The sequence below is a fragment of the Thioalkalivibrio sp. ALJ4 genome (genome assembly GCF_000377225.1).
Lineage (GTDB): Bacteria > Pseudomonadota > Gammaproteobacteria > Ectothiorhodospirales > Ectothiorhodospiraceae > Thioalkalivibrio.
The window spans coordinates 1-56,888 of sequence record NZ_KB897917.1 but is presented as its reverse complement, the minus strand read 5'-3'; the positions used below and the strand labels follow the sequence as shown (position 1 = coordinate 56,888).

Here is a 56,888-nt window from a genome sequence, read left to right as displayed (position 1 = left end):
CGAATCGCATCGGGGGATGCACCGAGCGGGGAAGTGGTGCGTTTCGCTGCGCTCAACGGCAGCCTGTGGGTGCAGGATGTTGCCTACCCGCGTCGGGAGGTGTTCAGGCTACGGCCTCGGGCGGTTCCTGCAGCGGGTCGTGGAGTTCGAGGTCGACCATCAGCTCGTTGGCCAGGGCCTCCAGGTCATCCTGCAGTGTGTGCAGGTCCAGGTCCTCGGGAACGCCCAGGCGGGCCATCGCGCGGAACATCGGCTCGCCGGTCATCGAGCCCGGCTCGCAGGCGGTCTCCAGCGTCTCGACACTTACGCCGTGGTGCGAGAGCACGGCGGTAATGTCCTGCACGATTCCCGGTCGGTCGTGCCCGATCAGGTCCAGCACCACCGGATGCCGCGCCGCCGGCGGCAGTTCGCTGCCCCGCTGGATATGCACCTGCAGCCCGTCGCCTTCGAGCCCGCGCAGCGCGGCCTCCAGCGCGTCGGCGTTCTCGGTATCCACCTCCAGCAGTACCACCCCGGCAAACTGCCCGGCCAGATGTGCCATCCGACTCTCCAGCCAGTTGCCGCCCGCCGCACGTGCCCGGGCCGCTACCGCGCTGACCAGTCCCGGGTGGTCCGGTCCGATGAGCGTCAGAATCAAAGATGTCTTCATGGTCGATCTCCTGTTGCCGCTGGGGCAGGACAGTCCATGGTAAGCCAAGTGACGCCTGTTGGGTGTACTCGCGGTGCCGGGTGGGTGTGCCGAGCGTTGAGCACCTGCGGGGCAGGGGGTACTGTGGGGCGCCCAGACCGCACGGGCGCTTGATGGCCACCGATCGCCAACCTCAGCACGAGGCAGTCTCCACCGGGCTGGACGGCCTGGATCGGGTGCTCGACGGACTGCGGATCGGCGACAACGTGGTCTGGCGGGTCGATGACATCGCGGACTACCGCCGCTTTGTCCGGCCGTTCGTGGCCGCCGCCCGCGCCCAGGACCGTTCCATCATCTATCTGCGCTTTGGCGCGCATGCGCCGCTGGTGGAGCCGGGCCCGGGCATCGAAGTGGTCGCCATCGACGCGTTACGCGGCTTCGAGCCGTTTACCCGCCATGTGTTCCGCCTGATCACCGAGCATGGTCGCGGCGCCTTTTATCTGTGCGACTGCCTCTCCGACCTGCTGGAGGCCTGGGCCACCGACCACATGGTGGGCAACTTCTTCCGCGCCATCTGCCCCTATCTGTACGAGATGGATACGGTGGCCTGGTTCGCGCTGCATCCGCACAGCCATTCGCACACCACGCTGTCGCGCATCCGCGAGACCACGCAGGTGCTGATCGACGTGCGCCGCGCCGGCGAGGCGGTGCATGTGCAGCCGGTGAAGGTGTGGCAGCGCAGCTCGCCGACGATGTTCCTGCCGCACCGTCAGCACGGTACGCAGTTCGTGCCGGTGGTGGACAGCAGCGAGGCCACGCGGCTGCAGGCGTTGCTGGAGGAGCAGCGCCCCGGGCAGCCGCACGGCCGGCAGCTACTGGACTACTGGGACCGCCTGTTCCTCGCCGCCTCCGATGCGCTGGCGGAGGGGGCGCCGGCGGCCGACCGTGCCCGGGTGCAGGACGAGATCCTGCGGGTGCTGATCGGCCGCGACGAGCGCCTGCTGGAACTGGCGCGGCGTCACCTCGGGCTGGAGGAACTGCTGGCGGTCCGCAGCCACATGGTCGGCAGCGGCTACATCGGCGGCAAGGCTGCGGGCATGCTGCTGGCGCGGCGCATGCTGCTCGCGCAGGACCCGCAGCGCTGGAGGCGGGCGCTGGAGCCCCACGACTCGCACTTCATCGGGGCGGACGTGTACTACGCCTATCTGGTGCACAACGGCTGGTGGCCGCGGCTGATGCGCCAGCGCACCGCGGAGGGTTACTTCGACGAGGCGCGCAGCCTGCGCCGGGACATGCTGCACGGCGAGATCCCGCCGGAGGTGCGCCGCGAGCTGGAGCGGGTGCTCGACCACTACGGGCAGTACCCGATCCTGGTGCGTTCCAGCAGCCTCCTGGAAGACGGCTTCGGCAACGCCTTTGCCGGCAAGTACGAGAGCGTGTTCTGCGTAAACCAGGGCAGTCCCGGCGAGCGTCTGGCGCAGCTGGAGGACGCCATCCGCCGGGTCTATGCCTCGACCATGAGCGACGACGCGTTGAGCTACCGCCAGCAGCGTGGCCTGATGGATCAGGAAGAACCCATGGCGCTGCTGCTGCAGCGGGTCAACGGCCGCTACCACGGGCACTACTACCTTCCGGACGCCGCCGGGGTCGGGGTCTCGTGGAACACCTTCGTCTGGGACGGCGCGCTGGATCCGTCCGCCGGGATGCTGCGCCTGGTGCTGGGTCTGGGCACCCGCGCGGTGGACCGGGTCGCGCGCGACCATGCCTGCGTGGTGGCACTGGACCAGCCCGAACGGCGGCCGTTTCGCAGCCCGGAGGAGGCGTACCGCTATTCGCAGCACGCCGCCGACGTCCTCGACATCCAGGCCAACCGCGAGGCCGTCGTCCCCATCCAGGAACTGGCCGAGGCCGCGCCGGACCTGCCCCTGAACCTGCTCGGCGAGGTCGACCGTGAGGCCCGCCGCCGCGCCCGCGAACAGGGGCGCGAGGAGCGCTTGTGGCGGGTGACCTTCACCCCGCTGCTGCAGCGCACCGGCTTCGCCCCGCTGATGCGCGACCTGCTCAAGACCCTGGAGGCCGCCTACGCCCACCCGGTGGACGTCGAGTTCACTGTGCACCTCGACGCCGAAGGCAACGCCGGCGTGAACCTGGTGCAGTGCCGGCCGCTCGCCACCCTGGGCAGCGACCGGCCGGTGGAACTGCCCGGGAAGGTCGACCCGCAGCGGCTGCTGTTCTCCAGCCAGGGCCGCTTTATGGGCGGCAATCTGGACCTTGCCATCGACCGCGTCATCCGCGTGGACGGCGCACGCTACGCCGAGCTGCCCCGCCCGCAGAAATACGCCGTCGCCCGCCTGGTGGGCGCCCTCAACCGCCAGTACGCCACCCCTGGTGACTGCACCACGCTCCTGATCGGCCCCGGCCGCTGGGGCACCAGCACCCCCGAACTGGGCGTGCCCGTGCGCTTCGCCGATATTGACCGCGTGCGCATACTGGTGGAGGTGGCCGACCCCGATGCCGGCATCGTCCCCGACCTCTCGTTCGGCAGCCACTTCTTCCAGGACCTGGTGGAGGCGCGGATCGCCTACGCCGCGCTGTTCCCCGCCGAGGCGGACTGCGAGTACCACCCCGCCTGGCTCGACCGGCACCCCGCGCACACGCCCGAGGTCAACATCGGGGACCCTGTGGACCCCGCGGTACTCGCAACGGTGCAGGTCCATGACACCCGCGACGCCGCCCTGCGGGTGGTCGCCGACGTGGTGCAGCAGCGCCTCGTCTGCTTCCGGGCCGGCTCGACTTTGACGGGTACGGGGTGACGGATCTGTTCCGTCGCCGGAACGAGTCAGTCGGCGTAGATCATGCGGCGGGTCATGCCGCCGTCGGCGGTCCATATCTGGCCGGTGACGAAGCCGGCGTCGGGGCCGAGCAGAAAGGCGGTGAGGGCCGCGATGTCGCCGGGCTGGCCGACGCGCCCGGCCGGATGCTGGGTGTGGTCCTGTGCGGACAGCGGCTCGGCCTGTTGCTGCTCGGGACTGCGGGTGTCGATCCAGCCGGGGCGGATGGCGTTGACGCGGACCCCCGGGCCGGCGCTGATCGCCAGGGCGTGGGTGAAGGCGTCCAGTCCGCCCTTGCTCGCGGCGTAGGCCTCGGTGTCCGGTTCTGACTGCAGGGCGCGGGTGGAGCTGATGTTGACGATGGCGCCCCGGCGGCGGTGCAGCAGCGGCAGAGCATGCTTGGCGAGCAGGAAGGCGCCGGTGAGGTTGGTGTCCAGCCAGCGCTTCCAGTCGGCGAGTTCCAGCTCTTCCAGTGGTCCGGAGTGCGGGTCGCTGATGCCGGCGTTGTTCACCAGGGCATCCAGGCCGCCGTGCCATTCTTCCGTGCGTCGCACCGCCTCGCGGACCTGTTCCTCGTCGCGGACATCCAGCGTGATGGCCCGGGCGGTGGGGCCCAGCCGCGTGGCGGCCCGTTCGCATTCGGGGCCGTCGATATCGGCCAGCACGACCTGCCAGCCATCCTGCACCAGGCGCTTGGTAATGCCGAGGCCGATCCCGAGCGCCGCGCCGGTGACCAGCGCGACGCGTTGCGACCCGCTGTCCGGGGGTTCAGGCACCGGCGGTTTCGGGCAGGTTGTAGAAGGCGGTGGCGGTGGCGGTCGTGTGGGCGGCGAGGTCTTCCGGAGTCTCGTCGCGCAGGTGGGCCACGTATTCGCCGATGTGGGGGAGGAAGGCGGGTTCGTTGCGCCGGCCGTTGCCGATCTTCTTGCCGCTGCCCTTCGGCAGGGTGCGTGGCAGGAGGTAGGGCGCGTCGGTCTCGATCATCAGGCGGCCGCGCGGGATGCGCGGCACCAGCGGGTGCAGGTGGGTGCCGCGGCGTTCGTCGCAGACCCAGCCGGTGATGCCGATGTGGCAGTCGAGGTCGAGGTATTCCGCCAGGGCATCGGCCTCGCCGGTAAAGCAGTGCACCACAGCGGCCGGCAGCTTGTCGCGCCAGCGCCGCAGGATCTGGGCGAAGTCGTGGTGGGCGTCGCGCTCGTGCAGGAATACCGGCAGGCAGAGGTCGGCGGCCAGCTCCAGCTGGGCCTCGAAGGCGATGCGCTGCTGCGGGCGCGGCGAGTGGTCGCGGTTGTAGTCCAGCCCCATCTCGCCCATGGCGACGACGTTGGCGTCCGCGCGTGCGAGGTCACTGAACCGCGCGGCGATCGCGTCGGTCCACTGCTTTGCCAGGTGCGGATGCACGCCCAGCGTGGCGCGGCAGCAGTCCGGGTACTGGTCGGCGATCTCCAGGCACTTTTCGCTCTGATGGGCGTCGGCGCCGGTGATCAGCATCCAGGACACGCCGGCCTCGCGGGCGCGTTCGAGGACCTCGTCGCGTTCCTTGTTGAAGGATTCGTGGGTGAGGTTGAAGCAGATATCGATCCATTCCATGCGCGGTATGCTAACGGATTGTTGTTGTGGTGCCAGTTTCCGGCGCTGGTCGGGGTACAAGTCGGGGTTCGGTCGAGAGATTGCCGCGTCGCCTTCGGCTCCTCGCAATGACGGGAAGAGACGGTGTCATCGCGAGGAGCGCAGCGACGTGGCGATCTCTGTGAGGAACCCCGGTGGTTGGGCCGAGAAACGTGGGGGGTGATGGATGGAGGTTGCCGCGGCGCCTGCGGCGCCTCGCAATGACGTTGCCTTTGTCGGGGTTTAGCGTTCGTGCTTGCCGGGCGTGATACGTGTGGAAAGCGATTGATGACTGGAGTTTGGAATGCGTGATGCGAGTCCCCAGGCGGTTTATCTGAGCGATTACCAGCCGCCGGCGTTTGTGGTGGAGAGCCTGGAGCTGGACTTCGACCTGGCGGCGGCGGCGACCGAGGTGACCACGCGCATGGCGGTGCGGCGCAATCCGCAGGCGGCGGAGCCGAACGGAGCGCTGCGGCTGTACGGCGATGGCGTGGAGCTGGCGTCGTTGACCGTGGATGGTGCGGAGCCAGGCGAGGGCATGCTCGAGAAGGATGGCGATGGCCTGCTGCTGCACGGCCTGCCGGAGGCGGCACGGCTGGAGATCGTCAGCCGCTGTCACCCGGAGCAGAACACCGCGCTGGAAGGCCTGTACGCCTCCAGCGGCAATCTATGCACCCAGTGCGAGCCGGAGGGTTTTCGCCGCATCACCTTCTTCCCCGACCGCCCGGATGTGCTGACCACCTACCGCGTGCGCCTGGAGGCGGACCGGGCGCAGTACCCGGTGCTGCTGGCCAATGGCAACCGCGTGGAGGCCGGCGAGCTGGACGGCGGGCGCCACTACGCGGTGTGGGAGGATCCGTTCCCCAAGCCGTCGTACCTGTTCGCACTGGTCGCCGGGGATCTGGCCTGCCAGCGCGACACCTTCACCACCCTGTCCGGGCGCGAGGTGGCGCTGGAGCTGTATGTGGAGGAGCACAACGCCGATCGCTGCGATCACGCGCTGGCCTCGTTGAAGCGGGCGATGCGCTATGACGAGGAGGCCTTCGGCCGCGAATACGATCTGGACGTGTACATGATCGTCGCGGTGGACGACTTCAACATGGGGGCGATGGAGAACAAGGGGCTGAACCTGTTCAACGCCAAGTACGTGCTGGCCAGCCCCGACACCGCCACCGACAGCGACTTTGTCGCCATCGAGTCGGTGATCGCCCACGAGTATTTCCACAACTGGTCCGGCAACCGCGTGACCTGCCGCGACTGGTTCCAGCTGTCGCTGAAGGAGGGGCTTACGGTCTTCCGCGACCAGGAGTTCACCACCGACTGCACTCTGTTTGGCGTCAAGCGCATCGACGATGTCGCCATGCTGCGCGCCTTCCAGTTCCCGGAGGACGCCGGACCGCTGGCACACCCGGTGCGCCCGGACCACTACGCCGAGATCAACAACTTCTACACCCTGACCGTTTACGAGAAGGGCGCGGAGCTGATCCGCATGCTGCGCACCCTGATCGGGCGCGAGACCTTCCGCCGCGGGCTGGACCTCTACTTCGAGCGCTTCGACGGCCAGGCCGTGACGATGGACGACTTTGTCGCGGTGATGGCCGAGGCCAGCGGTCGCGATCTCTCCCGCTTCAAGCGCTGGTACACCCAGGCCGGCACGCCGCATGTGACCGCGAGTACCGCCTTTGACGGCCCCGGTGGTCCCGCCCGCATCACGCTCGCGCAGGAGACCCCGCCAACGCCCGGGCAGGACCACAAGGATCCGCTCGTGATCCCGGTGCGCATGGCCTTTCTCGATGCCCAGGGGCGGCGGATCCAGGCCCTCCGCGAGGGCGACGCCGCCGAGTGCGACGAATGGGTTCTGGAGCTGGATGCCGCCGAGCACACCTTCTGCTTCGAGAATCTGTCTGCCGAGCCGGTCGCGATCTCCTGGCTGCGCGGCTTCTCCGCCCCGGTGATCCTGAACGCCAATCAGGGCGTGGACGAACTGGCTCACCTGCTGGCGCACGACGACGACGCCTTCGCCCGCTGGGAGGCGGCGCAGACCCTGTTCCGCCGCGCAATCCGTGCGCGCATCGAGGATGACGCCGCCGACTCCGCGCTGGAGGCCGCCATCGAGCACGCCCTGCATGCCCTGATCGAGGCCCCGGCGATCGAGCCGGTGCTGCTGGCGACCATCCTGCAGCTGCCGCCCACGCGCGAGCTGGCCGAGCTGTTCGAGCGCGTCGACCCGGTGCGCCTGCGCATGGAGCGCGACGACCTGGAGAAGCGCCTCTATGCCCCGCTGGCGGGTGCGATGCAGCAGATCCAGCCGAAGCTGGACGATGTGGACAACGGCGCCTTCACCGCCGAGGCGATGGGCCGGCGCCAGCTGCGCAACCGCCTGCTGGCGCTGCGCGTGGCGGCCGGCGACCAGGCTGCGGTGCCCGAGGCCCTGGCGCAGTACCAGAAGGCGCGCAGCATGACCATGCGCATGGGCGCGCTGAATGCGGTGAACGAGCTCGATCACGAGGCCCGCCAGGTGCTGCTGACGGACTTCGAACAGCGCTACCGCGACGACCCGCTGGTGCTGGACAAGTACTTCGGGCTGCAGGCCGGCAGTCAGGTCCCGGGCGGCTTCGAGCGCCTGGACGCGCTGCTGGAGCACCCGGGGTTCCGCTGGACCAACCCGAACCGGGTGCGCGCGGTATTGGGGCCTTTCATGGCGCGCAACGAACGCCACTTCCACCAGGAGGACGGCGCGGGCTACCGCCGCATGGGCGGCTTCGTCGAGAAGCTGGATGCGATGAACCCGCAGACCGCCGCGCGCCTGGCTCAGCCGCTGACCCGCTGGCAGAAGGTGGACAGCGCCCGCGGCGAACAGATGCGCGCGGAACTCGAGCGCCTCGCCGCGCTCGAACTGTCGCGCGACCTGCGTGACGTGATCGAACGCGCGCTCGCGTAGGAGGCCAGCCCCCTGGCCGATGGGGTGCAGGAATGGCCCCGGCCGCCCAGGGCACCAACAGGGCCAGCCCCGGATTTGTAGGAGGCGAGCCTCTCGCCGATGGGGCGCTGGTCTGGTCCCAATCGGCCAGGGGGCTGGCCTCCTACAGGGATGGCGCCCAAGGGTGTGGGTTGTGGTATGTTGCCGGCCGATTGCTGGGCCGAGATGCCCCCAAACGAGATTTGGCTGACGTGAAACGGGTCTTCCATCGACTGCTGTGCTGGATGCTGGTGCTGGCGATCGCCGGCCTGCCGGCGCTTGCGGCCGTCGCGAGCGAGGGCGACGGTCACGCCGGGCATGCGATGCACGGGGCCCAGTCGCAGGGCGACAAGGCGGCGGATCACGCGGACCATGATCATTCGCATGATCACGCGCACGGCGACCACCATGATCACCATGCGCAGGACGATCATGCCGATACCCGGCATGGCGGCGATCACGCCCATGAAACATCCGATTCCTCTGACGCCAGCGGGGTGATCGTGCACGCGGATTGCGTGGACGCGGCCTGTCTGGCGAGTTGCTCGGCCTGCAGCCACTGCCAGGGCATGCCGTCCATCACCGGGATGCACCTGCTGACCCCGGTCACGCAGGCCATGAGCCTGTATTCCTTCCAGAGCGGTCCGCCTGCGGCCGCGTTGTACCGCCCCCCCATCCTCTCCTGATCTGACTACCGGCCCGAGCGCCGGGGCTGTCCGCACGTCCGGGTTCCACCCGGTGCTGGCGGACGGCAAGGCCGTGTCGCGCGTTCGCGCGGGATGCGGAGTCGAAGTCCGATCAAGGAGATTTTCACGATGCGAGCAACCCGATTGCTGCTCCCCGTCGTTTCGGTGCTGTTCCTCGCCGGTTGCGCGGTCACCGCGCCCGAGCTGGACCGCTCCGAGCTGGCGGAGGACATCTCGGTGCAGGGGATCGACCTGCCCGAGTCGGAGATGCCCCGCCCCTCCGGCGAGCTGACGCTCGAGGAGGCCATTCATCAGGCCCTGTGGCGCAACCCGCGCATGCAGCAGGCCTACGCCAAGCTGGATCTGACGGCCGCCGACGTGGTCGAGGCCGCCCAGTTTTCCAATCCCACCCTGTCGCTGTCGGTGATGCGCCCCGAGGGCGGTGGCGGCAACGAGACGGGGGTTGGCCTGGCCTGGGGTATTTCCGGCCTGCTGATGCGCAGTGCCCGTCAGGACATTGCCGAATCCCACTGGGAGTCCACCCGTCTGCAGCTGGCCGAAGGCATGGTGGCACTGGCCTCGGACACCGAGCGTGCCTGGTATGACGCGGTGGCCGCGCGCCAGCGGGCTCAGGTACAGGCGCTGGAGACCCGTGCCGCGGATCTCGGCTCGCTGCTGGGCGAGCGCTTCTATGACGCCGGCAATATCCCCGACCTGAAGCGGGCACAGCTGCGCATCCGTGCGGCCGAGGCCCGGCTGAAGCTCGAGGATGCGCGGCAGCGCGAGCGCGAGACCCGTCTGCGCCTGGCCCACCTGATGGGGCTGCCCGGCCAGGTGGATGGCTGGGAGGTCCCCGGCAAGCTGCCACTGCCGCTGGCCGGTGTGGAGGATCGCGATGCCCTGGTCGAGCAGGCGCTGGAGCAGCGTCTGGACCTGCGGGCCCTGGACCATGCCCTGGAGGGGCTCACCGAGGGGGTGGCCCTGGTGCGGCGCTATCGCTGGCTGGGTGACATCGAGCCCGGTATCGAGTTCGAGCGCGAGACGGACGGCACCCGCCTGTGGGGCGGTGGCATCTCCTTCACCCTGCCGATCTTCAACCAGAACCAGGCCGGCATCGCCCGCGCCGAGGCGCGGCTCTCGGACGGCGAGGCCCGCCGGGTCCGGCTGGAGCAGGCGGTCACCGCCGATGTGCACCAGCACTTTGTCCGCCTGGCCCATCACCGCGACAAGTTCGGCACCAAGCGCTACGAACTGCTGCCGGCCCGGGAGATCGAGCTGGAGCGCGTGCAGGAGCGCGTGAACTTCATGTTCGACGATGTCTTCGACCTGCTGGTGACCAAGCAGGAAGAGCTGGCCGACTGGCAGCGCGCGGTGGCCGCACTGGGCGAATACTGGCGGGCCCGGGTGGACCTGGCCTTCACCGTGGCCGGCGAGCTGCCGGGCGGGGTGCCGGGTGACGAGGGCTATCTCGAAACCGACGCGCTCGAACATGACCCGTCCGCGATGGATCACGGGGACCACGGCGGTCACGGCGGTCACGGAGACCACGGAGACCACGGAGACCACGGGGATCACGGGGATCACGGGGATCACGGGGATCACGGAGATCATGACCACGGCGACGACGGTCACGGAGGGCATCACTGATGAAACGGCGTAACTTCCTGCTGGCCGCCGGCGCGGCAATGCTGCCGGCAACCACCCTGACCCGGGTGATGGCCGAAACGGGTCACGAGCACCACAACGAGGGCGATGCCACGCCCGGCGAACGCACCGAACAGGGCTACATGCCGGTGCATACGCCGAACGGCTGGACCCTGCCGTACGAAATGAACAACGGCGTGAAGGAGTTCCATCTGGTCGCCGAGGAGATCGAGCACGAGTTCGCACCCGGTTCGGTGGCCAAGTGCTGGGGCTACAACGGCACCACCCCGGGGCCGACCATCGAGGCGGTGGAGGGCGACAAGGTCCGCATCTACGTGACCAACCGCCTGCCGGAATACACCTCGGTGCACTGGCACGGCATCCATCTGCCCTCGGGCATGGACGGGGTGAAGGGCGTGACCCAGCCGCCGATCCACCCGGGCGAGACCTTCGTCTACGAGTTCGAGCTGAACCAGCACGGCACGCACATGTACCACCCGCATGCCGACGAGATGGTGCAGATGGCGATGGGGATGATGGGGATGTTCATCATCCACCCGAAGGACGGCGAGATCGAGCCGGTAGACCGCGACTACGCGATCCTGCTGCACAACTGGGGCCTGCACCCGGGCACGCGCACGCCGGACCCGTCGATCATGGTCGACTTCGATCTGTGGTCGATGAACTCCAAGGTGTTCCCGGCCATCGACTCGCTGGTGGCGAAAACGGGCGAGCGGGTGCGCATTCGCATGGGCAACCTGTCGATGTGGAACCACCCGATGCACGTGCACGGGGTGTCGTTCGAGGTGACCGGTTCCGATGGCGGGCGCTGGCCGCGCGAGCAGTGGCGCAAGGAGACCACCGAGATCGTTGCGGTCGGCCAGACCCGCGATATCGAGTTCACGGCACCGCCGGGGGACTGGGCCTTCCACTGCCACATGACTCACCACACGATGAACCCGATGGGTCACGGCATCGCCAACACCCTGGGTGTGGACCAGTCCGGCCTCGAGGAGGAGATCCGCAGCCTGCTGCCGGGCTACATGGCCATGGGCGAGCACGGCATGGCGGATCACCAGGACCATACCGATGCGGGACACATGCCGGGGCCGGAGAACACCCTGCCGATGGGCATGGGTCACGGGCCATTCGGCAACATCGGCATGGGCGGCATGTTCACCCTGATCAAGGTGCGGGATGACCAGGAGCCCGGGGACTTCAGCGACCCGGGCTGGTACTGGCACCCGGATGGGGAGGTCGCCCGCCGCGTGAGCAGCGATCCCGATTTCGGCAATCCGGTGCGCCGCGGCAAGGTCGCGGATGCGGATTCCGACGGGCTCCCGACCCCCAGTCGCGATGCCCATGGCGGGCATGGAGGCCACGGGGGGCATGGAGGACACAACGGCCACGGAGGCCATAACCACTGAGTTTCCACCGGTGCGGGCACCGGGACCGCCGCAAGGCGGCCCCCGGTGGCCTGCGGCCGGCGGACTCTAAGACGACACGACTGCACTTAACAAAGAGGACCCTCAATCATGATGACGATTCGTACCCGCAATTCCCTGCGTTCCGCCCTTGCGGCCCTGTTGCTGGCTTTCGCCGCTCCCCTGCTGGCTCACGAGGGCGAGATGGGACACGTGCCGGATGACGGCTCTACGGTGCAGGGCACCCCGGAGGAGATCGGGATTCACTTCGATGGCGCGATGCGCATTACCCAGTTCGACGTGATCGGTCCGCAAGGCCGCGTGTCCCTGGAGAACGAGCCGGGCAGTGATCCGACCGAGGAATACCATGTGCAACCGGCCGGCTCGATGGAGCCCGGCGACTACGAGGTGCGCTGGCGTGGTTTGGCTCGTGACGGCCACATGATGTCCGGGACCTTCCGCTTTACGGTGGAGGACTGAGCCGTGGCCTGGCTGTCTGCGCTTGCCGGTGTGGATGCCTGGACGGTCGCCATGATCCTGGTGGCGGCCGGCTTCTATGCCGGTGCCTTGCTGGCGGCCGGGGCGGTGCTGTTTCGCCTGGCGTTTCCGGATCTGCCCGATCCGGAACGTCGGGCGGCCAGCCGCACGGGGGCGATCGCGGCCTGGGCCGCGATCGTGCTGGCCGTGATCGAGTGGCCGCTGCAGGCCGGGTATCTCGGGGGTGGCAATGGTGCCGCCGCAGTCGACCCCATGCTGCTCGGCATGGTATTCGAGGGCGCGCAGGGGACTCAGCTAATCCTCGCCGTGAGTGGCTTGCTGCTGGTACAGGCGATCTTGCTGGATGCCCGGCGCCTGCCGGGGCTCGGGCATGGCTTGAGTCTCGGAGGCGTGTTGCTGGTCATGCTCGCCTTCGTCCAGGTCGGGCACACGGTCGACGAACCCCGCTGGTTGCTCGGCGGGCTGCTGGTGCTGCACCTGCTGGCGGCTGCATTCTGGATTGGTTCGTTATGGCCCCTGTATCGCCTGGCAGGACACCCAGCTGGCGGAGCGGATGCCGTACGCATCCTGGATCGCTTCGGTCGGGTGGCGGTGTTCGGGGTTGGCCTGCTGGTGCTCGCGGGCGTTGTCCTGGCTGCGCTTCTGCTCGGCGGGGTCACGCCACTGCTCACTACCGGCTACGGGCAGTTCCTGATCGGCAAGGTGCTGATTGTGGCCCTGCTCCTGCTGCTGGCGGCGTCCAACAAGTGGCGCCTGGTGCCCGCCTTCGAGCGGGGCGAGCCCCGGGCCCCGCAGCGCCTCCGGCGCAGTATCGCGATGGAGATCGGACTGGTGGGGCTGGTGTTGCTGGTCACGGCCATACTGACCACGGTCAGTTCCCCTGCCAACGGGTAGAGAAAGGGGCACCTCCCGGATATCCGGGAGGTGCCATTGGGTATCAGATCGGGCGCTGGGCGACAGTGGCCTCGAGCTCGACTTCCTCGCCGTCGCGCAGGAGTTTGATCGTCAGTTCGGCGCCCGGATCGGTCCGTGCAATGACATTCAGGGCCTCGCGCGGGCTGTTGACCGCGTCGTCATTGAGGTGGGTGATTACGTCGCCGATCTCGATGCCGGCCTCCTGGGCGGGGCCGTCACGCAGGATGCCGGCGACCAGGACCCCGCGTGGGGCATCCAGCCCGAAGGAGTCGGCCAGTTCGCGGTTCATCGCCTGGACTTCGATCCCCAGCCAGCCGCGGGAGACATAGCCTTGTTCGATGATCTCGGTCATTACGTCGCGGGCGAGGTCCACCGGGATCGCGAAGCCAATGCCATGGGACCCCCCGGAGCGCGAGAAGATCGCGGTATTGATGCCGATTACCTCGCCCTTGGCATTGATCAGTGCGCCACCGGAGTTGCCGGGGTTGATCGCCGCGTCGGTCTGAATGAAGTCCTCGAAGGTGTTGATCCCGAGCTGGTTGCGCCCGGTGGCGGAGACGATCCCCTGGGTCACGGTCTGCCCGACACCGAAGGGGTTGCCGATCGCGAGCACGACGTCACCGACCCGCAGCTCGCGGGAGTGGCCAACCGTGGCCACGGCCACGTCGTCGGTGCGGATGCGCAGGACGGCGAGGTCGGTATCGGGGTCGATGCCGATAATCTCGGCCGGATGGGCGTCGCCATTGGGCAGGACCACAGCGATCGCGTCGGCCTCCTCGATCACGTGGTGGTTGGTCAGGATATGGCCCCGATCGGTCATGATTACGCCGGAACCCAGGCTGGCCTGCTCGGTGTCGCCCGGGGGCACGGGCTGGCCAAAGAACTCGTGCAGGTCGAGGATGCCGGGGGTGTCGAGCACGCGCGAGGTCATGATGTTGACCACGGCCGGCGCGGCCCGCTCGACCCCGTCGGCGTAGCTGAGCGCGGCACTGCTGGTCGTGGAGAGCGGGGCGGCGACTTGCAGCTCCGCCTGCTCGCCCCGGTCGCGGTCAAGCACATGCGGAAAGAACACGGCGACGACCACGGCGATCGCCACGCCGGTCAGGGCCGCTTGCAGCAGGAAACGCGAGAAATTCACCATATAGTGAATATACCGAAATGGGATGGGCTGCACAGCCGCCGATCCCGGTCCAGCCGGAGAACCGATCGTGATCGAACGTGACGTATTAATGCAGGCCCTGAACGAGGAGCTCCAGCCGGAGCGCTTTCGCGACTATTGTCCGAACGGGTTGCAGGTAGAGGGGCGGGCCGAGGTGCGCCGCATCGTCAGCGGGGTGACGGCATCGCTGGCGCTGGTCGAGGCCGCGATCGAGGACGGGGCCGACACGATCCTGGTGCATCACGGCTATTTCTGGAAGGGCGAGCCAGAGGTGGTCACTGGCATGAAGCGTGAACGCCTGCGCCGGCTGCTGGAGCACGAGATCAATCTGGTGGCCTACCACCTGCCGCTGGATGCGCATCCGGAGCTGGGCAACAACACCCAACTGGCCAATCGCCTCGGATTCGCGATCGAGGGGGTGCTGCGCGAGGACGGCGTGGGCCAGTACGGTCGTTCTGCCGCCGAGGTGTCGGGGGCGGACCTGCGCGACCACATCTCCGCCGTGCTGGGGCGCGAGTGTCTGTGGGTGCCGGGCGGCGAGCGGCCGATTCGGCGCGTTGCCTGGTGCACTGGCGGGGCGCAGTCATTACTGATGGAGGCGGCGGCGCAGGGTGTGGATGCCTATATCAGTGGCGAGATTTCCGAGCAGACCACTCACGAGGCGCGCGAGAGCGGGGTGCACTACTTCGCCGCGGGGCATCATGCGACCGAGCGCTACGGGGCGCCTGCCCTGGGGGAATGGTGCGCCGAACGTTTCGGTCTGGAGCACCGGTTCATCGACATCGACAACCCTGCCTGACCGGCGCCCCGGCGAGCGCACATTCGCGGGGCAATCTGCTCTTGCCGGGGGCGCTGAAATCCCGCCTTTATCATGAATAACTTATGATCGATTGGGCGCGTCTGGCGACGCCGTCCGCCCGGTCTTAAGGCGTTCACCTACTTGACCTTATTAGCGTGTTCGGGAATTCTATCGGATTTTACTGGCCGCCCCGCGGTGGCCTGCCCGTTCGCCCGTGAGCGCGCCCAGGGCGGCGCGCTCACGGGGCAGTCTGCGGGCATCTCCGCACCCTCGTCCGCGTATCGAGTGGCTGCCGAGACACGATTTCAACACGTTGTTTGGAGAGACAAACATGGCAAACCAAGGCGTAAATCGAGGCCGTCGCCGGTTCCTCGTCGCCGCGACGACAGTCGTCGGCGGTGCCGGTGTCGCAGCGGTCGCGACCCCGTTCCTGGCGTCCTTGCAGCCCAGCGCTCGCGCTCAGGCAGCAGGGGCTCCGGTCGAGTTCGACGTGACCGAGGTCGAGGCCGGCCAGCGCGTCAGCATCGAGTGGCGTGGACAGCCGATCTGGATCGTGCGGCGTACCGACGAAATGCTGGATGGTTTGTCCCAGGTGACCGATCGCCTGCGCGATCCGGATTCCGAGAACGAGGCCCAGCAGCCGGAATACGCGCAGAACGAGCATCGCTCGATCAAGCCGGAAATCCTGGTGCTGATCGGGATCTGCACTCACCTCGGGTGCTCGCCGTCGTTCCGTCCGGAGATCGGCGATCCCGGCATGGGCTCCGACTGGCAGGGCGGCTGGCTGTGCGGTTGCCACGGTTCCCGCTTCGACATGGCCGGCCGCGTCTATCGCAACATGCCGGCGGTCGACAACCTCGAGGTGCCGCCGCACCACTACATCACGGACAACCTGCTGCTCGTGGGTGAAGATGAAGACGGAGGAGCTGTCTGATGGCCGGTAATCCCGCGGAAAAGTGGCAGGGTGGGCTGCTGGGTTGGGTTGACGCCCGCTTCCCCCTGTCCCAGATGTGGAACGAACATCTGGCTCAGTATTACACGCCGAAGAACTTCAACTTCTGGTATTTCTTCGGCTCCCTCGCCCTGCTGGTGCTGGTCATTCAGATCGTCTCCGGCATCTTCCTGACCATGTTCTACAAGCCTGATGCCGAGCTGGCCTTTGCGTCGGTCGAGTACATCATGCGCGACGTGGAATGGGGCTGGCTGATCCGCTACATGCACTCCACAGGCGCCTCGATGTTCTTCGTGGTGGTCTATCTGCACATGTTCCGGGCGCTCATGTACGGCTCCTACAAGAAGCCGCGCGAGCTGATCTGGATCTTCGGTGTGCTGATCTATCTGGTGCTGATGGCCGAAGCCTTCGCCGGCTACCTGCTGCCGTGGGGTCAGATGTCCTACTGGGGCGCGCAGGTGATCGTGAACCTGTTCCAGACCATCCCGTACATCGGGCCGGATCTGGTGACCTGGATTCGTGGTGACTTCCTGCTGTCCGATGCCACGCTGACGCGCTTCTTCGCGCTGCATGTGATTGCCCTGCCGCTGGTGCTGATCCTGCTGGTGGCCGCGCACATCATCGCGCTGCACGAAGTGGGTTCGAACAACCCCGATGGCGTCGAGATCAAGAAGAACAAGGACGAGAACGGCATCCCGAAGGATGGCATCCCGTTCCACCCGTACTACACCGTCAAGGACATCGTCGGCGTCGGCGTCTTCCTGATGGTGTTCGCCGTCATCATGTTCTTCTTCCCGATGGGCGGCGGTCTGTTCCTGAAGCCGGACAACATGATCCCGGCCGACCCGCTGGTTACACCCGAGCTGATTCCGCCGGTCTGGTACTTCACCTCGATGTACTCGGTGCTGCGTTCCGTGCCGGATCCGTTCCTCGGCGTGGTGGCCATGGGTGCCGCGGTGATGATGCTGTTCTTTATCCCCTGGCTGGACCGCAACCCGGTTCTGTCGATGCGCTATCGCTCGTTCGCAGCCAAGTTCAACCTGGCGGCGTTCGTGGTGGCTTTCGTGATCCTGGGCTGGCTGGGTCTGCAGCAGGCGACCACGATGATCAGCGAAATGAGCTTCCGCTGGTCGCTTGTGTACTTCGCGTTCTTCTTCCTGCTGTGGTTCCTCAGTCGGGAGCGCTCCGCGGCGGCCAGTCTGATTCTGTTCGCGGTGGTCGTGGGTATCTACACCCTCTACGACATCACGCGCTTCGATCCGAGTGACGCTAGCCTGATTATGTGGTCCTGGCTGATCCCGACCGTGCATCTGTTTGTCTGCATGGTGGTCCCGGTGTTTGCCCGGGGTCTGGGTCGTGATCGTGCCGTTCCGGAAAGGGTGACTTCGTAATGAAAACGTTTATCGCAACGACTGTTATGGCCCTGGCGGCCCTGTTCACCGTGCCGGCGGCCTCGGCTGCAAGCGCCAGCGGTGATCTGCAAAAAGCCAATGTGGACGTGACCAACCAGGCGTCGCTGCAACGCGGCGCCCGGCTGTACATGAACTACTGCATGGCCTGTCATTCCACCCAGTACATGCGTTACAACCGTGTGGGTCGCGACATCGGTCTGACCGAAGAGCAGGTCACCGAGAACTTCATCTTCATCACCGATGAGGATGGCGACCTGGTGAACCCGGGCTCGCTGATGAAGAACGCGATGTCCGACTCATATGCCGACGAGGCCTTTGGTGTGACGCCGCCGGATCTGACCCTGGCGACCCGCATTCATGGCGAAGACTGGGTGTACACCTTCCTCAAGAGCTTCTACATCGACGAGGACCGCCCGCTGGGTGCCAACAACACGGTGTTCAGCAACGTCGGCATGCCGCATGTGCTGTGGGAGCTGCAGGGCTGGCAGGAGCTGGTCGAGGACGATGACGGAAACGAGCGGCTGGAGCTTGTACGCAATGGCTCGATGAGCCAGAGCGAGTACGATCGCGCAGTGCGTGACCTGGTCACCTACCTTTCGTACATGGGCGAACCGATGCAGCTCGACCGTCAGCGTATTGGCCTGTACGTCCTGATCTTCCTGGCCGTGTTTACCGTGCTGGCCTACTTCTTGAAAAAGGAGTACTGGAAAGACGTACACTAGGCGGCCTGAACCGTCGCTGGCGGGCGCTCACGGATGAGCGCCCGCCGGTGTTATTGACCGTCTGCCCGGCGCGGCGTGCCGCACGACCGGGGTAGGGAGAAAGTTATGGCGCTGGTCGCCAATCGTCGTTCCGTAATGACTCTGTTTTCTGCTCACGACTGCGTGCGCTGCCATCGCGTGCGTATCATCCTCGCCGAGAAGGACATCGCGGTGGATGTCGTCAACCTCGGGCCGGACGAGCTTCCCGAGGATCTCTCCGATCTCAACCCCTACAACGAGGTGCCGACCCTGGTGGATCGGGACCTGGCGCTGTACGGGACTCATGTGATCACCGAGTACCTGGACGAGCGTTTCCCGCATCCGCCGCTGATGCCGGTGGACCCGGTCTCCCGTGCGGCCGCGCGGCTGGCGCTTTATCGCGTCGAGCGCGACTGGTACGAGGGGTTGGATGCGGTGAAGAAGGCGTCCGGGGGCGGGCTGACCAAGGCGCGCAAGATCCTGCGCGAGAGCCTGATGAACTCGGCCGAGATCTTCGAGCTGAAGCCGTACTTCCTGAGTGACGAGTTCAGCATCGTGGATTGCGCGATCGCTCCGGTCATGTGGCGTCTGCCGTCACTGGGGATCGATCTCGATTCTCTGCCGACTGCGATTCAGGAATACGCGGATCGCGTCTGCAAGCGGGAATCCTTCCAGATCAGTCTCACCGAGGCCGAGCGCGAGCTGAGGCTGTGACCTCTTCGCGTCCCTATCTGCTCCGGGCTTTGTGGGAGTGGATCACGGATAACGGCTTTACGCCGCACATCCTGGTCGACGCCACGGTGGAGGGTGCGCTAGTGCCCGATGCCTTTGTCGAGCAGGGCAAGATCACGCTCAACATTGGCCCGTCTGCGGTGCAGGCGCTGAATATCGGGGACGAGGCGGTCGCCTTTTCCGCGCGTTTTGCCGGCAGCCCGATGGACGTCTACGTGCCCACGCAGGCGGTGCTCGCCGTCTATGCGCGCGAGAACGGGCAGGGGATGATGTTCGGCAGCGAGCCGGGACCAGGGCCGGAAGATGGCCCGGGCGGCGACGGACCAGACGACTCGGGTCCCGCGGGTTCGGATCAGGACGGGGACAAGCCGGCCGCCAAGCGCAAGGGTCCCGCCCTGAAGGTCGTCAAGTAAGCCCAGTGATGTCCGGCCCCGGCGCCTTGCCGGGGTTCAGGATGTTGTCGGGATCAAAGCTCTGTTTGATCCCGGCCATCAGGTTCAGCGCCACGGGATCGATCTCCCGGCCCACAAAGGCGCGTTTCACCAGCCCGATCCCGTGTTCGCCGGACAAGGTGCCACCGAGGCCCAGCACCAGGGTGAAGACCTCGTCCAGGCAGCGTTCGGCGGCGGCGAGCTCCTGCGGATCGTCCGGGTTTACCAGCAGATTCACGTGGATGTTGCCGTTGCCGGCGTGACCAAAGTTCACGATCTTGATCGCGTGCGCCTGGGCGAGCCGGTCGAGCCCCGAGATCAGGTCGGGGATGCGCGAGACGGGTACGACCACATCCTCGTTGATCTTCTTCGGCGCGACGGTGCGCAGCGCCGGCGAGAGCGCCTTGCGCACGGCCCACAAGGCCTGGGCCTCTTCCGGGGTGTCCGCGCTGATGGTCTGCAGGCAACCCTCGCCATCGGCGGCGCCGCGGACGCCGCGCGTCGTCGCGTCGATCCCGGCCGAGGTGCCGTCCGTCTCGATCATCAGGATAGCCCCGGCGTCGCGGGGCAGTGGGCAGTCGGGGGCATAGTCACGAATCATTGCGATCGCCGAATGGTCCATGAACTCCAGGGCCGACGGGGCCTCCGCGCGGCCCATCAGCCGCGATACGGCGGCGGCCGCGTCGCCCACGGTCCGATAAATGGCCTGAATCAGGCGTGTCGCCTCGGGTTTCGGTGTGAGGCGCAGCGTGGCTTCGGTGATCACGGCGAGGGTGCCTTCGGACCCGATGAGCAGCCGGGTGAGGTCATACCCGACGACGCCCTTGGTCGTGTGCACGCCCGTACGGAAGGCCTCGCCGGTGCCCGCGACCGCCGCAAGCCCGAGGGTGTTGTCCCGCGGCGTGCCGTACTTCACCGCATGGGGGCCTGCCGAGTTGTAGGCCAGGTTGCCGCCGAGCGTGCAGTAGGCGCTGCTCGTGGGGTCCGGGGGCCAGAAAAACCCGAGCGCGCCTGCCGCTTCCTGCACCTCGCCGTTGGTCACTCCGGGTTCCGCGATCAGCCAGCGGTTCGCAGGGTCGACCTCCAGAATCCGGTTCATGCGCTCGAACGACAGGACCAGTCCGCCGTGATCAGGGACCGCCGCTCCTGTGGTGCCGGTGCCGCGTCCGCGGCAGGTCACAGGCGCCCCGAGGCGCCGACAAAGTCGAATGAGTTCGGCGACGGTCTCGGCGTCGCGGGCGAAGGCGACGGCATCCGGCGGCGCGTGCAGCTTGGAGTTGTCCGCGCCGTAGGACCAGCAATCGGCCGGGTCCAGCAGGCGGTCTTCGGCGGGAAGGAGTTGCTCGATCTCGCGTGCCAGCGGTGTCATGACGGGTCCCCCTGAATGGCGTCGGGCAGCCATTCGATCGTGTCGTCGCCGTCCAGCAGCACGACATCGAAGCGCACGGGGCCTTGCCAGCGGCTCTCCTGCAGGTAGCCCTCGGCCGCCCGCAGCAGGCGTTTGCGCTTGCCGGAATCGATACTCTCGGCGCTGCCGCCAAAGCCGCGGTGGCTACGCTTGCGCACCTCGACGAGTACCAGCGTGTCGCCCTCGCGTGCCACGAGGTCCAGCTCGCCCCAGGGGCGGCGCACGTTGCGCGCCACCAGGGTGAGGCCTTGCCCGGTCAGGTAGTGCGCCGCACGGTCCTCGGCGGCCTGGCCGGTCACGCCCGGGCGGAACATCGGTCAGCTGCCTTCGCTGGTGGACCCCAGCTGGCGTGGTGCGCCGCTCTCGAAGCGCGCCCAGACCGGCTCGCGCACCCAGTCCCCGCTGATCGGGTTCAGTGACCAGGTGCCGGACCCGCCGACGATTTGATGGTGGCTGGCCTCGCGTACCGCGCGATCATGCAGGCTCAGCCGCATCGCATCCATGCCCAGCGCGACGAAGCGCGGGAGCTCGTCAGTCGCCCCTTCGGCCATTTCGCCGTTCAGCGGCTCGATGGTCGTAAACAGGTAGGGCGCGTCCGGGAAGACGATGCCGTTGAGATCGCGGTCGCGATTGGCATCCGGCTGTCCGGCGTAGATATGAGGCGTTGCCATGATCGGGAGTTGACGCGCGCCGTGGAAGTGCAGGTAGGGCACGAGCTGGCGCATCTGGCGCGAGGTTCCGGTCACGAACAGGTGATCGGCATCACCCCGAACCTGGGGGTCGCCTTCCAAGTTTAGCCCGGTACGGCGGGCGACGTCGCGAATGCGCGCCTCGCTCTGCTCAATCCCGAGCGCATTGCCCACGCGGGCATTGATGTCCTCGGCGTCCGGCCGCAGGCGCACGATATCGCGCGGCCGCAGGCCGTGGTCGGCGAGCGCATCCTGGTAGGCCTCGGCAATGCGGTCGCCGAACTCGCCCTCGGGCAGGATGACCAGCGGGTTGCGCCAGCCCGTACGTACCGCGCGATCCACCACGGCGTAGGCGTCCTCTTCCGGGTTCAGCGCCAGCGTGCCGAAGGCCCCGTTGCCGTCGAGCTGTGTGCGGTTGAGCAGCAGCGTCGGGCGAGTCTCTTCGCTCGCAGCCACTGCGCGTACCGCATCGCGGTTGAGCGGCCCGATGATGCGGTTTACGCCGTCTTCGACGCCGCGCCTGTAGAGGTCTGCTGCCGTGTCAGGGTCGCCGCGTGTGTCGCGCACCACCAGGCGGCCGTGGCCCCCGGTCTCCGCGTAGTAGGCGCGCGTGATGCCGTCGAGGATTGCATTGCCGAGCTGGGCGAGATCACCGGACAGCGGCAGGAGGACCAGGATCGTTTCCGGCGCCTCGGGCTGGAGCGGGTGACTTGCGACCAGTTCCGGGAGCAGGCTGTTGGCCGGGTGCGACGGATAGCGCTCGCGCCACTGGCCAGCCACGCGGCGGGCGTCTTCTTCCGAATTGACACTGCGCAGTCCGCTGAACAGCCGCACCCAGGGCTCGGCATCCGGGTGTTCGCCCGCCGCCAGGCGGTCACGCTGTGCGGGTCGAAGCGCCGAGAGCAGGCCCCAGATGCGTTCCTGGTTAACGGTCTGGTCATCGGGCTCCAGCAGGAGCAGCCCATCCAGGCGCAAACGGGCGTCCAGCGCCTGATACCATTCACGCTCATGCTCCAGCAGGCGTGCATGCAGGGCCAGACCCTCGCGGTAAACCTCGGGCGTACGGGTCTCGTCGTCCGGGTCATCGGCGCCGAGTCGCTCGCGCGCAGTCTCCCATTCGCCACGGGTGGCCGCCAGGCGGCCGCCACGCACACGGTCCGCCAGCGGTTCCCGGTGCTGGGCATCCAGGTCGCGCCACAGCGCGTCCGCGCGGTCGACCAGGTCGCCGTCGGGGTCGTCCAGGCTCAGGACCGCGTCGATCGCCGCGCGCACGTTGTCCGGCTGCGGGTCCGCCCAGGCCTCGCTGATCAGGATCGGCGCCTGCTGCTCGGCCGGCAGGTCAACGACCTCGGGTCGTTCCTCCTCCGGGTCCGGGGCGGGGGTTGGGTCCGGGCGCGGGGTCGCGCAGCCGGCGAGGATTGCGCCGGCGAGCAGGCTCAGGGCCAGACGGCCCCGGTAGCGCCCCCCGGCGGCTAGAGAGAGGTATAGGTTCACGATAGCGAGATGCTCAGCGTATTGGGGAGTCAGTATTGAAAGCGCATCAGGTTGTGTCAACGAATTGCGGCACGTTATGGGTGGTTGCCACCCCGATCGGCAATCTGGCCGATCTCAGCCCCCGTGCCCGTGACGTGCTGGCGCGCGTTTCGCGTATCGCTGCGGAGGATACGCGACACAGCGGCGGGCTGCTGGCGCATTTGGGGGTGCAGACCCCGCTGGTCAGTCTCCATGAGCATAACGAGCGCGACCGGATCCCCTCTTTATTGTCTGCGCTGGAGGCGGGCGACGATCTCGCGTTGATCTCGGATGCCGGTACGCCGCTGGTATCCGATCCCGGCTACCGGCTGGTACGAGCGGCCACGGAGGCGGGGCTGCCGGTGCGCGCGGTGCCCGGCGCCAGCGCCCCGCTCGCGGCGCTGGCCGTCGCCGGCCTGCCGTCCGATCGTTTCTGCTTCGAGGGTTTCCTGCCGCATGCTGGTGGGGCCCGCCGTCGCCGCCTGGAGACCTTGCTGGCCCAGCCGGTGACCACAATCCTGTTTGAGTCCTCGCATCGCGTACGCGCCGCTGCCGACGACCTGGCCGCACTGGAGCCGGAGCGGCTGGTGTTCCTGGGGCGCGAACTGACCAAGCAGTTCGAGGAACACTATAGAGGAGCCGCTGGCGGGCTCCCGACCTGGCTCGATGCCGATGCCAATCGGCTGCGGGGTGAGTTCGTTCTGATCCTCGCGCCGGCGCCGCAGGCGGCCGACCCGGAGTCCGAGGATGCCCCGCTGGCTGACGAATATGAGCGCCTGCTGGGGGCCTTGCTGGGGGAGCTCCCCTTGAAACGCGCGGTGCGGGTCCTTGCCGATGCCACCGGACTGCCGCGCAACCGTGTCTATGCCCGGGCCCTGCGGCTGAAGGACGAGGGTTGATGGGGTTTTTCCTTGCGTTGTTGCAGGTGCGGGCGTAAAAGGAGCGCGGGAGCTGGCCTGGCAGTCGCTGTATCCACTGGATGCGGAGGAAAGTCCGGGCTCCACAGGGCAGGACGCCAGGTAACGCCTGGGCGGCGCGAGCCGACGGAAAGTGCCGCAGAAAATATACCGCCGATGGCCTTCGGGCACAGGTAAGGTTGAAATGGTGCGGTAAGAGCGCACCGCACGGCTGGTAACAGTCCGTGGCAGGGTAAACCCCGTCCGGAGCAAGGCCAAATAGGGGTGCATGGTGTGGCCCGCATCGCACCCGGGTAGGCTGCTCGAGGCGTCCGGTGACGGACGTCCCAGATGAATGACTGTCCACGACAGAACCCGGCTTACGGCCGGCTCCCACTTTTTCCCACCTTTGCGGCCCCATCCGTGGGTCCGTGTCTCGTCGTGTCGGCGGTTCTTGCCGAAAAATAGTGAAGTAGTTTCTTAAGTGTGGCCCTCAAGACGCGGCTTTTGGGGTCTTATTTTCTGGCTGCACCGTCGCTGGGCAGGTGTTCGCTAAGTCTCTGTGATTCAACGCTTATTTTTGGTTTTTTCGGGTCAATTTTCTTGACTCCTGGAGATAGCCGTACCTATAGTGTCGAAAAGTGGGAAAAGGTGGGGAAAGGTGGGTGACCACCGCAACCGGTACCGGCCATGTTTCGAGGCGTAAGCCAACTCAATCTGGATGCCAAGGGCCGCTTGGCCATGCCTGCGCGCTATCGCGATACGCTGGCGGCATCCTGTGGCGGCCAGCTGGTGATTACCGTAGACCCCGACCGATGCCTGCTCCTGTACCCGTTCCCCGAGTGGGAGCGCATCGAGCAAAGTCTGATGTCCCGCCCCAACATGAATCCGAAGGTCCGTAACCTGCAGCGCCTCCTGGTCGGCCATGCGACCGAGTGCGAGCTGGACGGTAGCGGCCGTCTCCTGCTGCCGACGCCGCTGCGCCAGTACGCCAGCCTCGACAAGCGGGCGGTGCTGCTGGGGCAGGGCAACAAGTTCGAGATCTGGGATGCCGATTCCTGGGAGGCCCGTTGCGAGCAGGCGCTGGGGGGTGACGTGGATGACGACGCGCTCGAGTCCATTGCGTTGTGACCATGACGGAAAACGCCACTCATATCCCGGTGCTGCGCGACGCGGTGCTGGAGGGGCTGGCCGTGCGCGCTGACGGGTTCTATGTAGATGGGACCTTCGGGCGCGGCGGGCACAGTCGCGCGATTCTCGATCGCCTCGGCGCCGGCGGAAGCCTGCTGGCGATGGACCGGGACCCCGAGGCGGCTGCGGCCGCCTCTTCGTTTGCGGACGATCCACGCTTCTCCTTCGAGCCAGGCCCTTTCTCGGCGATGACCGATACCCTGCGCCGGCGCTTCCCCGGTCGTGCGCCGGATGGTGTGTTTCTGGATCTGGGGGTCTCCTCCCCGCAGCTGGATACCCCGGAGCGTGGTTTCAGTTTCCAGCACGACGGGCCGCTGGACATGCGCATGGACCCTGCGCAGGGCGAGAGCGCGGCGGACTGGCTGGCCCGCGCGGAGCAGGACGAGATTGCGGATGTGATCTACCACTATGGCGAGGAACGTCATTCCCGTCGCGTCGCCCGTGCGATCGTTGCGGCGCGCGCCGAGGCCCCGATCACGCGCACCGCGCAGCTGGCCGAGATCGTGCGCCGCGCGGTTCCTGGGCGCGAGCCAGGCAAGCATCCGGCGACGCGTACCTTCCAGGCCCTGCGCATCCATGTGAACCGGGAGCTAAAGGAGCTGGAGCAGTGGCTCGAGACGATCCCGGAGGTCCTGCACCCGGGCGCGCGGATGGTGGTGATCAGCTTTCATTCGCTTGAGGACCGCATGGTCAAGCAGGCGCTGCGTGGCCCGCGCCCGGACGCGCGCCTGCCGCGCGGGCTGCCGGTGATGCCCGAAACGCCCGAGCGCACGTGGCGCCCGATCGGCAAGCCCGTGCGTGCCGACGCCGAAGAGCAGCGCCGCAACCCGCGTGCACGCTCGGCGGTACTGCGCGTGGGGGAGCGCACCTGATGGTCTTTCGCGGCTTCATCCTGATCATCCTGGCGACCGGGGTCTTTGCCTCCGCCGTTGGGGTGGTGGCGGCCAAGCACGAGGCACGTCAGGCCTTTATCACGCATCAGTCGGAGCTTTCGGAGCGCGACGCGCTGAACCTGGAGTGGACGCAGCTGCAGATCGAGCAGTCGACCTGGGCGACGCAGGGCCGCATCGAACAGCAGGCGCTTGAGGAACTGGGCATGATCAAGCCCGAGCCGGATCGCATCGTGGTGATCGGGGGGCGCACATGGGAGCGCTGAAGCGCCAGGTCAGCCATGGCCGCCTGAAGGTGCTGCTGGTCGTCTCCGCGCTGGTGCTGGTGGCCCTGGTGCTGCGTGCAATCGATCTGCAGGTGCTCAGCCGCGACTTCCTGACGCAGCAGGGCGAGCAGCGTCAGGTGCGTACGCTGACCGAATCGGCCCATCGCGGCATGGTCACGGATCGCAATGGCGAGCCGCTGGCGATCTCCGCTCCGGTGCAGACCGCCTGGGCCAATCCCAAGGACTTGCTCGAGCAACGCGATCGCTGGCCCGAGCTGGCCGAGGCGCTGCAGGTCGACGCCGACTGGCTGGCCGAGCGCATCGAGGCGCGTGCCAGCCGGGAGTTCATGTACCTGCGTCGGCATATGCTGCCGGCCCAGGCGGAGCAGGTGACCGCCCTGCGTGTTCAGGGGCTTGGCCTGACGCGTGAGTTCCGGCGCTACTACCCGCATGGCGAGACGACCTCGCACATCCTTGGCTACACCGATATTGACGATCGCGGGCAGGAGGGCGTCGAACTTGCGTTCAACGACTGGCTGTCGGGCGCGCCGGGTGCCAAGCGTGTGCTGCGCGACCGCCACGGACGCACGATCCGCGATGTGGCCAGTATCCGCCCCGCACGCGACGGCCGCACGCTGCGCCTGACCATCGATCAGCGCCTGCAGTATCTGGCCTACCGCGAACTGAAGGCCGCGGTGGCGGAGCACGATGCCCAGGGCGGGTCGGCCGTGCTGCTGGATGCCCGTACGGGTGATGTCCTGGCCATGGTCAATCAGCCCAGCTTCAACCCGAACAATCGCGGTTCGATCCGCTCGGAACTCGCGCGCAACCGGTCGTTGACCGACAGCATGGAGCCGGGGTCCGTCATCAAGCCCTTCACCGTTGCGGCGGCCCTGGATGCGGGCATCATCGACCCCAATGTGACCCTGGACACCCGTCCCGGGACCATGCGTGTCGGGCGCCTGACCGTGCGCGACTTTCGTGACTATGGCGTGATCGACCTGACCACCCTGATCGCGCGTTCCAGTAATGTCGGCGCGACCAAACTGGCCCTGGACATGCCGCCGGACCGGTTCTGGCAGGTCCTGCACCAGGCCGGCTTCGGCCAGTCGACCGGGACCCACTTCCCGGGCGAGGTGAGCGGCCGCCTGCGCGACTTCCCGACCTGGCGCGAGGTCGAGCAGGCCACGATGGGGTATGGCTACGGCCTCTCCATTACCCCGCTGCAGATGGCTGCGGCCTATACCGCTTTCGCCAACGATGGCCAGCGCATCCCGGTGCGGCTGGTGCAGACTGCCGACGACCTGCGCGAGCCGGCGGGCGTGATGTCCCCGGAAACCGCCCAGCGCGTGCTCGCGATGATGGAGCACACGATCGGTTCCGAGGGTACCGCGCGTCAGGCCGCGATCGACGGCTACCGCATCGCGGGCAAGACCGGTACCAGCCGCAAGAGTGGCCCCGGGGGCTACACCGAGGACCGCTATATCTCCAGCTTCGTGGGCCTGGCGCCGGCCTCGGATCCGCGTTTCGTGATGGCCGTGGTGATCGACGAACCCAATGCCGGCACCTACTTCGGCGGCGCCGTGGCGGCGCCGGTATTCCGCAACGTGATCGGCTCGGCGCTGCGGATGTTCAACGTGCGCCCAGACGCGATGCCGGAGATCCCCATGCAGTTCGCCGCCGAACGTGAGGGCTCGACATGATGGCGGCGAATACGGTCCAGACCGTCACGACACTGGGCAGCCTGTGGCCCGCCGGGGCGCCGGCGCTGGCGCGCGAGGTCGCTGGGCAGCGTGTCACCGATCTCGTCCAGGACAGCCGCCGGGTGACCCCGGGGGCTGTCTTCGTGGCGCTGCGCGGGACGCAAGGCCACGGCCTTGCCTATGCGCAGACCGCGGCCGAGCAGGGAGCGGTGGCCATTCTGTGGGATGAAGCCGAGGCGGCCCCGGCCCTCGATGTTCCGGTGCTGCACCTCCGCGGTCTGCGCACCGCGCTGCCCGCGATCTGCGATGCCCTTTGGGGCGCCTGGCCGGCCGAATATCCCGTCGTCGCGGTGACGGGCACCGATGGCAAGACCTCGGTTAGCCAGCTGCTGGCTGGTGCCCTGGAGCAGATCGGTGTCCCCACGGGGGTCGTCGGGACGCTCGGTGTGGGACGCCTCGGAGCACTGGAAGACTGTGGTCATACCACTCCGGGTGTGATTGACCTGCGCCGGCACCTGGCGCAGCTGGCCGCCGACGGCTGCCGGGCGCTCTCGATCGAGGCCTCGTCCCACGGGCTCGAGCAGGACCGCATGGCCGGGCTGCCCGTGCGTGTCGCCGTGCTGACCCGGCTGGGCTCGGATCATCTGGATTTTCATGGCAGCCAGCAGGCATATGCCGACGCCAAGGCGCGGCTGTTCACCTGGCCGGGGCTGGAGACCGCGGTGCTCAATGCCGACGACGCCCTCGGGCAGCGCCTGATCCGCGAAACCACGGCTGGGCGCACCCTCACCTACAGCGCCGTCGGGGCGCGCGCCGATCTGGTCGCGCGGGAGGTCGAGGCAGGCTCCGACGGCATTCGCTTCACGCTGGAGGCTGCGGGCGAGGCCTGGCCGGTGCAGGCGGGTCTGTTCGGGCTGTTCCAGGTCGGCAACCTGCTGGCGACGCTCGCCGCCCTGCGGGCGCTGGGTCATTCCTGGCAGGCCGCCGTCGATGCGGTGTCGCGTCTGCGCGGTGTCCCGGGGCGCATGGAGCGCTTCGAACTGCCCGGCGGGGCGTTGCTGGTCGTGGACTATGCCCATACCGAACAGGCCCTGGCGGCGGCGCTGGATGCCCTGCGCCCGCACACGGCCGGCCGACTGATCGTGGTCTTTGGCTGTGGCGGGGATCGCGATGTCACCAAGCGCCCGGCCATGGGGCGGGCCGCCAGTGCGCGCGCGGATCAGGTGATCGTGACCGACGACAACCCGCGTTCCGAAGACCCGGCCGCGATCCGCGCCGCCGTGTTGGCTGGCTGCGGTCGGCCCGAGGCCTGCCGCGAGCTGGGCGATCGGGAGGCGGCGGTGCGCGCGGCCGTGGCCGAGGCGGGCCCGGGTGACGTCATCCTGCTGGCGGGCAAGGGGCACGAAACCACCCAGCAGGTGGGTGCGCAGTTTTATCCGTTCAGTGATCGCGAGCTGGCGCGCCAGCTCGCCGCTCGGACGAACACGGGAGACAGTGGGGGGGGTAGCCAATGATCCGGATGACCGGACAGGAACTGGCGGACGCCGTACGCGGCCGTCTGGAAAACGGCGACGGTGAGCGGGTCTTCGAGGGGGTGTTCACCGACACCCGGCAACCCCTCGAAGGGGGCCTGTTCGTGGCCCTGCGCGGCCCGCGCTTTGATGCCCACGAGCATGTCGCCGCCGACCTGCCGGCCGCCGTGTTGCTGGTCGAGCGCGTGCTGGATGTCCCGCACCTGCAGGTGGTGGTGGCCGATACCGGCGAGGCCCTGGGTAGGCTGGCCCAGCACTGGCGCCGCCGCAGCCGGGCGCGTGTGATTGCGCTGACCGGCTCCAATGGCAAGACCACGACCAAGGAGATGCTGCGCTGCATCCTCGAGGGCGTGGGCTCGGTGCATGCCACCCAGGGCAACCTGAATAACGAGATTGGGGTGCCGCTGACCCTGCTGGCCATGCCCGAGGACGCCGATTACGCGGTGATCGAGATGGGCGCCAACCATGCCGGCGAGATCGGACGCATGGCGCGCTGGACCGAGCCGATGGTCGCCATGATCACCAATGCCGGGCGGGCCCACCTGGAGGGCTTTGGCAGCCTCGAGGGCGTGGCCCACGCGAAGGCCGAGATCTACTCGGGGCTGCCCTCCCAGGGCGGCACGGCCGTGATCAATCTGGACGACCCGTTCGCCGACTACTGGCTGTCGCTGAACGAACACCACCATTGCCAGCGTTTCTCCCTGGAGGGCGGTGGCGAGATCGAGGGCATGTGGCAGGCCCCCGACCGTCTGCGCCTGACCATCCTGGGCGCCGGCCGCGACCTGCGCCTGGCCAGCCCGGGGCGGCATGTCGCCGCCAATGCGGTCGCCGCGGCCGCCGCGGCGAATGCGGTGGGTGTGGCGATCGATGCGATCGCCAACGGCCTGGCGCGCTGGACGCCGGTGCAGGGGCGTCTTCAGGAGCTCTGGCATGCCAGCGGCGCCCGCCTCTGGGACGACACCTACAACGCCAATCCTGACTCCCTGCGCGCGGGGCTCGAGGTGCTGGCCGCAATGCCTGGCCGGCGCGTCCTTGTGCTGGGTGCGATGGGCGAGCTGGGCGCCGAGACCCCGGCGCTGCACCGAGAGACTGGGGTGCTGGCCCGTGCGATGGGCGTGGACTACTGCCTGGCCCTGGGCGAGGCCGCGCGCGACAGCGCCGAGGCCTTTGGCGAGGGCGGCGAGTGGTTTGCCGACCATGACGCCCTGCGGGCGCGCCTGGAGGAACTGCTGGAGGACGAGACCACGGTCCTGATCAAGGGCTCACGCAGCCAGCATATGGAACGCATCATCGAAGGGCTGGAACTGGCCCCGTCGGCGCGGGGGGCTGCGAATGCTGTACGCGCTGACTGAGTATCTCGCGCAGTTCTATAGCGGCTTCACGGTCTTTCAGTACCTGACCCTGCGCGCGATCCTGGGCGTGGTCACCGCACTGGCGATCGCGCTGCTGATTGGCCCGGCGATGATCCGTCGGCTGACGGTCGGCAACGTCGGCCAGCAGGTTCGTGACGACGGACCGGAGTCGCATCTGAGCAAGGCCGGTACGCCGACCATGGGTGGGGCGCTGATCCTGGTGGCGGTGGCCGTCGCCACGCTGCTGTGGAGCGACCTGACCAACCGCTTTGTCTGGATCGTGCTGTTGACCACGCTGGCCTTTGGTGCGGTTGGTGGCTGGGACGACTATCTGAAGCTGCGCTACGGCAACAGCAAGGGACTCTCGGCCAAGGCCAAGCTCCTGTGGCAGACGCTGTTCGCGCTGATCGCCGCCGGCGTGATCATGGCCACCGCGCAGAGCCCGGTGGAGACGAGCTTCTATCTCCCGATCTTCAAGGATTTCGAGCTGCACCTTGGCTGGCTGTTCATCCCGCTGGTCTGGCTGGTCGTGGTCGGGTCCTCCAACGCGGTCAACCTGACTGATGGCCTGGACGGTCTGGCGATTATGCCGGCGGTGCTGGTGGCCGGGGCCCTCGGGGTGTTCGCCTATGCAGCTGGCCACGCGGTGTTCGCGGATTACCTGCAGATCCCCGCAGTGCCGGGGGTGGGCGAGGTCGGCGTCTTCGCCGCCGCGCTGGTCGGGGCCGGGCTCGGTTTTTTGTGGTTCAACGCCTATCCCGCCCAGGTTTTTATGGGCGATGTCGGGGCTCTGGCCCTGGGCGCGGCGCTGGGCATGATGGCGATCCTGACCCGTCAGGAGATCGTGCTCCTGATCATGGGCGGCATCTTCGTGCTGGAGACGCTGTCGGTGATGCTGCAGGTCGCCTCGTTCAAGCTCACCGGGCGGCGCATCTTCCGCATGGCGCCGCTGCATCACCACTTCGAACTCAAGGGCTGGCCGGAGCCGCGCGTGATCGTGCGCTTCTGGATCCTGACCGTTGTATTCGTCCTGATTGGTCTTGCGACCCTGAAGATCCGCTAACGCCATGTCGAAGCCACAGTCGCACAATCTGATCGTGGGAACCGGAGCGACGGGGCAGTCCGTCGCCCGATTCCTGCGTGCGCGCGGCGAGGCCTTTGCGATCACCGACACGCGCCGCGACCCACCGGCCCTGGCGGCCGGGGCCGCCGCCGCGTGGCTGTCCGAGGCCTGGGCCGGACCGCTGGACGGTCTTGATACCTCCGGCTATGCCCGCCTGATCGTCTCGCCGGGGGTCCCGCTGGAACACCCGGCCGTCGAACAGGCCCGGGTCGCTGGCGCGGCGATCACCGGCGACATTGACCTGTTTGCGGCAGTGGCGCAGGCCCCGGTCATTGCGATCACCGGCTCCAACGGCAAGAGCACGGTCACCGCCCTGGTGGGCGAGATCCTGACAGCCGCAGGTCGCAAGGTCGCGATCGGCGGCAACTTCGGCACCCCGGCGCTGGACCTCCTGGACCCGGCGGTGGAGGTCTATGTCCTGGAGCTGTCCAGCTTCCAGCTCGAACGCAGCGAGCACCTGGTGCCGGATGGCGCCGCGATCCTGAATATCTCGCCCGACCATATGGATCGCTACCCGGATCTGGCCGCGTACATCCAGGCCAAGGCCCGCATCCTCGACCGTGCCGCTCGCGGTGTGCTCAATCGCGATGACCCCTGGCTGCGCGAGCTGCCCCTGCCGGCCGGTCTGCGCGTGGTCTCGTTCGGGCTGGATGCCCCGCTGGCCGCGACCGACTTCGGCGTGACGACGGGCGCGGCCGAGCCGGACCTGGTGCGTGGCGAGGAACGCCTGCTGTCCACCGCGCGCCTGCGTCTGCGCGGACAGCACAACTGGGCCAATGCCCTGGCCGCGCTGGCGCTGGCCTGGCCGTGGCTGGAATCAACGCAGGCGCGTAGCGAGGCGCTGGCTGCGCTGGCCGACTTCGCGGGCCTGCCGCACCGTTCGCAGTGGATCGCGCGGGTGGCCGAGGTCGACTACGTCAACGACTCCAAGGGCACCAACGTGGGCGCGACCCTGGCCGCGCTACGGGGTACGCCGGGGCCTCTGGTGCTGATCGCCGGTGGGCAGGGCAAGGGGCAGGATTTCTCGCCGCTGGCGGATTACGTGCCCGGCAAGGTCCGGGGCGTCGTGCTGCTCGGCGAGGATGCTCCGCTGATTGCCCGGGCCCTGGCCTCGGTGGTGCCGGTCCAGCGGGTGGACAACATGACCGCCGCCGTGGCACAGGCCGCGGCCTGGGCGCAGCCCGGAGACACCGTGCTGCTCTCGCCGGGCTGCGCGAGCCTCGACATGTACGAGAACTATCAGGCCCGCGGCAACGACTTCGCGCGGGCCGTGCGGGAGCGAGCGGCATGAGTACCGGATCGCTGCCCCTCGGACTGCCCTCGCGCGACTCGCTCGATGGACTGCGCAACAGCGTGGACCTGCCGCTGCTGGCCGCGGCCGCGTTGCTGCTGGGGCTCGGTCTGATCATGGTCGCCTCGGCCTCGATGGACCTGGGCGAGCGCTACTATGGCAACACCTGGCACTTCTTCCAGCGCCAGGTCCTGTTCGCCGCCATCGGTCTGGCGTTGGCGACCGTGATGTGGGCGATCCCGCTGGAGCGCTGGGAGCGCGCCGGTCCCTGGTTGCTGATCCTGGTCATGGTGCTGTTGATTGCGGTCCTGCTCCCGGGCGTGGGCCGAACCGTGAACGGCGCGACCCGCTGGATCCCGGTCGGCATTTTCAACCTCCAGGTGGCCGAGCCGGTGAAACTGCTGGTGGTCATGTACCTGGCCGGCTACATCGTGCGTCATTACTCGACCCTGCGGTTGCACCTGCGCGGCTTTGTCCGCCCGCTGGTCGTGCTGGGCTTCGGGACAGTACTCCTGCTTCTGCAGCCCGACTTTGGTGGCGCGGCGATCATGCTGGCGATCGGTATGGGCATGCTGTTCCTGGCCGGCGCCAAGCTGTGGCAGTTCGCCGCGCTCGGCGCGACCATCGCGGTGGGTATGGCCTTCGTCGCAGTGGCTGCGCCCTACCGGGTCGCGCGCCTGACCGCATTCCTCGACCCCTGGCAGGACCCGTTCGCGACCGGGTTCCAGCTGACCCAGTCGCTGATCGCGATCGGGTCTGGCGGCTGGTTCGGTGCCGGTCTGGGCAACAGCGTGCAGAAGCTGTTCTACCTGCCGGAGGCCCATAACGACTTCCTGTTCGCGGTCTTCGCCGAGGAGTTTGGCTTTATCGGTGTGATCGCACTGATCGCGCTGTTTGCGGTCGTGGTCTGGCGCTGCGTGAAGATTGGGCTCTGGGCGGAGCGTGCCGGGCATGCATTTGGTTCGCACCTGGCCTTTGGTGTCGCGATCTGGCTGGCGCTGCAGAGTGCGCTCAATCTCGCGGTGAACATGGGGCTGCTGCCGACCAAGGGTATGACGCTGCCATTTCTCAGCTACGGCGGCAGTTCATTGATCGTCACGCTGATGGCGATCGGTTTGGTGATGCGGGTCTATCGCGAGGCGCAGATCCCGGCCCCGCGCCAGTCGACAGCGCCGCGGCGCAAGAGGGGGCGGGCATGAACAATCCCCTGCGCATCCTGATCATGGCCGGCGGTACCGGTGGACACGTCTTCCCGGGGCTGGCGGTCGCCGACGCCCTGCGCGCCCGTGGCGTCGAGGTCCTCTGGCTGGGCAGCGCGCGCGGGATCGAGACGCGTCTGGTGCCTGCGGCGGGCATCGAGCTGCACACCCTCCCGATCAGCGGTGTGCGCGGCAAGGGGTTGGCGGGACTGCTGCTGGCGCCCTGGCGCCTCGGGATCTCGCTGTGGGCGGCGCTGGCCCTGATTACCCGCTTGCGTCCGGCCGCGGTGATCGGCTTTGGCGGATTTGCGGCCGGCCCCGGCGGCCTGATGGCCGCTGCGTTGGGGCGCCCCCTGGCGATCCATGAGCAGAACGCCGTCGCCGGCCTGACCAACCGCTGGCTGGCGCGCATCGCGGACCGGGTCTATGCGGGCTTCGATCACGCCTTCCCGGAGCGTCACACCGTGACCGTGGTGGGCAATCCGGTCCGTGCGGAGATCGCCGCGTTGCCGGAGCCGGAGCAGCGCTTCGACGAGCGTTCGGGCCCGCTGCGGGTGCTGGTGTTGGGTGGCAGCCTTGGGGCGCGCTCGCTGAACCGCATGGTGCCGGCGGGGCTCGAGCAGGCCCGCGACGCGCAGCCGATGGTGATTCGCCACCAGGCCGGGGAGCGTACGTTGGACGAGGCCCGCGCGGCCTATGCCGAGACCGCGCTGGAATACGAGGTGACCCCGTTTATCGAAGACATGGCCGAGGCCTATGGCTGGGCGGATCTGGTGATTTGCCGGGCCGGGGCGCTGACTGTGGCCGAGGTCGCGGCGGCCGGTGTCCCGGCCCTGTTCGTGCCCTATCCGCATGCGGTTGATGATCACCAGACCGCCAATGCCCGTGCTCTGGTCGAGGCGGGTGCGGCCTGGCGCCTGGCCGATACCGATCTGACGCCAGAGCGGGTCGCCGAGATCGTACGTCCGCTGGGCCGCGAGGCCCTGCGCGAGCGCGCCCGGCTGGCCCGTGAACAGGCCTGCCCCGACACTGCCGAGCGTCTGGCCGAGGCCTGCCTGGAGATGGCCCATGCCCGGCGCGGGAGGAAGAACTCATGAATGCCCCGCGTCTGCCCCGCCACGCGATGCGCCGCATCCGCCGTATTCACTGTGTCGGGATCGGTGGCTCCGGCATGAGCGGGATCGCCGAGGTCCTGCATCAGCTGGGCTACGAGGTCTCCGGATCGGATCTCGGGCAGTCGGCGATGGTCGCGCGACTGACGGGCATGGGCATCCCGGTGTCACCCGCGCATACCGAAGAAAACGTCGCCGAGGCCGATGTGCTGGTCGTCTCCAGCGCAATCGATCCCTCCAACCCCGAGGTGCAGGCGGCCCGCCGCCGCGGGATCCCGATTGTGCGCCGCGCGGAGATGCTGGCGGAGCTGATGCGCTTTCGCTATGGCATTGCGGTGGCCGGCACTCACGGCAAGACCACCACGACCAGCCTGGTGGCCAGCGTGCTCGCCGAGGCCGGTATGGACCCCACCTTCGTGATCGGCGGGCGCCTGAACAGCACGGCCAGTCACTCGAACCTGGGGGCGGGCGACTATCTGGTGGCCGAGGCCGACGAGAGCGATGCCTCGTTCCTGCACCTGCAGCCGATGATCAGCATCGTGACCAATATCGATGCCGACCACCTCGGGACCTATGGCAACGATTTCGGGAACCTGCGCGCGACCTTCCTCGAGTTCCTGCATCACCTGCCGTTCTACGGCATCGCCGTGCTGTGCGCGGACGACCCGCAGGTGCGCGATCTCTATCCCGAACTGGAGCGCCCGCGCCTGACCTACGGCATCGAGGCGGAAGCCGATGTGCGCGCCCTGAACGTGCGCCAGGAAGGCGTGCGCATGTTCTTCGACCTGAAGCTGCCCGGGCAGGCCGCGTTCCCGGTCACGCTGAACCTCCCCGGGCGGCACAACGTGCTCAATGCCCTGGCCGCGGCGGCCGTCGCGCACGAACTGGAGGTTGCCCCTGCGGCGATCCAGGCGGCGCTCGAGCGCTTCCAGGGGATCGGGCGGCGCTTCCAGGTGCAGGAGCTCGAGACCGCGCCGGGCCCGCTGACCCTGGTCGACGACTACGGGCATCACCCGCGCGAGATCGAGGCGACCCAGGCCGCGGCGCGCGACGCCTGGCCCGACCGGCGGCGCATCACCGTGTTCCAGCCGCACCGGTACACCCGCACCCGCGACCTGTTCGAGGACTTCGCCGAGGCCCTGTCCGAGACCGATGTGCTGATCCTGCTGGAGGTCTATCCCGCCGGCGAGGAACCGATCCCCAGCGCCGATGGCCGCAGCCTCGCGCGGGCGATCCGTCTGCGCGGGCAGGTCGAGCCGGTGTTCGTCGAGCATGCGGCCGACGTCGCCGAGGTCCTGTCCGGGATGCTGAAGCCGAACGATGTCGTGATCACCCAGGGGGCCGGCGATATCGGTCGGCTGGCCAGCCTGCTGCCGGACCAGCTGGGAGCGATGAAACGCCCCGGGAGTACGACATGATGGCGGCGCGCGCGGTGGAACCGGTGAACGGCCCGTTCGCCCACGCCCCTCGGGGCGAGGTACGGCCCGATGCCCCGCTGGCGGGGCTGACCTCCTGGCGTGTGGGAGGTCCGGCCGACTGGCTGTTCCGGCCGGTGGACCGGGCCGATCTCGTGTCGGCGCTGGCGGATCACGCCCGTCATGCCCCCGCGATGCCGGTTACCTTCCTGGGGCTGGGCAGCAACGTGCTGATCCGCGACGGCGGCATCGAGGGGCTGGTGGTGCACCTTTCCGGTGTAATTAACGAACGCGAGCGCCTGGAGGGCAACCGCGTACGGCTCGGAGCCGGGCTCGCCTGCGCCCAGGCGGCCCGTTTCTGTGCGCGCCAGGGACTGGTGGGCGGTGAATTTCTGGCCGGCATCCCGGGCACCCTGGGCGGTGCCTTGCGCATGAACGCGGGGGCCTGGGGCGGCGAGATCTGGCCGCTGGTCGAGTCGGTGTCCACCGTGGATGCCGACGGACAGGAGCACCAGCGTGAGCCGGGCGAGTACCGCATCGGCTATCGCAGCGTCGAGGGTCCGGACGAGTGGTTTACCGGCTGCGTGCTGCAGCTGGAACCGGGCGATCCGGCCACCGCCACGGCGCGCATCAAGGAGCTGCTGCGTGAGCGCTCGCGCACGCAGCCGCTGGGTCTGCCGTCGTGCGGATCGGTGTTCCGCAATCCGCCCGGCGATCACGCCGCGCGCCTGATCGAGGCGGCGGGACTGAAGGGGCTGCGCCACGGTGGCGCGGAGATCTCCCCCAAGCACGCGAATTTCATTACCCACGATGGCGCGGCGCAGGCCGCCGACATCGAGTGGCTGCTGCACCACGCCCAAAGCGAGGTGGAGCGGCGCTTTGGTGTGTGCCTGGAGCCCGAGGTGCGGCTGCTGGGTCGACCGCGCCCCATGGACGAGACAATCGAGGGAAGGCAATGAGCAGGCGCAAACCGGAAGAATACGGGCGCGTGGCGGTCCTGATGGGCGGCTGGTCCGGCGAGCGGGACATCTCGCTCAAGAGTGGCAACGCTGTACTGGCGGCGCTGCGCCGCCAGGGCGTCGATGCCCATGCCGTTGACCTTACCCGCGAGACGGCGCGGTGCATGGCGCTGGAGGGCTACGACCGGGTGTTCATCGCACTGCATGGCGAGTGCGGCGAGGACGGGACGTTGCAGGGCTGTATGGACATGGCCGGCATGCCGTATACCGGGACTGGGGTCCTCGGTTCGGCGCTGGGTATGGACAAGCTGGCCTGCAAGCGCCTCTGGGCGGGCACGAACCTCCCGAGTGCGCCGTATCGCCTGCTGACACCGGGCTTCGATCCGGAGGCGGTGGCGGATGCCCTCGGCCTGCCGCTGATCGTCAAACCCGCGCGCGGTGGCTCCAGCCTGGGCATCACCCGGGTCGATCGTGCTGAAGACCTGCCGGCCGCCTTTGATGCGGCGCGCGTGCAGCCGGGCCAGGTGTTCGCCGAACAGTGGATCACCGGACGCGAGTACACGGTTGCGGTGCTCGGCAACGAGCCCCTGCCGGTGATCGAGATTCGCGCGGCGAGCGGTTTCTACGACTACCACGCGAAGTACGAGGCGGACGATACCGCCTACCTGTGCCCGCCCCCGGACCTGTCGCGCAGTGCGCAGCTGGAGCTGCAGTCGCTGGCCATCGCCGCCTTTGCTGCCCTCGAGGGCTGCGGTTGGGGCCGGGTGGACATCCTGCAGGACGAACACGGCGAGAACTTCCTGATCGAGGTCAACACCATCCCCGGCATGACCGACCACTCGCTGGTGCCGAAGGCCGCCGCGCAGGCGGGCATCGACTTCGACGAGCTGTGCCTGCGCATCCTCGATTCCAGCTTTGAATGCGGAGGGCTGCGTTGAACGCGCGACGTACAACGCGACCCGCGCGGCGGCCGGCAGGGCCGTCGCGGCTGCAGGCCATGACGGGGCCGGGGCTACGCCTGCTCGCCGGCATGGGACTGGCCGGGGCTCTGGTGCTGGGCTTCAGCCTGTGGCTGCACTTCGACCCGGATCAGCATCTGCCGATTGGCTCCATCCAGATTACCGGCGAGCCGCGTCACGCCGACACGGACGTGATTCTCGAGCGGGTACGGGCGCATGCACCGGGTTTCGTGGGTACGGACCTCGAGGTGCTGCGCGGGGCGCTGCAGGCGATGCCCTGGGTGGACAGCGTACAACTGCGTCGGCGCTGGCCGGACACCCTGGAGATCCACGTGACCGAGCCGGTCCCGGTGGCCCAGTGGGGCGACGACCACCTGGTCGACCGCCATGGGCGCCTGTTCGGGCCGGTGGATCTCGCCGAATGGGATTTCCTGCCGGCACTGGCCGGCGAGGACGGCCGTCAGGTGGTGTTGATGCACCGCTACCTGGAGGTCTCCGCGCGCCTGGCCGACGCCGGTTTCGAGGTGGTGGGCGTGCACGAGGGCAAGCGGCATGACTGGACCATACACCTGTCCGACGGGGCCGAGGTCCTGATGGGCCGCGACGTGAATCTGAACCGGCTGGGCCAGCTGGTACGCGCGGCGCCGGCCCTGAGGGCGCGCGAGGACGCCCCGATTGCGCGAGTGGATCTGCGCTATCCGCACGGTCTGGCTGTGGCCTGGGCCGAAGAAGCGGACAACAACGGCGGCAACGCCCGATGACACGAACGACAGGACGCAGAAAGATGATGGCAAAGAAGTCGGAACCCGGACTGATCGTCGGCCTGGATGTCGGCACCTCGAAGATCGAGGCGATCGTCGGCGAGCTGACCGACGAGGGCGAGATCGAGATCATCGGCATCGGCTCCTCCCCGTCGCGCGGGCTGAAGAAGGGCGTGGTCGTGAACATCGAGTCCACCGTCCAGTCGATCCAGCGCGCGGTCGAGGAGGCCGAGCTGATGGCCGGCTGCGAGATCCATTCGGTCTACACCGGGATCGCCGGCTCTCACATCAAGAGCTACAACTCCACCGGCGTGGTCGCGATCAAGGACGGAGAGGTGGTCGCCGGCGACGTCGACCGGGTGATCGATGCTGCCCGCGCGATCGCGATCCCGGCCGATCAGCGCATCCTCCATGTGCTGCCGCAGGAATACATCATCGACGAGCAGGAGGGCATCCGCGAGCCGATCGGGATGTCCGGGGTACGCCTGGAGGCCAAGGTGCACCTGGTCACCGGCGCGGTCTCGGCGGCACAGAATATCGTCAAGTGCGTGGAACGCTGCGGCCTGCGGGTGGACGACATCATCCTCGAGCAGCTGGCCTCCAGCTACTCGGTGCTCAGCGAGGACGAAAAGGATTTGGGGGTGTGCCTCGTCGACGTGGGCGGCGGGACCACCGACATCGCCGTCTTTGCCCACGGCGCGATTATGCACACGGCGGTCATCCCGATCGCTGGCGATCAGGTGACCAACGACATCGCGGTCGCCCTGCGCACGCCGACCCAGTACGCCGACGAACTCAAGATCAAGTACGCCTGCGCGCTGCGCACGCTGGCCGACCCGGGTGAGAGCATCGAGGTCCCCGGTGTCGGTGATCGCGCCGCGCGCCGGCTGTCGCGCCAGACGCTCGCCTCCGTGGTCGAGCCGCGCTACGAGGAGCTGCTGCAGCTGGTGCAGGCGGAACTGCGCCGCAGCGGAACCGAGGAAATGATTGCCGCCGGGGTGGTGCTCACCGGCGGTTCGTCCCGAATGGAAGGTGTGGTGGATCTCGCCGAAGAGGTCTTCCACATGCCCGTACGCCTGGGGGTGCCGCAGCGGGTCACCGGGCTCCTGGATGTGGTGAAGAACCCGATCCACGCGACGGGGGTGGGGCTGTTGCTCTACGCCCGCGAGTCGCGTGCGGAACAGGAGGCCCGGCCCGTAAGTAGCGGGTTCCAGGGTGTGTGGGCGCGCATGAAGCGCTGGTTTTCCGGGCAGCTCTGATGATCAGAGCGACCGGGTTTATGGGGGTCGGACCGCTCTCCGACCATAGGCAAACGACAGACATGTACACACGAACCGAGAGGACGCAGCCATGACGTTCGAACTGATGGATACCTTTAGCCAGAACGCCACGATCAAGGTCGTTGGCGTTGGGGGTGGTGGCGGCAATGCCGTACAGCACATGGTTCACTCGCAACTCGACGGCGTGGACTTCATCTGCGCCAATACCGATGCCCAGGCCCTGAAGAGCCTGGACTCCAAGACGCTGCTGCAGCTGGGTGGCGATATCACCAAGGGCCTGGGTGCCGGGGCCGATCCGTCGGTCGGGCGCGAGGCGGCCCTGGAAGACCGCGAGCGCATCCAGGACCTGCTCCAGGGGGCGGATATGGTGTTCATTACCGCCGGTATGGGTGGCGGTACGGGCACCGGTGCGGCCCCGGTCGTCGCGCAGATCGCCAAGGAGATGGGCATTCTGACCGTCGCGGTGGTCACCAAGCCGTTTCCGTTCGAGGGCAAGAAGCGCATGCAGGTGGCCGTGTCCGGGATCAAGGCGCTGACCGAGCAGGTCGATTCGCTGATCACCATCCCGAACGAGAAGCTGCTGACCGTGCTGGGCAAGAACACCACGCTGCTGGATGCCTTCAAGGCCGCCAACGACGTGCTGTTCGGTGCGGTGCAGGGGATCGCCGAGCTGATCACCCGTCCCGGCCTGATCAACGTCGACTTTGCCGACGTGCGCAACGTGATGCGCGAGATGGGTATGGCGATGATGGGCACCGGCACCGGTACCGGCGAAGACCGTGCGCGTCAGGCCGCCGAGGCCGCGATCGCCAGCCCGCTGCTGGAGGATGTCGATATCTCCGGTGCCCGCGGCATCCTGGTGAACGTCACCGGGGGTATGGATGTCGGAATCGGCGAGTTCGAGGAGGTCGGCGAGGCCGTGAAAGCCCTGGCGTCCGAGGATGCGACCGTGGTGGTCGGTACCGTGATCGACCCCGAGATGAGTGACGAACTGCGCGTGACCCTGGTGGCCACCGGCCTCGGTGCCCAGGCGGCCCAGCAGGAACGCCCGCAGGTGCGTGTGGTCGATGCCCAGCCCAAGCGTGCGGTCGGCTCCGACGTCGAGGTGGACCTCGACCAGCCGACGGTGAAGCGTCGCGGCGGGGACAACCTCGCGGTCGACTACAACCAGCAGCAAGGCATTGATGTGCTGGATATCCCGGCCTTTCTGCGCAAACAAGCCGACTGAGCAGGGGGCCGCATGCAGGGAGGGCGGAAACTTGCAATAATGCGGTAATCGTTGTGTGCATGAGGAGCCCGGGAGGGCCCCGGGCTCCACTTTGCACCTGAAAAAGCAAGAGGTTATACGCGTTGATTCGACAAAGAACGCTCAAGAACAGCATCCGGGCCACAGGCGTGGGGCTGCATACCGGGGAAAAGGTCGTGCTTACGCTGCGACCGGCGCCGGTGAATACCGGGATCGTCTTCCACCGGAGCGATCTGGATCCCGTCGTCGAGATCCCGGCTCGGGCGGAGAACGTGGGCGACACGCGTTTGTCGACAACGCTGGTCAAGGGAGACGTGCGCGTCTCGACCGTGGAACACCTGCTCTCCGCGATCGCGGGGCTGGGCATCGACAACCTGCACGTGGATGTCAGTGCCGCCGAGGTCCCGATCATGGACGGCAGTGCCGGACCGTTTGTGTTCCTGTTGCAGTCCGCCGGGCTCAAGGAACAGGACGCCCCCAAGGAATTCATCCGGGTGAAGCGCAGCGTGGAAGTCCGCGAGGGCGACAAATGGGTGCGCTTCGACCCCTATGACGGGTTCAAGGTCGGTTTCTGCATCGACTTCGAACACCCGATGTTTACCGACGGAAGCCAGCGCGCCGAGCTGGACTTCTCGTCCACCTCCTTCGTGAAGGAGGTCTCGCGTGCCCGGACCTTCGGGTTCATGCGCGATATCGAGGCCCTGCGCGCCAACCAGCTGGCGCTGGGTGGCAGCCTGGACAACGCGGTGGTGCTCGATGACTACAAGATCCTGAACGAGAACGGCCTGCGCTACGACAACGAGCTGGTCAAACACAAGATCCTCGACGTGGTCGGTGATCTGTACCTGCTGGGGCACAGCCTGATCGGCGCGTTTACCGGGCACAAGTCCGGGCATGCGCTGAACAACCAGCTGATTCGCCAGCTCGCGGCGGACGAGACGGCCTGGGAAAAGGTCACCTTCGAGGACCCCTCGGAGCGCTTGCCGATCTCCTTCGGGCAGCTGGCGCCCACGATCGCTGGCAGTTAGGGCGGTCCTGTCCTGCGCTGCGGGGGCTAGCGCCCCTGCGGCGGTAGCGCCGCCAGGCGTTCCAGCGCCCCGGCCAACTCCGGGTCGCCGATCGAGCGCGCGGTCTGCATCAGTAGCGAGCGGGCCGACTCCGGGATCTCGCGTTGAACCGCGACCGGTTTGGATTGCGGTGCACGTGGCGTGCTGTCGAGTCGAATGCGCACCTCGGTGGTGCCTTCGATGCCGGCCGCCGCGAGCGTCTTGAGCAGCTCGCGCTGCTGGAAGCGGATCTCGGTCGCCAGTGGGCGATCGGCGCAGACCGCGATCAGGGTCTCTCCCTGCCGGGTCAGCGCCAGGCGTCCGCGCTGTAGCTCCTCCCCCACCAGTGGGGCGAGGGCGCGTTCCAGCTCCCGATCGCGGTCGCTGAGGACGCTCAGATTCGCCGCGACAAAGCGGTTCGCGGGGCGCGGCATCATCGACGTGCCTCCACGAAGCCCGACAGTACAAGAGTAATTGAGAAACGCATGCAACTGATCGTACTACGACCGGATGGCCTTTGTACCCGCCTCCCGTTTCGCATCACCCTTGTCCTTTCCGTCACCCTGCTCGCCCTGGTCGTGGCCGCAGTCGCCGCCGCCTACTGGGTGGGACAGCAGCAGCGCGAGGTCATCAAGGTACCGGTGGTACCGGGAAGCGACCAGGCGGTGATCGAGGCCGCCGAGCGCGAGGTTGCGCACGAGGGCCTGAAACACCTGGCCGAACGGGTGGTGGTCCTCGAACGCCAGCTCGCCCGCGTCGACCTGCGCATGCGCTCGGTGGGTGAGAGCCTTGACCTGGATTTGTCCGAGCTGATGCCCGCGATGGGGGGGCAGGGTGGCCCCGAACTGGAGGGCCCGGATTCACCCATTGCGATGGATGAGCGCCTCTACGCCCTGGAGCGCCTGCTCCATCGACACCAGGCTTCGGTGGCCCTGATCGACGACACCCTGCGCGAGGATGCCTCGCGCGAGGCCCTGCGCCCGCAGTTGATGCCGGTCGACGACGAGGCCTGGATCAGCTCGGCCTTTGGGTACCGCAATGACCCGTTTACCGGCGCCCGGCGCTTCCATTCCGGCATGGACTTCGCCGGCAGCCATGGTTCGGATATCCGGGCCGCGGGTGGTGGAATCGTGGTGTTCTCGGGCAAGCGCGATGCCTACGGCAAGATGGTCGAGATCGATCACGGGGGTGGTCTGCGCACCCGCTACGCGCACAACTCGGAGTTGCTGGTGGAGCCGGGGCAGCGCGTGGATGCCGGCGACACCATTGCGCGCATGGGCCGCACGGGCCGTGCCACGGATACGCACCTGCACTACGAAGTCCTCAAGGCGGGCCAGGCCGTTAACCCCTACGACTTCCTGCCCAGCGACGACTGAATCCGAAACCCTCTCCGGCACCCGCCCCCCGCGCAGGTGGTGGGCGGATGGTTTATCCTAGATAGGTTTCGGACAACGGCTGGCTCTTAATACAAGCCCCCTCAAGCGGATCCCTATGGTCAAGCAGCTCGTACAGAAGTTCTTCGGCAGTCGCAACGACCGCATCATCAAGCGCTATCGCAAGCAGGTCGAGCAGGTGAACGCCCTCGCGGAAGCCACCGAGGCCCTGCCGCGCCAGGAGCTGGAACACAAGACCACGGAGCTGCGCAAGCGCGCCCAGGACGGCGAGTCCATCGACAAGCTGCTGCCGGAGGCCTTTGCGGTCTGCCGAGCCATGAGTGTGCATGCCCTTGGCATGCGCCATTTTGACGTGCAGCTGATCGGTGGCATGGTGCTGAACGACGGGCGCATCGCCGAGATGCGTACCGGTGAAGGCAAGACCCTGGTCGCCACGCTCCCTACCTACCTCAACGCCCTGTCCGGCGATGGTGTGCACGTGGTCACGGTCAACGACTACCTGGCCCGCCGCGATGCCGCGTGGATGGGCCGGCTGTATCACGCCCTGGGGTTGAGCGTTGGCGTGGTCAACTCCTCCGGCGGGCTGGGCGTGGACAGCGCCTCGTATCTGTACGACCCCGAGTACAAGGCCGAAGAAGGCGGGATGGACCACCTGCGTCCGGTGACCCGCCGCGAGGCCTATGCCGCGGATATCACCTACGGCACCAACAACGAGTTCGGCTTCGACTACCTGCGCGACAACATGGCGTTCTCCGCCGACCAGCGGGTGCAGCGCGGTCTCAATTTCGCGGTGGTCGACGAGGTTGACTCGATCCTGATCGACGAGGCGCGGACCCCGCTGATCATCTCCGGTCCCAGTGGTGACAGCTCCGAACTGTACGAGCGGATGAACAAGCTCCCGCCCCAGCTCACTCGTCAGGAAGACGAGGAGAGCGAGGGCGACTACTACGTCGATGAGAAGGCCAAGCAGGTCTTTCTGAGCGAGGATGGGCACGAGAAGGCCGAGCAGTTGCTGCGCGAGGAGGGGTTGCTGGAAGAGCACCAGTCCCTGTATGACGCCGGCGCGATCCAGGTCCTGCATCACCTGAATGCCGCGCTGCGCGCCCACGCCCTGTTCCACCGCGACGTGGACTACCTGGTGCGTGACAACAAGGTCCAGATCATCGACGAATTCACCGGCCGCATCATGGGTGGTCGGCGCTGGTCCGAGGGTCTGCACCAGGCGATCGAGGCGAAGGAAGGCGTGCCAATCCAGCGCGAGAACCAGACCCTGGCCTCGATTACCTTCCAGAACTACTTCCGCCTGTACGAGAAACTGGCCGGCATGACCGGTACTGCGGACACCGAGGCCTACGAGTTCCAGACGATCTACGGCCTCGAGGTTGTCGTGGTGCCCGGCAACAAGCCGCTGGTGCGGGACGACATGCAGGATCTTGTCTACCTGACCCAGGAAGAGAAGTACGAGGCGATCATCAAGGAGATCCAGTGGTGCGTCGAACGGAAACAGCCGGTACTGGTGGGTACCGCTTCCGTGGAAAGCTCCGAGCGCCTGGCCCAGGCGCTGAAAAAGACCGGGATCAAGTTCGAGGTGCTCAACGCCAAGCAGCATGAGCGCGAGGCCGCGATCATTGCCCACGCCGGACGCCCGGGCGCGATCACGCTGGCCACCAACATGGCCGGGCGCGGGACTGACATCGTGCTGGGTGGGTCGCTGGACGCCGAGCTGGCCGAAGTGGACCTGGACGACACCGCGAAATGCGAGCAGATCAAGGCGGACTGGCAGAAGCGCCACGATGCCGTGCTCGAGTCCGGTGGTCTGCACATCATCGGCTCCGAGCGCCACGAGTCCCGCCGCATCGACAACCAGCTGCGCGGCCGTTCCGGGCGTCAGGGTGACCCGGGCTCCAGCCGTTTCTTCCTCTCGCTGGAAGACAACCTGATGCGGGTGTTCGCCTCCGAGCGCGTGCGCGGCCTGATGCAACGCCTGGGCATGAAGGAGGGCGAGGCGATCGAGAATGCCTGGGTTTCGCGCGCGATCGAGAATGCCCAGCGCAAGGTCGAGGCGCACAACTTCGACATCCGCAAGCAGCTGCTGGAGTACGACGACGTCGCCAACGACCAGCGGCGGGTGATCTACGAACAGCGCGCCGAGTTGCTGACCACCGAGGACATCAGCGACACGATCGAGGCCTTGCTCAATGACGTGGTCAATGCCCAGATCAGCGAGTACATCCCGCCCGGCTCCATCGAGGACGAGTGGGACGTCGAGGGTCTGGAGCAGGCACTCAACGGCGAATTCGGGATCGATCTGCCCGTGAAGCAGTGGCTGGAGGATGAAGACGACCTGCACGAAGAGCCGCTGCGCGAACGGATCATCGAGCACGCCCGCACGCTGCTCGCCGGCAAGCGCGAGCAGCTGGGCGAGACCACGATGAACCGGCTGCAGCGCGACATGATGCTGCAGGTGCTGGATACCCAGTGGAAGGAACATCTGGCCGCGATGGACTATCTGCGCCAGGGCATCGGGCTGCGAGGCTACGCGCAGCGCAACCCGAAGCAGGAATACAAGAAGGAAGCCTTCGCGATGTTCCAGTCCCTGCTGGAACGCATCAAGCACGACGTGATCAAGTATCTGCTGCGCATCCAGCTGCGCTCGCCCGAAGAGGTCGAGGCGCTGCAGCCGAAGAAAAAGGCCCCGGCCGAGTCCGACATGAACTTCCAGCACGAGAACCCGGACAGTGCGCTGGACGCCGGGGCGGAGGAGCGCGAGCCGGTGGCCAGTGGTGACACCCCCTATCGTCGCGAGGGCCCCAAGCTCGGCCGCAACGAGCCCTGCTGGTGCGGTTCGGGCAAGAAGTACAAGCAGTGCCACGGCAAGCTCTGAACGTATACGGGAGCACGTGAATATGGCCGTTGGGCTGCAACCACCGGACACATTGCTGCCGGTGCCCGGTATCCGTCTGGCGACTACCGCGGCGGGCATCCGCTATGCCGGGCGCGACGACCTGGTGCTGATCGATGCCGGCGCGGATGCCACCATTGCCGCGCTCTATACCACCAACGCCTTCTGCGCCGCCCCGGTCGTCGTGGCCCGTGAACACCAGTCCGCGCGCCCTGGCCGCTGGCTGTTGATTAACGCGGGCAACGCCAATGCGGGAACGGGGGAGCCGGGGCTGGCCGCTGCGCGGGCCTGCTGCGAGGCGGTCGCTGAAGTGGTCGGTGGTGATGTCCGCGCGGTGCTGCCCTTCTCCACCGGCGTGATCGGCGAGCCGCTACCGGTCGAGCGGATCACCAAGGTTCTGCCCACACTGCATGCGGCGCTGGTACCGAATGGCTGGATGCAGGCGGGCCGCGCGATCATGACCACCGATACCGTGCTCAAGGGCGGCAGTCGCCGTATCGAGCTCTCGGGCGGTACCGTGACGCTGACCGGGATCGCCAAGGGCTCCGGGATGATCCACCCGAACATGGCCACGATGCTCGGGTTCATCGGGACCGATCTCGCCATCACCGAAGCCGAACTGTTGCCTTTGCTGCGCGAAGCGAATGCGGCCAGCTTCAACGCCATTACGGTGGATGGCGACACCTCCACGAACGATGCGGTCGTCTGCATGGCCTCGGGCGCCAGTAGTGCGACGCTGGCAACGGCCGAGGACCGCGAGACCTTCATGCGCGCACTCGGAGATCTGTGTCTGGAGCTCGCGCAGGCGATCGTGCGCGACGGCGAGGGGGCGACCAAGTTCGTGACCGTGGCGGTGGAGTCGGCCCGTGACGAGGCCGAAGCCGCCCGGGTGGCCGAGACCGTGGCCCTGTCGCCGCTGGTCAAGACCGCCCTGTTCGCTTCCGACCCCAATTGGGGGCGCATCCTGGCCGCGGTCGGCCGCGCCAGCGTCGCGGACCTGGTGATCGAGCAGGTCGCCATCACCGTCAATGGCGTCGAGATCGTCCGCGGCGGCGGGCGTTCCCCGGACTACACCGAGGCGGCCGGGCAGCAGGCCTTTGCGCAGGACGAGATCGAGATCCGGATCGCGCTGGGCCGGGGACAGGCCGTGGCCCGCAAGTATACCTGCGACTTCTCCCACGAGTACGTCCGTATCAATGCCGAATACCGGTCCTGAGCCGGTCGGTACCACTCCGCCGCTGGAGGTTGCGGTGGGGCTGGTCCTCGATGCCGAGGGCCGCGTGCTGGTCAGCCGTCGTCTGGCCGGCCGGCACCTGGCTGGCTATTGGGAGTTTCCGGGCGGCAAGATCGATGCCGGCGAGAGCGCCTTTGCCGGGCTGGTGCGCGAGTTGCACGAAGAGCTGGGGATTGTCGTGCGCGCCGGGGTTCAGTGTCTGACTGTGCGCCATGACTTTGCCGAGTGTTCCGTGGCCCTGCGCGTGTTCCGGGTAACGGACTGGTCCGGCGAGGTGCATGGCCGCGAGGGGCAGGAATGGGCCTGGCGCGACCCGGCCACCCTGGACCCCGCGGATTTCCCCGCTGCCAATCACCCGATGTTCCAGGCCCTGGTCCTGCCGCAGCGCTACTTGATTACGCCATCCCCTGCGGTGCGGGCCGAGATCCCGGCCGTGGTTGAGCAGGTCCAGGCAGCGCTGGTGGATATGGACGGCGCGATGCTGCAGGTCCGGGCGCCGTCATTGGGGCGGGCGGACTACCGCGCCTTGGTCGAGCCACTCCACAGATTTGCCCGCGCTCGCGGGGTACCGCTGCTGGCCAACGCCCCGTGGGAGTGGGTCGCGGACCTGTCGGGTATCGGATGGCACCTCCCCGAGCGGCGCTGGCGTGCGCTGGACGAACGCCCCCCGGTCTCGGGTCTGGTGGCGGCTTCGGTGCATGGCGCCGAAGGGCTGGCTGCCGCCGCCCGGCTGGGGCTGGATTTTGCCGTCCTGAGTCCGGTGTGTTCCACGGCCTCCCATCCCGGCGTGCCGGGGATGGGGTGGGTGCAATTCGCCGCGTGGGTGCGCGAGGCTGGGGTCCCGGTTTATGCCCTGGGCGGGATGCGTGCGTCCGATCTGGATCAGGCGCGGACCTGTGGAGCCCAGGGGATCGCGGCCATCCGGGGGTTGCTAGGCATGGAGGCCGGTGAAGCGGCGGTTTGAGAAGTGAATCCGTTAAACTCGCTTACAGGGCACAGCAGCACAGCCGGAATTCGATGTCCTGCGCGGCCGGGATGGGGCGGCTGCGGAAATCCTCGGGCGAGAAAAAACGTACCGTGAAGCGCTGGCGTCCTGCGCTGATCTCCGGGTAGTACCCCAGATCGGGATCGACACTGACCCGGATCAGCTGCCATGCATGGCTCGTGTCCAGGCTGCGTTCGAAATAGCCGTCTTCGGCGATGGCGGACTCCGAGCGCCCGGAGCGGCGCATATAGGACAGGACCTGGATGGTCGCCTCGGCTACCGTGTTCAATGGCTCGAACCATTCCAGCAGTAGTGCGGTGCGCTCCGGGGAGCTTTGGGCCAGCCAGTGATGGTAGATCGGCAGGTCGAAATCGAAGGCCCCGCCGGGTAGCGCCATGCGCTGGCGCACGCTGTTGAAGAATTCGTTGCCACGCACCCGATGATCCAGCGCCCCGGCCTGTTCTTCCAGGGCGGAGTGCAGGCGTTTCTGCGCCTGCATGGTCTCGGTGAACCGCTCCGGGTCGACGCCCGGCTGGTGCGTGAGTCGGTTGAGGTTGGCAGTCTGGCGCTCGATCTCGCCCATCAGTTCGCGCTTGATGTCGACGCGGGTGACCAGGGCATAGATGTCGACCAGCGAGACCAGGGCCTCATGGTGGTCAAAAGGCCGGCCGGACTCCAGGGCATCCCCGAACCGCTGGGCCAGCGCCTCCAGACGCAACAGCAGTCGCACGCGTTCGTGCAGCGGTTGTTCGAAGGTGAGCAATTGGGTCACGGGCGGCCCGTCCGGCTTGGGTTCTCGGTGTTGCGGGGCAACACGACCTTGGCAGTATCCAGTATTCAGGGGGCGACTTTCCACCCGTCCTTGTCAGCAATCGGAGTCGGTGCGCAATCTCTCCCCTTATTGCGGCCCGGATGCATGTGGCTAGCCATGCCCCGTTACGGCTCGCAGCTCATCGTGCAGGCCGGACACCTGCTGGCGCAGATCCTCGTCCGTGGTCGTGCGGTCGTTCGTGATCACCCGGTCGCCGCGCTGGCGGCGCTCGTCCGGGCTCAACTGGCAGTCCATGATGGCCTGCACCTCGGCCGGGGTGCGGCCATCGCGATGGGTGACGCGCTCGAGCTGTTCCTCCGGCTCGCAGTCGACCACGATCACCGGGTCGAACTCATGCTCCCACCCGGCCTCGAACAGCAGCGGCACCACGATCAGCGCATAGCCGTTGGTGTCTGGCAGATCACGCAGACGGCGTTCCAGTTCTGCGTGCACCGCGGGGTGGACCAGCGCCTCCAGGGCTTTGCGCTCGTCGGGTTGTGCGAAGATACGTGTGCGCAGGGCCCCGCGATCCAGGCGCCCCCGCGCATCGAGTACCCCTGGTCCGAACTGTTGAACGATCGCGGCATGCAGGTCGTGTCCCGGCTCTTGCAGTTCGCGGGTGATCCGGTCGGCGTCGAGCACCGGTACCCCCAGGCTGGCAAACAACCCGGCGACGCGGCTCTTGCCGCAGCCAATCCCGCCTGTCAGTCCGACCCGCCGCATGACACTAGAGCCCCTGTGGGAAGTAGAACGCCACCAGCGTATCGCCCCAGATCAGCGCCAGCCACCCGGCGGCCGCGAGATACGGCCCGAACGGGATCGGGATGTTGCGGTCGCGCCCGCGCAGCAGGATCAGCAGGATGCCGACGATCGCCCCGACCAGGGAAGCCAGCAGAAGGATTACCGGCAGGGCCTGCCAGCCGAGCCATGCGCCCAGTGCGGCGAGCAGCTTGAAGTCGCCATACCCCATGCCCTCCTTCCCGGTGGCCAGGCGGAAGCCGTGAAAGATCAGCCAAAGCACCAGGTAACCGGCGGCCGCTCCGATCACGGCCGACTGCAGATCGGTGAAGGTGCCCGGGATATTGACCAGCAGCCCCAGCCAGAGCAACGGCAGGGTCAGCTGGTCCGGGAGCAGGGTGGTGCGCGCGTCGATCCCGGCGGCGGCGATCAGAACGCCGGTGAAGATCAGCGCCAGCAGCGCCGTCGTGTCGGCTCCGAAGTGCCAGATGGTCAGGGCAAACAGGACTGCGGTGAGGATCTCGACCAGCGGATACTGCCAGCTGATGCTCGTGCCGCAGCCCGGGCAGCGCCCGCGCAGCCAGAGGAAGCTGAGCACGGGGATGTTCTCGTACGAGCGGATCGGCCGCTCGCACTGGGGACAGCGCGAACGCGGGCGCAGCAGGTCGAATGGGGTGTCGTCCGCCGGGGGCTCCTGTTCCAGGATTGCGCGTGCCTCGGCGTTCCAGCCGCGCTCCAGCATCACCGGCAGCCGGGCGATGACCACGTTCAGAAAGCTGCCGATCAGCAGCCCGAATACCGCTGCGACCGCGATTGCCCAGGACAGGGGCAGGAGTTCTTCCGTGCCGAGCATCCTAGGGAAGCCCTGACCAATGTGCACGCTCGCGCTCGAGTCGCTTTTGCGTGCGAACAAGGCGCGGCGACTGCCGTGCAGTCATTCTGCACAAGGGAGCCGCAACGCCGTGCGCGCGCAAAAGCGGCCGAGCCCCTGCATTGAATGATTGGTGGGGTTGGAACCCCAGGTTCCCCGATCCTGCGTTGCGCCGCTTGCGGGTAGAACCACTACCCGCTGCACGGCGCGCCTTGTCTCGGAAAACCTGGGGTACCAACGCGACTGTGTACATTGGTCAGGGCTTCCCTAGATGACTTGACCCATCTGGAAGATGGGCAGGTACATCGCGATCACCAGGCCGCCGACCAGTACGCCGAGTACGACCATGATCAGGGGCTCCAGCAGGCTCGAGAGGCTGTCCACGGCGTTGTCGACCTCGGCCTCGTAGAAGTCCGCGACCTTCGCCAGCATCGAGTCCAGCGAGCCGGATTCCTCGCCGATCGCGACCATCTGCACGACCATGTTGGGGAAGACCCCGGTATTGCGCATCGACCACTGCAGCTGTGCCCCGGCCGAGGTCTCGTCGCGCATGCGCAGCGTGGCCTCGCGATACAGCGCGTTGCCCGTGGCGCCGGAGACCGAGGTGAGGGCATCGACCAGCGGTACACCGGCCGAAAACATCGTGGACAGCGTCCTCGCGAAGCGGGCGATCGCGGCCTTGCGCAGGATCGGACCGAAGGCCGGGGCCTTCAGGATTGCGATATCGAGAAAACGCGCAAACCGGGGTGAGCGTTGCCGGGTCTGTACGAAGGCGAAGCCGATCGCGACCATGATCGCGAGGATCAGCCACCACCAGGACTGCACGAAATCCGAGAGGTCGACCACCATGCGGGTGAAGACCGGCAGGTCCGCACCAAAACCCTGGAACAGCGCCTCGAACTGCGGGACCACATAGATCAGCAGGATGGCCGTAACCACGATTGCGACCACAATGACCGCCGCCGGGTAGAACATGGCCTTGCGGATCTTGGCCTTCAGGGCCTCGGTCTTTTCCTTGTAGGTGGCGACCTTGTCCAGCAGGGTCTCGAGCGTCCCCGCCTGCTCGCCGGCCTCGACCAGGTTGACCACCAGATCATCGAAGTACTTGGGTTGCTTGGCCAGCGCCGCGGCGAAGGTCTCGCCGCCCTCGACGTCGGCCTTGAGCTTGAGCACGAGATCGCGCATCGCCGGCTTCTCGTTGCCGCGGCCGACGATCTCGAAGGCCTGTACCAGCGGCACGCCGGATTGCAGCATCGTGGTCATCTGCCGCAGGAAGTAGGCGATGTCCGCGGGGACGATCTTCTTCTTGCCCCCGGAGAGCAGCGACTTCGGCTTCTTGCGAATCTTGACGACATTGATGCCGTTCTTGCGCAGTTCGGAGCGTGCGACGGCTTCGCTGTCGGCCGGGGTCTCGCCCTTGACCCGGTCGCCGTTCTTGTTCAGTCCTTCCCAAGCGTAGATTGTCCCGGAATCGGCCATCTACTGTCCCCCTGTGCTGGTGACCCGAACCGGAGCCCTTCCGGCGTCTCCCTAGTCCTTGGTCACGCGGTTAACTTCCTCGAGGCTGGTCATCCCCGCCAGAACCTTTACCAGGCCGGCGCGGCGCAGATCCTCGACTCCTTCCTTTGCGGCTTGCTGAGCCAGCTGCATGGAGTTGTAGCCCTCCAGAATCCCGCGCTGCATCTCTTCGCTGATCGGCATGACCTGATAGATGCCGACCCGCCCTTTGTAGCCGTTGGTGCACTGATCGCAGCCCACCGCGCGATACGCCGTTACCCCGGCCTGGATGTCGGCGTCGGTGAAGCCCTCCTTGCGCAGGACCTCCTCCGGGAGATCCTCCGGTTCCTTGCAGTTCGTGCACAGTCGGCGCGCCAGGCGCTGCGCGATGATCAGCAGGATCGAGGAGGCGATGTTGTAGGGCGGTACCCCCATGTTCGCCAGTCGGGTCAGGGTCTGCGGGGCATCGTTGGTATGCAGCGTGGAGAGCACCAGGTGCCCTGTCTGCGCCGCCTTGATCGCGATCTCCGCGGTCTCGAGGTCGCGGATCTCGCCCACCATGATCACGTCCGGATCCTGACGCAGGAAGGCGCGCAGCGCGCTGGCGAAGGTCAGCCCGACCTTCGGGTTCACGTTGACCTGGTTGACCCCGGGCATGTTGATTTCCGAGGGGTCTTCCGCGGTGGAGATGTTGCGGTCGGCCGTGTTCAGGATCCCGAGGCCGGTGTACAGCGACACCGTTTTACCCGAGCCGGTCGGGCCGGTGACCAGGATCATCCCGTAGGGTCGCTTGAGCGCCTGGAGGTAGGCCTCCTTCTGGTGTTCCTCGTAGCCGAGCTGATCGATCCCGATCTGGGTGCTGCTCGGGTCGAGGATACGCATTACGATCTTTTCGCCGTACAGCGTGGGCAGTGTGCTGACACGAAAATCGATCGCGCGCGTGCGCGAGAGCTTCAGCTTGATGCGTCCATCCTGCGGGACCCGCCGCTCCGCGATGTCCATGCGTGACATGACCTTGACCCGCGCGGTGATACGTGGCGCCAGGGTGTTCGGCGGGTGGGCGATCTCGTGCAGCACGCCGTCGATACGAAAGCGCACGCGGAAATCCTTCTCGAACGGCTCGAGGTGGATGTCCGACGCCTTGCGGTTGATGGCGTCCATCAGCACCTTGTTGACGAAGCGCACCACGGGTGCGTCGTCCACCGCGTCCCCGGCATCCGACGTGTCGCCGTCATCGCCGCCACCCGATTCAATGGCCAGGTTCTCCAGGTCGTCGTCGCCCAGATCGTCCATCAGCGACGAGGCAGCGCTCAGGGCGCTTTCGATCAGGCGGTCGAGCTTGTGCCCCTCGACCAGTACGGCCTCCACCGGCATCCCGGTAGCGAACTTGAACTCGTCGGTGGCCCCCAGGTTGGTGGGGTCGGAGACCGCGATATACAGGCGGTTGCCGCGCTGCATGATCGGCAGGGCGTGGTGTTTCTGGATCAGCTTCTCGTTCAGGTGATCCTTGGGCAGCAGCTCGGGATCAAAGCACGACAAATCCAGTACCGGGAGCCCGAACTCCTCGGCCGCGGCCTCGGCCAGGCGAGCCTCGGAGACCTGCCCCTTGCTGGCCAGCAGGGGCATCAAAGGGGTCTGCTGAGCGCGCGATTCCTCGGCGATCTGGGCAGCGATATCTTCCGCAATCAGGCCGGCGTCCACGAGACGCTTGGCCAGACCCGGCAGGCGGGGCGCCGTTGTCGTGTTGGGCATGGGCCTCTACGCGCGAATCTTGAAGTCCTGAATAGGCACACTCTACGTGCGTCTGTCGTGGAATGGAAACCGTCAGGCGCACCGTATGACCGGAAATCATAGGTAGATAATGAGTGACACGCGCGCGTGTCCGCGTGATCTGCGAGCGGGATGCAATCCCCGCTTGACGCTGTGCTTCGCGCTGGTTCAGAATACGCGGCTTGATCGAGGAGGGATACCCAAGCGGTCAACGGGGGCAGACTGTAAATCTGCTGGCTCAGCCTTCGGAGGTTCGAATCCTCCTCCCTCCACCATCGGGTTTTCAAGCCAGCGGCCTGTAGCGGGCGGTGGTTCGGCAAGCCAGGGTTCTGCGGGTGTAGTTCAATGGTAGAACCTCAGCCTTCCAAGCTGATGATGTGGGTTCGATTCCCATCACCCGCTCCAGTTGATCCGAACGGTTCGGGTCCGGCCCTGGCCAGGTAAGTCAGGCTCATGTAGCTCAGTCGGTAGAGCACTTCCTTGGTAAGGAAGAGGTCACCGGTTCGAATCCGGTCATGAGCTCCAATTTTGTGTAAGTCAGCGTACAACCTGCGTCGCTTGTGAAAGCGTCACGATCCGGGGAAGCGAGAGATGTCCAAGGAAAAGTTCGAGCGTAAGAAGCCGCATGTGAATGTGGGGACGATTGGTCATGTGGACCATGGCAAGACCACGCTGACGGCGGCGATGACGGCGGTGCTGGGCAAGAAGTACGGCAGTGAAGCCCGTGCGTTTGACCAGATCGACAATGCGCCGGAAGAGAAGGCGCGCGGGATTACGATTGCCACGGCGCACGTGGAATACGAATCCGACATTCGTCACTACGCGCATGTGGATTGCCCTGGGCACGCGGACTACGTGAAGAACATGATCACGGGTGCGGCGCAGATGGACGGCGCGATTCTGGTGGTGTCCGCGGCCGATGGCCCGATGCCGCAGACCCGCGAGCACATCCTGCTGGCGCGCCAGGTCGGTGTTCCGTACATCGTGGTGTTTCTGAACAAGGCCGACATGGTCGACGACCCCGAGCTGCTCGAGCTGGTCGAGATGGAAGTGCGCGACCTGCTGTCTTCCTATGACTTCCCGGGCGACGACACCCCGGTGATCACCGGTTCCGCGCTGAAGGCGCTGGAAGGTGACGAGAGCGAAGTGGGCGCGCCGGCGATCTACAAGCTGGTCGAAGCGATGGACACCTGGATTCCGGAGCCGGAACGCGCCGTGGACGGCGACTTCCTGATGCCGGTGGAGGACGTGTTCTCGATCTCTGGCCGCGGCACGGTGGTGACCGGTCGTATCGAGCGCGGTGTGGTCAAGGTGGGCGAGGAAATCGAGATTGTCGGTATCCGCGACACCCAGAAGACCACGGTCACCGGTGTCGAGATGTTCCGCAAGCTGCTGGACCAGGGCGAAGCGGGCGACAACGTGGGCATTCTGCTGCGTG

49 protein-coding genes, 3 tRNA genes and 1 other RNA gene are annotated in these 56,888 nt (G+C 67.2%); 40 read left to right on the top strand and 13 right to left on the bottom strand.

What is annotated here, in order from left to right; genetic code table 11:
* Positions 1-103: 103 nt before the first annotated feature.
* Positions 104-649 carry a glycine cleavage system protein R gene (locus tag C936_RS0100260; RefSeq protein ID WP_018138970.1) on the bottom strand — a complete coding sequence of 182 codons (546 nt, stop codon included), beginning with the start codon at positions 647-649 and terminating at the stop codon, positions 104-106.
* Between the two features lie 152 nt (positions 650-801).
* Here C936_RS0100260 and C936_RS0100255 point away from each other — a divergent pair, with 152 nt between their 5' ends.
* Positions 802-3,441 carry a PEP/pyruvate-binding domain-containing protein gene (locus tag C936_RS0100255; protein WP_018174862.1) on the top strand — a complete coding sequence of 880 codons (2,640 nt, stop codon included), beginning with the start codon at positions 802-804 and terminating at the stop codon, positions 3,439-3,441.
* A gap of 26 nt (positions 3,442-3,467) precedes the next feature.
* On the opposite strand, the gene C936_RS0100250 is transcribed toward C936_RS0100255, so the two are convergent.
* Entirely contained in the window at positions 3,468-4,235 is a 768-nt protein-coding gene (locus tag C936_RS0100250) for an SDR family oxidoreductase (RefSeq protein WP_018174861.1), read from the bottom strand.
* A complete protein-coding gene (locus C936_RS0100245; protein ID WP_018174860.1) occupies positions 4,228-5,049 on the bottom strand; it encodes a TatD family hydrolase in 822 nt (273 codons plus the stop codon). The genes C936_RS0100250 and C936_RS0100245 overlap by 8 nt, the downstream gene beginning before the upstream one ends.
* A 322-nt stretch (positions 5,050-5,371) precedes the next feature.
* Between C936_RS0100245 and pepN the strand changes: the two genes are divergently transcribed.
* From pepN to C936_RS0100215, 6 genes are all read left to right on the top strand, one after another.
* Positions 5,372-8,008, top strand: a complete 2,637-nt coding sequence (gene pepN, locus C936_RS0100240; RefSeq protein WP_018174859.1) for an aminopeptidase N — start codon at positions 5,372-5,374, stop codon at positions 8,006-8,008.
* Positions 8,009-8,271: 263 nt separating this feature from the next.
* A complete protein-coding gene (locus C936_RS0100235; protein ID WP_051074787.1) occupies positions 8,272-8,712 on the top strand; it encodes a hypothetical protein in 441 nt (146 codons plus the stop codon).
* A 144-nt stretch (positions 8,713-8,856) separates the two neighbouring features.
* Positions 8,857-10,359, top strand: a complete 1,503-nt coding sequence (locus C936_RS0100230; RefSeq protein WP_018649098.1) for a TolC family protein — start codon at positions 8,857-8,859, stop codon at positions 10,357-10,359.
* On the top strand, positions 10,359-11,783 hold the full coding sequence (locus C936_RS0100225) for a multicopper oxidase family protein (RefSeq protein ID WP_018174856.1): 1,425 nt from the start codon (positions 10,359-10,361) through the stop codon (positions 11,781-11,783). Before C936_RS0100230 ends, C936_RS0100225 begins: the two co-directional genes overlap by 1 nt.
* 108 nt (positions 11,784-11,891) lie before the next feature.
* Positions 11,892-12,260, top strand: coding sequence for a copper resistance CopC family protein (locus C936_RS0100220; protein WP_018174855.1), 369 nt, complete (start codon positions 11,892-11,894; stop codon positions 12,258-12,260).
* A 3-nt stretch (positions 12,261-12,263) separates the two neighbouring features.
* Positions 12,264-13,172, top strand: coding sequence for a copper resistance D family protein (locus C936_RS0100215; RefSeq protein WP_018174854.1), 909 nt, complete (start codon positions 12,264-12,266; stop codon positions 13,170-13,172).
* A 43-nt stretch (positions 13,173-13,215) separates the two neighbouring features.
* Here the strand turns inward: C936_RS0100215 and C936_RS0100210 are convergent, their stop codons facing one another.
* Positions 13,216-14,334: a S1C family serine protease gene (locus tag C936_RS0100210; RefSeq protein ID WP_018993133.1), complete on the bottom strand. Its 1,119-nt coding sequence runs from the start codon at positions 14,332-14,334 to the stop codon at positions 13,216-13,218.
* 67 nt (positions 14,335-14,401) lie between these two features.
* Here C936_RS0100210 and C936_RS0100205 point away from each other — a divergent pair, with 67 nt between their 5' ends.
* The 6 genes from C936_RS0100205 to C936_RS0100180 all read left to right on the top strand — a co-directional run bounded on the left by C936_RS0100205 (position 14,402) and on the right by C936_RS0100180 (position 19,400).
* Entirely contained in the window at positions 14,402-15,151 is a 750-nt protein-coding gene (locus C936_RS0100205) for a Nif3-like dinuclear metal center hexameric protein (protein WP_026278797.1), read from the top strand.
* A gap of 331 nt (positions 15,152-15,482) precedes the next feature.
* Complete coding sequence (gene petA, locus C936_RS0100200; protein ID WP_026182186.1) at positions 15,483-16,085, top strand: ubiquinol-cytochrome c reductase iron-sulfur subunit; 603 nt, start codon at positions 15,483-15,485, stop codon at positions 16,083-16,085.
* Positions 16,085-17,494 (top strand): cytochrome b N-terminal domain-containing protein, encoded by a 1,410-nt coding sequence (locus C936_RS0100195; protein WP_018137990.1) that lies wholly within the window; start codon positions 16,085-16,087, stop codon positions 17,492-17,494. Before petA ends, C936_RS0100195 begins: the two co-directional genes overlap by 1 nt.
* Positions 17,494-18,237 carry a cytochrome c1 gene (locus C936_RS0100190; RefSeq protein ID WP_018993169.1) on the top strand — a complete coding sequence of 248 codons (744 nt, stop codon included), beginning with the start codon at positions 17,494-17,496 and terminating at the stop codon, positions 18,235-18,237. The genes C936_RS0100195 and C936_RS0100190 overlap by 1 nt, the downstream gene beginning before the upstream one ends.
* Positions 18,238-18,342: 105 nt before the next feature.
* On the top strand, positions 18,343-18,969 hold the full coding sequence (locus C936_RS0100185) for a glutathione S-transferase N-terminal domain-containing protein (RefSeq protein WP_018137992.1): 627 nt from the start codon (positions 18,343-18,345) through the stop codon (positions 18,967-18,969).
* Complete coding sequence (locus C936_RS0100180; RefSeq protein WP_018137993.1) at positions 18,966-19,400, top strand: ClpXP protease specificity-enhancing factor; 435 nt, start codon at positions 18,966-18,968, stop codon at positions 19,398-19,400. Before C936_RS0100185 ends, C936_RS0100180 begins: the two co-directional genes overlap by 4 nt.
* On the opposite strand, the gene C936_RS0100175 is transcribed toward C936_RS0100180, so the two are convergent.
* Genes C936_RS0100175 through C936_RS0100165 form a run of 3 tightly spaced genes read right to left on the bottom strand, consistent with a single transcriptional unit; the run spans position 19,393 to position 23,009 of the window.
* Entirely contained in the window at positions 19,393-20,787 is a 1,395-nt protein-coding gene (locus tag C936_RS0100175) for an FAD-binding oxidoreductase (protein WP_018174851.1), read from the bottom strand. The two genes, C936_RS0100180 and C936_RS0100175, sit on opposite strands and share 8 nt — an antisense overlap.
* Positions 20,784-21,140, bottom strand: coding sequence for a YraN family protein (locus C936_RS0100170; RefSeq protein WP_018137995.1), 357 nt, complete (start codon positions 21,138-21,140; stop codon positions 20,784-20,786). The genes C936_RS0100175 and C936_RS0100170 overlap by 4 nt, the downstream gene beginning before the upstream one ends.
* Positions 21,141-21,143: 3 nt before the next feature.
* Positions 21,144-23,009: a penicillin-binding protein activator gene (locus tag C936_RS0100165; protein WP_018174850.1), complete on the bottom strand. Its 1,866-nt coding sequence runs from the start codon at positions 23,007-23,009 to the stop codon at positions 21,144-21,146.
* A gap of 80 nt (positions 23,010-23,089) precedes the next feature.
* On the opposite strand from C936_RS0100165, the gene rsmI reads away from it, so the two are divergent.
* From rsmI to lpxC, 19 genes are all read left to right on the top strand, one after another.
* Positions 23,090-23,926, top strand: a complete 837-nt coding sequence (rsmI, locus tag C936_RS0100160; protein WP_018174849.1) for a 16S rRNA (cytidine(1402)-2'-O)-methyltransferase — start codon at positions 23,090-23,092, stop codon at positions 23,924-23,926.
* 48 nt (positions 23,927-23,974) lie between these two features.
* An RNA gene (gene rnpB / locus C936_RS14410) (RNase P RNA component class A) lies at positions 23,975-24,321 on the top strand.
* A gap of 292 nt (positions 24,322-24,613) precedes the next feature.
* On the top strand, positions 24,614-25,054 hold the full coding sequence (mraZ, locus tag C936_RS0100155; protein WP_018174848.1) for a division/cell wall cluster transcriptional repressor MraZ: 441 nt from the start codon (positions 24,614-24,616) through the stop codon (positions 25,052-25,054).
* Positions 25,055-25,056: 2 nt separating this feature from the next.
* The gene (gene rsmH, locus C936_RS0100150) at positions 25,057-25,986 is read left to right on the top strand and encodes a 16S rRNA (cytosine(1402)-N(4))-methyltransferase RsmH (RefSeq protein WP_038038537.1); all 930 of its coding nucleotides are present in this window, start codon (positions 25,057-25,059) and stop codon (positions 25,984-25,986) included.
* A complete protein-coding gene (gene ftsL, locus C936_RS0100145; RefSeq protein WP_018138000.1) occupies positions 25,986-26,270 on the top strand; it encodes a cell division protein FtsL in 285 nt (94 codons plus the stop codon). Before rsmH ends, ftsL begins: the two co-directional genes overlap by 1 nt.
* Positions 26,258-27,973, top strand: a complete 1,716-nt coding sequence (locus C936_RS0100140; protein ID WP_018138001.1) for a penicillin-binding protein 2 — start codon at positions 26,258-26,260, stop codon at positions 27,971-27,973. Before ftsL ends, C936_RS0100140 begins: the two co-directional genes overlap by 13 nt.
* Positions 27,970-29,487, top strand: a complete 1,518-nt coding sequence (locus C936_RS0100135; RefSeq protein WP_018174846.1) for a UDP-N-acetylmuramoyl-L-alanyl-D-glutamate--2,6-diaminopimelate ligase — start codon at positions 27,970-27,972, stop codon at positions 29,485-29,487. The genes C936_RS0100140 and C936_RS0100135 overlap by 4 nt, the downstream gene beginning before the upstream one ends.
* Entirely contained in the window at positions 29,484-30,857 is a 1,374-nt protein-coding gene (gene murF / locus C936_RS0100130; RefSeq protein ID WP_018174845.1) for a UDP-N-acetylmuramoyl-tripeptide--D-alanyl-D-alanine ligase, read from the top strand. Before C936_RS0100135 ends, murF begins: the two co-directional genes overlap by 4 nt.
* Complete coding sequence (gene mraY / locus C936_RS0100125; protein WP_018174844.1) at positions 30,838-31,920, top strand: phospho-N-acetylmuramoyl-pentapeptide-transferase; 1,083 nt, start codon at positions 30,838-30,840, stop codon at positions 31,918-31,920. Before murF ends, mraY begins: the two co-directional genes overlap by 20 nt.
* Positions 31,921-31,924: 4 nt before the next feature.
* Entirely contained in the window at positions 31,925-33,271 is a 1,347-nt protein-coding gene (gene murD / locus C936_RS0100120; RefSeq protein ID WP_018174843.1) for a UDP-N-acetylmuramoyl-L-alanine--D-glutamate ligase, read from the top strand.
* Positions 33,268-34,470, top strand: a complete 1,203-nt coding sequence (gene ftsW / locus C936_RS0100115) for a putative lipid II flippase FtsW (RefSeq protein WP_018174842.1) — start codon at positions 33,268-33,270, stop codon at positions 34,468-34,470. Before murD ends, ftsW begins: the two co-directional genes overlap by 4 nt.
* Positions 34,467-35,567 carry an undecaprenyldiphospho-muramoylpentapeptide beta-N-acetylglucosaminyltransferase gene (gene murG / locus C936_RS0100110; RefSeq protein WP_018138007.1) on the top strand — a complete coding sequence of 367 codons (1,101 nt, stop codon included), beginning with the start codon at positions 34,467-34,469 and terminating at the stop codon, positions 35,565-35,567. Before ftsW ends, murG begins: the two co-directional genes overlap by 4 nt.
* Positions 35,564-37,000, top strand: a complete 1,437-nt coding sequence (gene murC / locus C936_RS0100105) for a UDP-N-acetylmuramate--L-alanine ligase (protein WP_018138008.1) — start codon at positions 35,564-35,566, stop codon at positions 36,998-37,000. Before murG ends, murC begins: the two co-directional genes overlap by 4 nt.
* A complete protein-coding gene (murB, locus tag C936_RS0100100; protein WP_018138009.1) occupies positions 36,997-37,956 on the top strand; it encodes a UDP-N-acetylmuramate dehydrogenase in 960 nt (319 codons plus the stop codon). Before murC ends, murB begins: the two co-directional genes overlap by 4 nt.
* Entirely contained in the window at positions 37,953-38,894 is a 942-nt protein-coding gene (locus tag C936_RS0100095; RefSeq protein WP_018174841.1) for a D-alanine--D-alanine ligase, read from the top strand. The genes murB and C936_RS0100095 overlap by 4 nt, the downstream gene beginning before the upstream one ends.
* 59 nt (positions 38,895-38,953) lie before the next feature.
* Positions 38,954-39,676 carry a cell division protein FtsQ/DivIB gene (locus tag C936_RS0100090; RefSeq protein ID WP_018649097.1) on the top strand — a complete coding sequence of 241 codons (723 nt, stop codon included), beginning with the start codon at positions 38,954-38,956 and terminating at the stop codon, positions 39,674-39,676.
* A gap of 23 nt (positions 39,677-39,699) precedes the next feature.
* Positions 39,700-40,935 carry a cell division protein FtsA gene (ftsA, locus tag C936_RS0100085; protein WP_018174839.1) on the top strand — a complete coding sequence of 412 codons (1,236 nt, stop codon included), beginning with the start codon at positions 39,700-39,702 and terminating at the stop codon, positions 40,933-40,935.
* Between the two features lie 91 nt (positions 40,936-41,026).
* Positions 41,027-42,184, top strand: coding sequence for a cell division protein FtsZ (gene ftsZ / locus C936_RS0100080; RefSeq protein ID WP_018174838.1), 1,158 nt, complete (start codon positions 41,027-41,029; stop codon positions 42,182-42,184).
* 122 nt (positions 42,185-42,306) lie between these two features.
* Positions 42,307-43,230, top strand: a complete 924-nt coding sequence (lpxC, locus tag C936_RS0100075) for a UDP-3-O-acyl-N-acetylglucosamine deacetylase (protein WP_081601195.1) — start codon at positions 42,307-42,309, stop codon at positions 43,228-43,230.
* A 26-nt stretch (positions 43,231-43,256) separates the two neighbouring features.
* Here lpxC and C936_RS0100070 read toward each other — a convergent pair whose 3' ends face one another.
* Positions 43,257-43,685, bottom strand: a complete 429-nt coding sequence (locus C936_RS0100070; RefSeq protein WP_018174837.1) for a DciA family protein — start codon at positions 43,683-43,685, stop codon at positions 43,257-43,259.
* A 48-nt stretch (positions 43,686-43,733) separates the two neighbouring features.
* On the opposite strand from C936_RS0100070, the gene C936_RS0100065 reads away from it, so the two are divergent.
* The 4 genes from C936_RS0100065 to C936_RS0100050 all read left to right on the top strand — a co-directional run bounded on the left by C936_RS0100065 (position 43,734) and on the right by C936_RS0100050 (position 49,742).
* Positions 43,734-44,624 carry a M23 family metallopeptidase gene (locus C936_RS0100065; protein WP_018138015.1) on the top strand — a complete coding sequence of 297 codons (891 nt, stop codon included), beginning with the start codon at positions 43,734-43,736 and terminating at the stop codon, positions 44,622-44,624.
* 115 nt (positions 44,625-44,739) lie between these two features.
* Positions 44,740-47,526: a preprotein translocase subunit SecA gene (gene secA, locus C936_RS0100060; RefSeq protein WP_018138016.1), complete on the top strand. Its 2,787-nt coding sequence runs from the start codon at positions 44,740-44,742 to the stop codon at positions 47,524-47,526.
* Positions 47,527-47,548: 22 nt separating this feature from the next.
* Entirely contained in the window at positions 47,549-48,760 is a 1,212-nt protein-coding gene (argJ, locus tag C936_RS0100055) for a bifunctional glutamate N-acetyltransferase/amino-acid acetyltransferase ArgJ (RefSeq protein ID WP_018174836.1), read from the top strand.
* Complete coding sequence (locus C936_RS0100050; RefSeq protein WP_018174835.1) at positions 48,741-49,742, top strand: Nudix family hydrolase; 1,002 nt, start codon at positions 48,741-48,743, stop codon at positions 49,740-49,742. Before argJ ends, C936_RS0100050 begins: the two co-directional genes overlap by 20 nt.
* A 22-nt stretch (positions 49,743-49,764) precedes the next feature.
* Here the strand turns inward: C936_RS0100050 and zapD are convergent, their stop codons facing one another.
* The 5 genes from zapD to pilB form a co-directional block, all read right to left on the bottom strand.
* Complete coding sequence (gene zapD / locus C936_RS0100045) at positions 49,765-50,535, bottom strand: cell division protein ZapD (protein ID WP_018649096.1); 771 nt, start codon at positions 50,533-50,535, stop codon at positions 49,765-49,767.
* A 150-nt stretch (positions 50,536-50,685) separates the two neighbouring features.
* Positions 50,686-51,297, bottom strand: a complete 612-nt coding sequence (gene coaE / locus C936_RS0100040; RefSeq protein WP_018174834.1) for a dephospho-CoA kinase — start codon at positions 51,295-51,297, stop codon at positions 50,686-50,688.
* 4 nt (positions 51,298-51,301) lie between these two features.
* Positions 51,302-52,165: an A24 family peptidase gene (locus tag C936_RS0100035; RefSeq protein WP_018174833.1), complete on the bottom strand. Its 864-nt coding sequence runs from the start codon at positions 52,163-52,165 to the stop codon at positions 51,302-51,304.
* A gap of 285 nt (positions 52,166-52,450) precedes the next feature.
* The gene (locus C936_RS0100030; protein ID WP_018137561.1) at positions 52,451-53,662 is read right to left on the bottom strand and encodes a type II secretion system F family protein; all 1,212 of its coding nucleotides are present in this window, start codon (positions 53,660-53,662) and stop codon (positions 52,451-52,453) included.
* Between the two features lie 51 nt (positions 53,663-53,713).
* The gene (gene pilB / locus C936_RS0100025; RefSeq protein ID WP_018137562.1) at positions 53,714-55,432 is read right to left on the bottom strand and encodes a type IV-A pilus assembly ATPase PilB; all 1,719 of its coding nucleotides are present in this window, start codon (positions 55,430-55,432) and stop codon (positions 53,714-53,716) included.
* 208 nt (positions 55,433-55,640) lie between these two features.
* Here pilB and C936_RS0100020 point away from each other — a divergent pair.
* The 4 genes from C936_RS0100020 to tuf form a co-directional block, all read left to right on the top strand.
* Positions 55,641-55,725 (top strand) — tRNA-Tyr (locus C936_RS0100020).
* A 56-nt stretch (positions 55,726-55,781) separates the two neighbouring features.
* A tRNA-Gly gene (locus C936_RS0100015) sits at positions 55,782-55,855 on the top strand.
* A gap of 44 nt (positions 55,856-55,899) precedes the next feature.
* Positions 55,900-55,975: transfer RNA gene (locus tag C936_RS0100010), tRNA-Thr, on the top strand.
* A 66-nt stretch (positions 55,976-56,041) separates the two neighbouring features.
* Positions 56,042-56,888: elongation factor Tu (gene tuf / locus C936_RS0100005; RefSeq protein WP_018862856.1), on the top strand; the 847-nt coding region annotated here is incomplete at its 3' end.

Excerpts from the sequence above, each read along its gene's own strand:
- C936_RS0100260 (WP_018138970.1), bottom strand. The coding sequence starts at position 649 with ATGAAGACATCTTTGATTCTGACGCTCATCGGACCGGACCACCCGGGA.
- C936_RS0100255 (WP_018174862.1), top strand. The coding sequence starts at position 802 with ATGGCCACCGATCGCCAACCTCAGCACGAGGCAGTCTCCACCGGGCTG.
- C936_RS0100245 (WP_018174860.1), bottom strand. The coding sequence starts at position 5,049 with ATGGAATGGATCGATATCTGCTTCAACCTCACCCACGAATCCTTCAAC.
- pepN (WP_018174859.1), top strand. The coding sequence starts at position 5,372 with ATGCGTGATGCGAGTCCCCAGGCGGTTTATCTGAGCGATTACCAGCCG.
- C936_RS0100235 (WP_051074787.1), top strand. The coding sequence starts at position 8,272 with ATGCTGGTGCTGGCGATCGCCGGCCTGCCGGCGCTTGCGGCCGTCGCG.
- C936_RS0100225 (WP_018174856.1), top strand. The coding sequence starts at position 10,359 with ATGAAACGGCGTAACTTCCTGCTGGCCGCCGGCGCGGCAATGCTGCCG.
- C936_RS0100220 (WP_018174855.1), top strand. The coding sequence starts at position 11,892 with ATGATGACGATTCGTACCCGCAATTCCCTGCGTTCCGCCCTTGCGGCC.
- C936_RS0100210 (WP_018993133.1), bottom strand. The coding sequence starts at position 14,334 with ATGGTGAATTTCTCGCGTTTCCTGCTGCAAGCGGCCCTGACCGGCGTG.
- petA (WP_026182186.1), top strand. The coding sequence starts at position 15,483 with ATGGCAAACCAAGGCGTAAATCGAGGCCGTCGCCGGTTCCTCGTCGCC.
- C936_RS0100195 (WP_018137990.1), top strand. The coding sequence starts at position 16,085 with ATGGCCGGTAATCCCGCGGAAAAGTGGCAGGGTGGGCTGCTGGGTTGG.
- C936_RS0100190 (WP_018993169.1), top strand. The coding sequence starts at position 17,494 with ATGAAAACGTTTATCGCAACGACTGTTATGGCCCTGGCGGCCCTGTTC.
- C936_RS0100185 (WP_018137992.1), top strand. The coding sequence starts at position 18,343 with ATGGCGCTGGTCGCCAATCGTCGTTCCGTAATGACTCTGTTTTCTGCT.
- C936_RS0100175 (WP_018174851.1), bottom strand. The coding sequence starts at position 20,787 with ATGACACCGCTGGCACGCGAGATCGAGCAACTCCTTCCCGCCGAAGAC.
- C936_RS0100170 (WP_018137995.1), bottom strand. The coding sequence starts at position 21,140 with ATGTTCCGCCCGGGCGTGACCGGCCAGGCCGCCGAGGACCGTGCGGCG.
- mraZ (WP_018174848.1), top strand. The coding sequence starts at position 24,614 with ATGTTTCGAGGCGTAAGCCAACTCAATCTGGATGCCAAGGGCCGCTTG.
- rsmH (WP_038038537.1), top strand. The coding sequence starts at position 25,057 with ATGACGGAAAACGCCACTCATATCCCGGTGCTGCGCGACGCGGTGCTG.
- ftsL (WP_018138000.1), top strand. The coding sequence starts at position 25,986 with ATGGTCTTTCGCGGCTTCATCCTGATCATCCTGGCGACCGGGGTCTTT.
- C936_RS0100140 (WP_018138001.1), top strand. The coding sequence starts at position 26,258 with ATGGGAGCGCTGAAGCGCCAGGTCAGCCATGGCCGCCTGAAGGTGCTG.
- C936_RS0100135 (WP_018174846.1), top strand. The coding sequence starts at position 27,970 with ATGATGGCGGCGAATACGGTCCAGACCGTCACGACACTGGGCAGCCTG.
- murF (WP_018174845.1), top strand. The coding sequence starts at position 29,484 with ATGATCCGGATGACCGGACAGGAACTGGCGGACGCCGTACGCGGCCGT.
- mraY (WP_018174844.1), top strand. The coding sequence starts at position 30,838 with ATGCTGTACGCGCTGACTGAGTATCTCGCGCAGTTCTATAGCGGCTTC.
- murD (WP_018174843.1), top strand. The coding sequence starts at position 31,925 with ATGTCGAAGCCACAGTCGCACAATCTGATCGTGGGAACCGGAGCGACG.
- ftsW (WP_018174842.1), top strand. The coding sequence starts at position 33,268 with ATGAGTACCGGATCGCTGCCCCTCGGACTGCCCTCGCGCGACTCGCTC.
- murG (WP_018138007.1), top strand. The coding sequence starts at position 34,467 with ATGAACAATCCCCTGCGCATCCTGATCATGGCCGGCGGTACCGGTGGA.
- murC (WP_018138008.1), top strand. The coding sequence starts at position 35,564 with ATGAATGCCCCGCGTCTGCCCCGCCACGCGATGCGCCGCATCCGCCGT.
- murB (WP_018138009.1), top strand. The coding sequence starts at position 36,997 with ATGATGGCGGCGCGCGCGGTGGAACCGGTGAACGGCCCGTTCGCCCAC.
- C936_RS0100095 (WP_018174841.1), top strand. The coding sequence starts at position 37,953 with ATGAGCAGGCGCAAACCGGAAGAATACGGGCGCGTGGCGGTCCTGATG.
- C936_RS0100090 (WP_018649097.1), top strand. The coding sequence starts at position 38,954 with ATGACGGGGCCGGGGCTACGCCTGCTCGCCGGCATGGGACTGGCCGGG.
- ftsA (WP_018174839.1), top strand. The coding sequence starts at position 39,700 with ATGATGGCAAAGAAGTCGGAACCCGGACTGATCGTCGGCCTGGATGTC.
- ftsZ (WP_018174838.1), top strand. The coding sequence starts at position 41,027 with ATGACGTTCGAACTGATGGATACCTTTAGCCAGAACGCCACGATCAAG.
- C936_RS0100070 (WP_018174837.1), bottom strand. The coding sequence starts at position 43,685 with ATGATGCCGCGCCCCGCGAACCGCTTTGTCGCGGCGAATCTGAGCGTC.
- C936_RS0100065 (WP_018138015.1), top strand. The coding sequence starts at position 43,734 with ATGCAACTGATCGTACTACGACCGGATGGCCTTTGTACCCGCCTCCCG.
- secA (WP_018138016.1), top strand. The coding sequence starts at position 44,740 with ATGGTCAAGCAGCTCGTACAGAAGTTCTTCGGCAGTCGCAACGACCGC.
- argJ (WP_018174836.1), top strand. The coding sequence starts at position 47,549 with ATGGCCGTTGGGCTGCAACCACCGGACACATTGCTGCCGGTGCCCGGT.
- C936_RS0100050 (WP_018174835.1), top strand. The coding sequence starts at position 48,741 with ATGCCGAATACCGGTCCTGAGCCGGTCGGTACCACTCCGCCGCTGGAG.
- coaE (WP_018174834.1), bottom strand. The coding sequence starts at position 51,297 with ATGCGGCGGGTCGGACTGACAGGCGGGATTGGCTGCGGCAAGAGCCGC.
- C936_RS0100035 (WP_018174833.1), bottom strand. The coding sequence starts at position 52,165 with ATGCTCGGCACGGAAGAACTCCTGCCCCTGTCCTGGGCAATCGCGGTC.
- C936_RS0100030 (WP_018137561.1), bottom strand. The coding sequence starts at position 53,662 with ATGGCCGATTCCGGGACAATCTACGCTTGGGAAGGACTGAACAAGAAC.
- pilB (WP_018137562.1), bottom strand. The coding sequence starts at position 55,432 with ATGCCCAACACGACAACGGCGCCCCGCCTGCCGGGTCTGGCCAAGCGT.